Origin of the sequence: Solimonas fluminis (genome assembly GCF_002930645.1) — a bacterium.
Taxonomy (GTDB): Bacteria; Pseudomonadota; Gammaproteobacteria; order Nevskiales; family Nevskiaceae; genus Solimonas_A; species Solimonas_A fluminis.
This window is the reverse complement of sequence record NZ_PSNW01000015.1, coordinates 54,380-108,647: the sequence shown is the minus strand read 5'-3', so window position 1 is coordinate 108,647 and position 54,268 is coordinate 54,380. Positions and strand designations below refer to the sequence as shown.

50 protein-coding genes and 5 tRNA genes (1 of these 55 only partly in view) are annotated in these 54,268 nt (G+C 68.7%); 38 read left to right on the top strand and 17 right to left on the bottom strand.

Annotated elements, in window-relative coordinates:
- From C3942_RS20145 to C3942_RS20070, 16 genes are all read left to right on the top strand, one after another.
- Positions 1–352 (top strand): MMPL family transporter (locus tag C3942_RS20145; protein ID WP_165797554.1); only part of this gene is annotated, 352 nt, incomplete at its 5' end.
- 76 nt (positions 353–428) lie between these two features.
- The gene (locus C3942_RS20140) at positions 429–1,838 is read left to right on the top strand and encodes a DUF1329 domain-containing protein (protein WP_207766168.1); all 1,410 of its coding nucleotides are present in this window, start codon (positions 429–431) and stop codon (positions 1,836–1,838) included.
- 7 nt (positions 1,839–1,845) lie between these two features.
- Complete coding sequence (locus C3942_RS22445; RefSeq protein ID WP_104232159.1) at positions 1,846–2,811, top strand: WD40/YVTN/BNR-like repeat-containing protein; 966 nt, start codon at positions 1,846–1,848, stop codon at positions 2,809–2,811.
- An 80-nt stretch (positions 2,812–2,891) separates the two neighbouring features.
- Entirely contained in the window at positions 2,892–4,928 is a 2,037-nt protein-coding gene (locus C3942_RS20130) for a DUF1302 family protein (protein ID WP_104232158.1), read from the top strand.
- Positions 4,929–5,152: 224 nt separating this feature from the next.
- Positions 5,153–7,129, top strand: a complete 1,977-nt coding sequence (locus tag C3942_RS20125) for a hydantoinase/oxoprolinase family protein (protein ID WP_104232157.1) — start codon at positions 5,153–5,155, stop codon at positions 7,127–7,129.
- A gap of 10 nt (positions 7,130–7,139) precedes the next feature.
- Complete coding sequence (locus C3942_RS20120) at positions 7,140–7,973, top strand: hypothetical protein (protein WP_104232156.1); 834 nt, start codon at positions 7,140–7,142, stop codon at positions 7,971–7,973.
- A 37-nt stretch (positions 7,974–8,010) separates the two neighbouring features.
- The gene (locus tag C3942_RS20115; RefSeq protein WP_104232155.1) at positions 8,011–10,020 is read left to right on the top strand and encodes an acetoacetate--CoA ligase; all 2,010 of its coding nucleotides are present in this window, start codon (positions 8,011–8,013) and stop codon (positions 10,018–10,020) included.
- 23 nt (positions 10,021–10,043) lie between these two features.
- Positions 10,044–10,496 (top strand): MaoC family dehydratase N-terminal domain-containing protein, encoded by a 453-nt coding sequence (locus C3942_RS20110; protein ID WP_104232169.1) that lies wholly within the window; start codon positions 10,044–10,046, stop codon positions 10,494–10,496.
- A gap of 12 nt (positions 10,497–10,508) precedes the next feature.
- Positions 10,509–10,940, top strand: a complete 432-nt coding sequence (locus C3942_RS20105) for a MaoC family dehydratase (RefSeq protein WP_207766166.1) — start codon at positions 10,509–10,511, stop codon at positions 10,938–10,940.
- 14 nt (positions 10,941–10,954) lie between these two features.
- A complete protein-coding gene (locus C3942_RS20100) occupies positions 10,955–11,788 on the top strand; it encodes an SDR family NAD(P)-dependent oxidoreductase (RefSeq protein ID WP_104232167.1) in 834 nt (277 codons plus the stop codon).
- A gap of 488 nt (positions 11,789–12,276) precedes the next feature.
- Positions 12,277–13,932: a DUF1631 family protein gene (locus C3942_RS20095; RefSeq protein ID WP_104232154.1), complete on the top strand. Its 1,656-nt coding sequence runs from the start codon at positions 12,277–12,279 to the stop codon at positions 13,930–13,932.
- A 154-nt stretch (positions 13,933–14,086) separates the two neighbouring features.
- Positions 14,087–14,163 (top strand) — tRNA-Arg (locus C3942_RS20090).
- Positions 14,164–14,366: 203 nt separating this feature from the next.
- A tRNA-His gene (locus C3942_RS20085) sits at positions 14,367–14,443 on the top strand.
- 15 nt (positions 14,444–14,458) lie between these two features.
- Positions 14,459–14,533, top strand: a tRNA-Lys gene (locus C3942_RS20080).
- An 80-nt stretch (positions 14,534–14,613) separates the two neighbouring features.
- On the top strand, positions 14,614–16,533 hold the full coding sequence (locus C3942_RS20075; protein WP_104232153.1) for a SurA N-terminal domain-containing protein: 1,920 nt from the start codon (positions 14,614–14,616) through the stop codon (positions 16,531–16,533).
- Between the two features lie 67 nt (positions 16,534–16,600).
- A complete protein-coding gene (locus tag C3942_RS20070; protein ID WP_104232152.1) occupies positions 16,601–17,842 on the top strand; it encodes a dicarboxylate/amino acid:cation symporter in 1,242 nt (413 codons plus the stop codon).
- A 131-nt stretch (positions 17,843–17,973) separates the two neighbouring features.
- Here the strand turns inward: C3942_RS20070 and C3942_RS20065 are convergent, their stop codons facing one another.
- The 11 genes from C3942_RS20065 to C3942_RS20015 form a co-directional block, all read right to left on the bottom strand.
- Entirely contained in the window at positions 17,974–18,468 is a 495-nt protein-coding gene (locus C3942_RS20065) for a YcxB family protein (RefSeq protein WP_104232151.1), read from the bottom strand.
- The gene (locus C3942_RS20060) at positions 18,465–19,250 is read right to left on the bottom strand and encodes an enoyl-ACP reductase FabI (protein WP_104232150.1); all 786 of its coding nucleotides are present in this window, start codon (positions 19,248–19,250) and stop codon (positions 18,465–18,467) included. Before C3942_RS20060 ends, C3942_RS20065 begins: the two co-directional genes overlap by 4 nt.
- 118 nt (positions 19,251–19,368) lie before the next feature.
- Positions 19,369–20,364, bottom strand: coding sequence for an AgmX/PglI C-terminal domain-containing protein (locus C3942_RS22145; RefSeq protein ID WP_133164373.1), 996 nt, complete (start codon positions 20,362–20,364; stop codon positions 19,369–19,371).
- Entirely contained in the window at positions 20,361–20,873 is a 513-nt protein-coding gene (locus tag C3942_RS20050) for an ExbD/TolR family protein (protein WP_104232149.1), read from the bottom strand. The genes C3942_RS22145 and C3942_RS20050 overlap by 4 nt, the downstream gene beginning before the upstream one ends.
- Positions 20,870–21,406 carry an ExbD/TolR family protein gene (locus tag C3942_RS20045; RefSeq protein ID WP_104232148.1) on the bottom strand — a complete coding sequence of 179 codons (537 nt, stop codon included), beginning with the start codon at positions 21,404–21,406 and terminating at the stop codon, positions 20,870–20,872. The genes C3942_RS20050 and C3942_RS20045 overlap by 4 nt, the downstream gene beginning before the upstream one ends.
- Before the next feature lie 31 nt (positions 21,407–21,437).
- On the bottom strand, positions 21,438–22,073 hold the full coding sequence (locus C3942_RS20040) for a MotA/TolQ/ExbB proton channel family protein (RefSeq protein ID WP_104232147.1): 636 nt from the start codon (positions 22,071–22,073) through the stop codon (positions 21,438–21,440).
- 57 nt (positions 22,074–22,130) lie between these two features.
- On the bottom strand, positions 22,131–22,472 hold the full coding sequence (locus tag C3942_RS20035; protein ID WP_104232146.1) for a hypothetical protein: 342 nt from the start codon (positions 22,470–22,472) through the stop codon (positions 22,131–22,133).
- A 38-nt stretch (positions 22,473–22,510) separates the two neighbouring features.
- Positions 22,511–23,242, bottom strand: coding sequence for a tetratricopeptide repeat protein (locus C3942_RS20030; RefSeq protein ID WP_243393690.1), 732 nt, complete (start codon positions 23,240–23,242; stop codon positions 22,511–22,513).
- Entirely contained in the window at positions 23,226–26,051 is a 2,826-nt protein-coding gene (locus tag C3942_RS20025) for a tetratricopeptide repeat protein (protein ID WP_104232144.1), read from the bottom strand. The genes C3942_RS20030 and C3942_RS20025 overlap by 17 nt, the downstream gene beginning before the upstream one ends.
- The gene (locus C3942_RS20020) at positions 26,048–27,880 is read right to left on the bottom strand and encodes a tetratricopeptide repeat protein (RefSeq protein WP_104232143.1); all 1,833 of its coding nucleotides are present in this window, start codon (positions 27,878–27,880) and stop codon (positions 26,048–26,050) included. Before C3942_RS20020 ends, C3942_RS20025 begins: the two co-directional genes overlap by 4 nt.
- Positions 27,877–28,467 (bottom strand): hypothetical protein, encoded by a 591-nt coding sequence (locus tag C3942_RS20015; protein WP_104232142.1) that lies wholly within the window; start codon positions 28,465–28,467, stop codon positions 27,877–27,879. The genes C3942_RS20020 and C3942_RS20015 overlap by 4 nt, the downstream gene beginning before the upstream one ends.
- A 407-nt stretch (positions 28,468–28,874) precedes the next feature.
- On the opposite strand from C3942_RS20015, the gene C3942_RS20010 reads away from it, so the two are divergent.
- The 3 genes from C3942_RS20010 (at position 28,875) to C3942_RS20000 (ending at position 29,365) form a co-directional block, all read left to right on the top strand.
- A complete protein-coding gene (locus C3942_RS20010) occupies positions 28,875–29,147 on the top strand; it encodes an HU family DNA-binding protein (RefSeq protein ID WP_104232141.1) in 273 nt (90 codons plus the stop codon).
- A gap of 54 nt (positions 29,148–29,201) precedes the next feature.
- Positions 29,202–29,277: transfer RNA gene (locus C3942_RS20005), tRNA-Val, on the top strand.
- A gap of 11 nt (positions 29,278–29,288) precedes the next feature.
- Positions 29,289–29,365, top strand: a tRNA-Asp gene (locus C3942_RS20000).
- A gap of 131 nt (positions 29,366–29,496) precedes the next feature.
- On the opposite strand, the gene C3942_RS19995 is transcribed toward C3942_RS20000, so the two are convergent.
- Together C3942_RS19995 and C3942_RS19990 are read right to left on the bottom strand one after the other, a co-directional pair.
- A complete protein-coding gene (locus tag C3942_RS19995; RefSeq protein WP_104232140.1) occupies positions 29,497–30,705 on the bottom strand; it encodes an acyl-CoA dehydrogenase family protein in 1,209 nt (402 codons plus the stop codon).
- A 91-nt stretch (positions 30,706–30,796) separates the two neighbouring features.
- Entirely contained in the window at positions 30,797–31,726 is a 930-nt protein-coding gene (locus C3942_RS19990; protein ID WP_165797553.1) for a glutaminyl-peptide cyclotransferase, read from the bottom strand.
- A 43-nt stretch (positions 31,727–31,769) separates the two neighbouring features.
- Here C3942_RS19990 and C3942_RS22140 point away from each other — a divergent pair, with 43 nt between their 5' ends.
- The 7 genes from C3942_RS22140 to recG all read left to right on the top strand — a co-directional run bounded on the left by C3942_RS22140 (position 31,770) and on the right by recG (position 38,945).
- Positions 31,770–31,964, top strand: coding sequence for a hypothetical protein (locus C3942_RS22140; protein ID WP_243393689.1), 195 nt, complete (start codon positions 31,770–31,772; stop codon positions 31,962–31,964).
- Positions 31,965–32,122: 158 nt separating this feature from the next.
- A complete protein-coding gene (locus C3942_RS19985; RefSeq protein WP_104232138.1) occupies positions 32,123–32,989 on the top strand; it encodes a YicC/YloC family endoribonuclease in 867 nt (288 codons plus the stop codon).
- Positions 32,990–32,996: 7 nt separating this feature from the next.
- Complete coding sequence (gene gmk / locus C3942_RS19980) at positions 32,997–33,638, top strand: guanylate kinase (protein ID WP_104232137.1); 642 nt, start codon at positions 32,997–32,999, stop codon at positions 33,636–33,638.
- A 53-nt stretch (positions 33,639–33,691) separates the two neighbouring features.
- Positions 33,692–33,955, top strand: a complete 264-nt coding sequence (gene rpoZ, locus C3942_RS19975) for a DNA-directed RNA polymerase subunit omega (RefSeq protein WP_104232136.1) — start codon at positions 33,692–33,694, stop codon at positions 33,953–33,955.
- A gap of 200 nt (positions 33,956–34,155) precedes the next feature.
- A complete protein-coding gene (locus tag C3942_RS19970; protein ID WP_104232135.1) occupies positions 34,156–36,318 on the top strand; it encodes a RelA/SpoT family protein in 2,163 nt (720 codons plus the stop codon).
- A 74-nt stretch (positions 36,319–36,392) separates the two neighbouring features.
- Positions 36,393–36,776 carry a RidA family protein gene (locus C3942_RS19965; RefSeq protein ID WP_104232134.1) on the top strand — a complete coding sequence of 128 codons (384 nt, stop codon included), beginning with the start codon at positions 36,393–36,395 and terminating at the stop codon, positions 36,774–36,776.
- A 69-nt stretch (positions 36,777–36,845) separates the two neighbouring features.
- Positions 36,846–38,945, top strand: a complete 2,100-nt coding sequence (recG, locus tag C3942_RS19960) for an ATP-dependent DNA helicase RecG (protein WP_104232133.1) — start codon at positions 36,846–36,848, stop codon at positions 38,943–38,945.
- A 141-nt stretch (positions 38,946–39,086) separates the two neighbouring features.
- Here the strand turns inward: recG and C3942_RS19955 are convergent, their stop codons facing one another.
- Positions 39,087–39,926 carry a MerR family transcriptional regulator gene (locus tag C3942_RS19955; RefSeq protein WP_104232132.1) on the bottom strand — a complete coding sequence of 280 codons (840 nt, stop codon included), beginning with the start codon at positions 39,924–39,926 and terminating at the stop codon, positions 39,087–39,089.
- A 47-nt stretch (positions 39,927–39,973) separates the two neighbouring features.
- On the opposite strand from C3942_RS19955, the gene ubiA reads away from it, so the two are divergent.
- The 3 genes from ubiA to C3942_RS19940 all read left to right on the top strand — a co-directional run bounded on the left by ubiA (position 39,974) and on the right by C3942_RS19940 (position 42,881).
- Positions 39,974–40,840 (top strand): 4-hydroxybenzoate octaprenyltransferase, encoded by an 867-nt coding sequence (ubiA, locus tag C3942_RS19950; RefSeq protein ID WP_104232131.1) that lies wholly within the window; start codon positions 39,974–39,976, stop codon positions 40,838–40,840.
- A complete protein-coding gene (locus tag C3942_RS19945; RefSeq protein ID WP_165797552.1) occupies positions 40,837–41,682 on the top strand; it encodes an alpha/beta hydrolase in 846 nt (281 codons plus the stop codon). Before ubiA ends, C3942_RS19945 begins: the two co-directional genes overlap by 4 nt.
- A 245-nt stretch (positions 41,683–41,927) precedes the next feature.
- Entirely contained in the window at positions 41,928–42,881 is a 954-nt protein-coding gene (locus tag C3942_RS19940) for a hypothetical protein (protein ID WP_104232129.1), read from the top strand.
- A 126-nt stretch (positions 42,882–43,007) separates the two neighbouring features.
- Here the strand turns inward: C3942_RS19940 and C3942_RS19935 are convergent, their stop codons facing one another.
- From C3942_RS19935 to C3942_RS19925, 3 genes are all read right to left on the bottom strand, one after another.
- Positions 43,008–43,502, bottom strand: a complete 495-nt coding sequence (locus C3942_RS19935) for a VOC family protein (RefSeq protein WP_104232128.1) — start codon at positions 43,500–43,502, stop codon at positions 43,008–43,010.
- A 28-nt stretch (positions 43,503–43,530) separates the two neighbouring features.
- Positions 43,531–44,925, bottom strand: a complete 1,395-nt coding sequence (gene dbpA / locus C3942_RS19930; RefSeq protein WP_104232127.1) for an ATP-dependent RNA helicase DbpA — start codon at positions 44,923–44,925, stop codon at positions 43,531–43,533.
- 74 nt (positions 44,926–44,999) lie between these two features.
- Positions 45,000–45,662 carry a ComFC family protein gene (locus C3942_RS19925; RefSeq protein WP_104232126.1) on the bottom strand — a complete coding sequence of 221 codons (663 nt, stop codon included), beginning with the start codon at positions 45,660–45,662 and terminating at the stop codon, positions 45,000–45,002.
- A 74-nt stretch (positions 45,663–45,736) separates the two neighbouring features.
- On the opposite strand from C3942_RS19925, the gene bioB reads away from it, so the two are divergent.
- The 9 genes from bioB to coxB all read left to right on the top strand — a co-directional run.
- A complete protein-coding gene (gene bioB / locus C3942_RS19920; protein WP_104232125.1) occupies positions 45,737–46,840 on the top strand; it encodes a biotin synthase BioB in 1,104 nt (367 codons plus the stop codon).
- Between the two features lie 27 nt (positions 46,841–46,867).
- Positions 46,868–48,727: an adenylate/guanylate cyclase domain-containing protein gene (locus tag C3942_RS19915; RefSeq protein ID WP_207766163.1), complete on the top strand. Its 1,860-nt coding sequence runs from the start codon at positions 46,868–46,870 to the stop codon at positions 48,725–48,727.
- Positions 48,724–49,206 carry an SH3 domain-containing protein gene (locus tag C3942_RS19910; protein WP_104232124.1) on the top strand — a complete coding sequence of 161 codons (483 nt, stop codon included), beginning with the start codon at positions 48,724–48,726 and terminating at the stop codon, positions 49,204–49,206. The genes C3942_RS19915 and C3942_RS19910 overlap by 4 nt, the downstream gene beginning before the upstream one ends.
- 11 nt (positions 49,207–49,217) lie before the next feature.
- Complete coding sequence (locus tag C3942_RS19905) at positions 49,218–50,069, top strand: M48 family metalloprotease (protein ID WP_104232123.1); 852 nt, start codon at positions 49,218–49,220, stop codon at positions 50,067–50,069.
- The gene (gene bioF / locus C3942_RS19900) at positions 50,066–51,274 is read left to right on the top strand and encodes an 8-amino-7-oxononanoate synthase (RefSeq protein ID WP_243393688.1); all 1,209 of its coding nucleotides are present in this window, start codon (positions 50,066–50,068) and stop codon (positions 51,272–51,274) included. The genes C3942_RS19905 and bioF overlap by 4 nt, the downstream gene beginning before the upstream one ends.
- Positions 51,275–52,066, top strand: coding sequence for a methyltransferase domain-containing protein (locus tag C3942_RS19895; protein WP_104232122.1), 792 nt, complete (start codon positions 51,275–51,277; stop codon positions 52,064–52,066).
- Positions 52,067–52,076: 10 nt separating this feature from the next.
- The gene (gene bioD, locus C3942_RS19890) at positions 52,077–52,790 is read left to right on the top strand and encodes a dethiobiotin synthase (RefSeq protein ID WP_104232121.1); all 714 of its coding nucleotides are present in this window, start codon (positions 52,077–52,079) and stop codon (positions 52,788–52,790) included.
- A gap of 145 nt (positions 52,791–52,935) precedes the next feature.
- Entirely contained in the window at positions 52,936–53,475 is a 540-nt protein-coding gene (locus tag C3942_RS19885; protein ID WP_165797551.1) for a DUF2244 domain-containing protein, read from the top strand.
- A 10-nt stretch (positions 53,476–53,485) separates the two neighbouring features.
- Positions 53,486–54,268, top strand: the 5' portion of a protein-coding gene (gene coxB / locus C3942_RS19880; RefSeq protein ID WP_104232164.1) for a cytochrome c oxidase subunit II. Its footprint extends 522 nt past the window's final position; 783 of the gene's 1,305 nt are visible here — the first part of the coding sequence; it begins with the start codon at positions 53,486–53,488; its stop codon lies off the right edge, out of view.

The following is a 54,268-nucleotide window of genomic DNA, read 5'->3' as shown; positions in this document are numbered from 1 at the left end:
CATCTACCTGCTGTCGCGCATCTGCGAGGAATTCCACGCGCAGGACGGCGACTGGGGCCGCACCAACGTGGCGGCGCTGACCACCACCGGCAAGGCGATCATGTTCACCGCCTCGATCATGGTCATCGGCATCCTGCCCTGGTACTTCATGTCGGGCCTGAAGTTCATGGCCGACATGGGCCTGCTGCTGGTGCTGATCATGCTGATCAACATGGTCCTGGCCCTGGTCGTGCTGCCGCTGATCGTCTGGCTGCTCAAGCCCACCTTCGTCACCCGCGACGACCTGCTCGTCGGCGAGGGCGCCGACCTGTCGCTCTATACGGTGCAGGACCCACCGCCCGCCAATGCATGAAAAACCAACACCTTCCCATGCCGGCTGCACCGAGCACGGCAAGCGTACCGCCAACGACTGAGTGAGGAGATCCGAGATGACGTTCCGCATCAAGAAGTACGACTTCGACTATGGCCGCCGCATGCTGCTGCAGAAGTCCGCCGTGGGTGCCGCCGCGGGTGTGCTGGCGCCGCTGTGGCCGACCATCGCCGACTCCGCGGATGACACCAGCAAGGCCTACCCCGAGGAGCTTCTGCACATCGAGGCCTACACCAAGGGCAAGATCAAGCCGGGCGACGTGGTGACCAAGGACAACGTCGAGGCAGTGAAGGACCTGCTGGATCCGGTGGCCTACATGCATGTGAAGACCATGGGTCGCCGCATCCATATCGTGGAATCCACCAAGGATGTGACCAAGCTCAGTCCGCATCCCTTCCTGCAAGGCACCCTGCGCAACAAGGGCAAGGCCAAGATGGGCGCCGACGGCAACGTCTACGACCAGGCCGGCAATCCCTGGGGCGCGGGCCTGCCCTTCCCGGACCCGAAGAACGGTATCGAAGCCACCGCCAACATTACGCTGAGCTGGGGCCGCCACGACTACTCGCAGTACGCGGTGCGCGACTGGGACATCGCCCCGGACGGCAGCCTGGCCTACCAGTACGACTTCGTCTGGGCCGAGCTGAACACCACCGCCCGCAACGACGACAAGGTCTGGAACGGCAAGAAGGACCTGCTGCGCTACCAGTCGGTGTGGTTCACGGCGCCGAACGACACGGCCGGCAGCTCCTTCCTCAACATCTGGAGCTACGACCAGCGCAAGTTCCCGGAACTGTACGGCTACCTGCCGGCGTTCCGCCGCGTGCGCCAGTTCCCCACCAACCAGCGCTTCGAGCCGCTGGTGCCGGGCATCACGCTGTTCCTGTCCGACGCCTGGTCCGCGGGCGATCCCATGCTGACCTGGGGCAACTACAAGATCGTGGAGCGCAAGCCGATGCTCGGCGCGGTCGGCAGCCGCAACTTCATGGGCGGCCGCGGCGGCACGATGAACAACTACGAGCGTCCGGTGCACGGCGGCCCCAAGGGCCAGACCTTCCATGACGTGTGGATGGAGCTGATTCCGGAATGCCTCGTCGTCGATGCCGAGCCCACCGGCTACCCGCGTGCGCCGGTCGGCAAGAAGCGCACCTGGATCGACGTCCGCAACGGCCTGTTCATCGCCTACAACACCTACGACCGCCGCGGCGAGATCTGGAAGACCTTCGAGCCGCAGTTCGCGCAGTACTCGAACGAGAAGCTGACGATCAAGGACGACAGCGGCCAGCCGGCCTGGTCCTGGGTGGGCGTGCACAGCCATGACCTGCAGGCCAACCGCATGAGCCGCTTCGTGCAGGCGCGCGAGGTGACCGGCGGCTACAAGAGCGGCTACGACAACGCGATCATGAAGGGCGAGGACGTCTACAACAAGTACCTCACGGTGCAGGCGATCACGCGCCTGGGCACGGCTTGAGGCTGCCATGAAGCACACCCGCTTGCTCATGACGATCGGCGCAAGCCTCCTGGCCGGCGCCGTATCCGCCTCCGCCCCTCCGGCGGAGCCGAAGAGCCCGCTGCAGCCGGTGCTGACCGGCACGGTCCACCAGGCGCTGTTCGCCATCGACTTCGGCGGCGCGCTGGGCGTGGCGGTGGGCGCGGGCGGCGAGGTGCAGGAGTCCAGCGACAGCGGCGCCACCTGGAAGATGGTGCAGGCGCCGACGCAGCTTTCGCTGCTGGGCGTGGGCGTGGCCGACGGCAAGGCGGTGGCGGTGGGCCAGAGCGGCCTGGTGCTGACGCGCGGTGCCGACGGCAAGTGGACCGAGGGGCAGAGCGGCAGCAAGCAGCGCCTGCTGGCGGTGGAGATCAACGCGGCGGGGCGTGCGCTGGCGGTGGGTGCCTTCGGCACCGTGCTGCTGTCGGACGACGCCGGAAAGACCTGGCGCAGCGTGGCGCCGGGCTGGGCGGAGTTCGCCGCCGACGGCATGGAGCCGCACATGTACGCGGCGCACGTGGCGGCCGACGGCACGCTGACGATTGCCGGCGAGTTCGGGCTGATCCTGCGCAGCGGCGATGCGGGAGCCAGCTGGACGGCCCTGCACAAGGGCGAAGCCTCGCTGTTCGCGCTGCAGCTGCGCGAGGACGGCGTGGGCTACGCGGTGGGACAGAGCGGCGCGATCCTGCGCAGCGCCGACGGCGGCGCCACCTGGGAGGAGCGGCCTTCGGGAACCGGCGCGCTGCTGCTGGGCGTGCACGCGGCAGCAGATGGCCGGGTCCTGGTGACGGGCATGCGCGACATGCTGGTCAGCCGCGACGGCGGACAGAGCTTCAGCCAGGTGCAGGGCGGCGGGGTGAACAGCCTGTGGTTCGTGGGAGTGGCGCAGGCTTCGGCCAGCGCACCGGTGCTGGCCGTGGGCCAGGCCGGACAGATCGTGCGGCTGGTCCCCTGAGGCGCCGAAGGCAGCGAGCCCGAAGCCGGGCGCTATCGCGGTATTGCGGAAGAACGAAAGGTCTCTGAGGAGAGAACACGATGCGCAAGACAAGCGTGATGGGGGTGGTGGCGGCAGCCTGCGGTCTGGCTTCGCCGCTGGCACAGGCGGGCTGGTTCGACGAGGTCAGCATGAATATCGGCGGCTTCATCCGTCCGGAGTTCAGCTACTCGACGAGCAGCGACGATAACCCTGCCAACCAGCTGGGCAACTACTACAACGGCGTCTCGGTGCCGCGGCAGGCCTACTCGCCACCCGCCCTGGTGCCGGGGCTGCTCGAAAGCCTCGGCCTGCCGCCGCTGCTGGGTGGCCAGGTCGGCACCTGGACCACCTTGCCACTGCCGCCGCTGCCCTTGCTGGCCACTGACACGACATCGCCGGGCCTGCGCGGCGTCAACAGCGCCACCGGCGGCGGCACGCCGATGAAGCGCGTGGACAACGACATCAACTACGCCATCGTCCGCTCGGAAGTGGAACTGGGCGTGCGCTTCACCCAGAGCCTCAACCTGATCGCCCGCCTGCGCGGCATCTGGGACCCGAAGATGTACGACGAGTTCGACGCCCGCCGCTACCGCGACGTGCAGGGCGGCATCTCCGGTGGCGACCAGGTGCTGTACGGCGGCAAGCCGAACTATTTCGAGTACCGCGTGGAGGGCGACGACAGCCCGAACCCGCTGGAATGGGCCGGCGACGACTACCTGATCTACTTCCCGACCCTGGTGCTGGAGTACAACAACGGACCCGTCACCGCGCGCGTGGGCAACCAGCAGATCGCCTGGGGCCAGGCGCTGTTCTTCCGCGTGTTCGACGTGGTGGATGGCCTGGACCTGCGCCGCCACTCGGTGCTGGACTACGCGCAGGAAGAGTATTCCGACAAGCGCGTGCCGGCGCTGGGCGCGCGCCTGGGCTACCAGCTCAACGAGGAACTGCTGGTCGATGGCTACGTGCAGAAGTTCCAGCCGACGATCTACGGCAACCCGAATACGCAGTACAACGTGATCCCGGCGCAGTTCACCGTGCATGACCGCTACGTGGAAGGCGGCTGGGACGACAAGCTCAGCTACGGCATGCGCCTGAAGGGCAACTACGGCCAGTGGGGCTTCCAGGCCATGGCGGTGCAGCGCTACAACCCGGATGGCGTGTTCCGCTGGACGCAGTCGGGACACAACAAGGATCTGCCGACCCAGCCCGGCTCCACCGGCCAGTTGGTCAACACGGTGCTGGCGCTGCAGGGGCGGGATTCCGGTGAGCTTCTGGCCCAGACCGCCTTCGAGGCCTCGCCCGGCGGCGTGTATTCGGCGCAGGAGTGGTTCAGGTACGCCGGTTTCGCCCGCCTGAACGCGATGAGCGGCCTCAACTCGTCGATCACGGAGTTCCCGGCGGCGGCGGACCTGTTCGCCACCACGGTGAGCACGGAAGAGGAAGCCAACAACCTGTTGAACACCTTCTTCATCGCGGCCGGCGGCAGCCTGCGCGGCCATATCGCCCGCGAGTATGCGCAGGAAGAGGTGTTCGGCCTGGGTGCCAGCTACGTGACGGAAGGCGAGCCCGGCAGCCTGCTGGACCAGCTGATCATCAACTTCGAGGTCAGCTACACGCCGGACCGCACCTTCACCAACACCTCGCTGAGCCGCAACTACATCGAGGAGGATTCGGTGACCACGGCGCTGGTGCTGGAGAAGTACCACCGCTTCAGCCAGGCCTTCCCGGCAACCTACCTGGTGTTCCAGCACATGTACCGCAGCGTGGACGACCTGTTCGGCCGCCACCTGTCGGGCTACGGCGGCACGGAAAGCAAACCGGCCGACGGCGTGAACGGAGCGCACTACCTCGCCTTTGCCTTCCAGCAGCCGTTCCCGCAGGACATCTATCGCATCGGCTTCGCCACGCTGTACGACCCGCGCGGCAGCATCCTGGTGCAGCCGGGCATCAAGTGGAAGCCCCGCGGCGCGCTGACGGTGGAGGCCTTCTACAGCTACATCGACGGTTCGCTGGGCGGCGCCAATCCCAACGACACGCTGCTGTCCACGGTGGACTACGCCGACGAGGTCACGGTGCGCCTGACGTATCAGTTCTGAGGCTCCCTGCGGAATACGCTGCCTCATTCCCTCCTCCCAGGCAGCGAGGATGCCGACGGCGCAGGCCGTCGGCGATTTTTACGGAGGCTACCCAAGTGGGCGGGGTCTGCGATCCGCCCCTGGCTTACGGTTTCCATGCAGCAGGGCCGCCTTTCGGGTGACCAGCATTCGCAGCGAATCCATTCGGGCGTTCGGCAGCAACAGGCAAGACGGAATCCATTGACATGAAAAGCAAGCAATCAGCGGCCGCCATCAAGATTTCTCAAGTCCACGACGTCGAGCCGGCCGCCGCCAAGGCCGGCAAGCTGATCAATATCGACAACGGCGGAACGCTCACCGACATCTGCGTGATCGACGGCGGCCGTGTCTGGCGCACGAAGACCGTCACCACGCCGCACGACCTGTCCAAGTGCCTGCTCGATGGACTGGTGAAGGCTTCGCGCACGATCTACGGCAGGGACGACCTGCTGTCCTTGCTGCTGTCGACGGAGTACATCCGCTACTCCACCACGCAGGGCACCAATGCCCTGGTGGAGCGCAAGGGCCCGCGCCTGGGGCTGATCCTCGGCGGCACGCTCAAGGCGGCGGAACTGCAGGGTACGGCCCAACAGACCGATCTGCTGGCGAGCCTGGTCGGCGTGCGCATCGAAACGCTCGACCCGTCGCTGGCAGGCGACGCCCTGGAGACGGCGGCGGTACGCGCGGTCAACGGCCTGTCGTCCGCGGGCGCCAACCGCATCGTCGTGGCCTTTGGGGGGAGCGCCCGCAGCAGCGGCGAGGCGGACCTGAAGAAACTGCTGCTGCGCAAGTTCCCCCCGCATTTGCTGGGAGCCATCCCCATCCTCTACTCGCACGAGGTCGTCGACGATGCCGAAGATGCGCGCAGGGCCTGGACTGCGATGTTCAACGCCTTCCTGCACCCGGCGATGGAGCGCTTCCTCTACAACGCCGAGCACAAGCTGCGCCAGTACCGCACCCGCAATCCCTTGCTGATCTTCCGCAACGACGGACACTCGGCCCGGGTTTCCCGTACCATCGCGCTGAAAACCTACAGTTCCGGTCCGCGCGGCGGCGCGGAGGGCAGCAAGGCCCTGGCCAGCCATTACGGTTTCCGGCGCCTGCTGTCGATGGACGTCGGCGGCACCACCACCGACATCAGCCTGGTCGAGGACGGTGTGGTGCGTGCGCACCGCCGCGGGCAGGTGGAAGGCGTCGAAACCTCGTTCCCGTTGTGCGATGTCGTCAGTGCCGGCGTCGGCGGCAGCTCGATCATCCGTGCGGAAGGCCGGGCCATCAGGGTCGGCCCCGAGAGCGTCGGCGGCGCGCCCGGACCAGCCTGCTTCGGCCTGGGCGGCAAGGAGGCGACGATGACGGACGCCTTCCTGCTGGGCGGCTTGCTCGATCCTGCGTCCTATTTCGGCGGCGAGTTGAGGATCGACGTGGAGCGCGCGCGCGCGGCCATCGGCGAAAAGGTTGCCTTGCCCCTGGGCCTGACGCCTGAGAAGGCCGCGCAAGCCATGGAGGAGGCCTGGGTCGGCAAGATCGCCGCCAGCCTCAGGGACTATGCCCCGATCACGCCGGACACGGTGCTGGCCGCCTTCGGCGGTGCCGGTCCCTTCGTGGTCTGCAAGGTGGCAGAGGCCCTGGGCATCCGGCGCATCATCATTCCGGGGCTGGCGGCGGTGTTCTCCGCCTTCGGCATCGGGTTCTCCGACGTTGCGCATTCCTTCGAGATGCCGCTGGCCAGCAACGATGCGGCCGGGCTGCAGGCGGCGAGCGAGCTGCTGCTTCTGCAGGCGCGCCGGGCCATGTTCGGCGAGGGCGCCGAGCTGGAGCAGTGCCGCATCGAGCAATCGCTGCGGGTGATCGACCCCGCGGGCGAGCGCAGCATCGCTCTGGGCGAGGGCGAGCCTGTCATCCCTGCCCAGGCCCGCGTCAGCCTGGTCCTGCAGGCGGTGAAACCCATCAGCCATGCGAAGCTCGCCGGCGAATTCGGCAAGGCCACGTGCGGCGCGGTCAGCACGGCAAAGCGCCGCACCCTGTCCGGTGAGTTGCCGCTGTACCGCGTCGAGGAGCAGCCGGCCGGCTCCACCGCCGCAGGGCCGGCGGTGCTGGAAGAGGCTTTTTTTACCTGCCGCATCGAGCCCGGCTGGCGCTTCGAGATCAACCAGGCGGGGGACATCCTGCTCAGCCGGTCCTGAGGGCACCAGAGTGGCTGCACTGATCGAGCGCCTCGCGGACGGTGGCCGAGGCCTGTGGCTGGACTACGGTGCTTATGCCTCGCGTCTGCTGGCGGGTGGCCACGTGCCCTGGACGGACGCGGATGCGGCCATCGGCTGGCTGCGAAAGGCCCAGGGTCTGCTCGGGTCGGATGTCGTCACCTTGCCGGTTCGTGAGGTGGCTGCCGCCTGGCTGCAGATGCGCCCGGAACTGAGTGGGGCCATGGCGGCCAGGCCGCGCGCCGCACATGCGCTGAAGACCCTGCTGGCCGACGAAGTCTTGCGTGCGCAGCTCGCGTCGCTGGCGACAGCCCTGCGATCCAGCTTCGGTGCCCAGGCACTCGTGCTGGCGCTGCCCTCGCCGTGCCACTGGGTGGCCCTGGCCCATGGGCAGGCCCATCCTGGCGCCAGCGTGGAGGTGGATGCGGACGCGGTGGACGACGCGGCGGTCCACATCGCCGACTTCCTGCGCCGCTTCGCCGATTGCGGGCTGGACGGCGTGCTGCTCGAGGAGAGCCGCGAGTCCGCTTCGGCCCTGGCCGAATCCCTGCCGCTGTACCAGCCGCTGCTCAATGTTGCCGCCCACTACCGCTGGGATGCCGGCCTGCTGATGCCGGCGGATGCATCCGTCGCGGGCGTCGAGGGGCTGGACTTCCTGGTCGCCTCGGAGCCGGCGGCCGGCAGCGTGCCGGGTCTCAGGATTCCGGACAGCTTCTGGCAGGGCGGCCAGGCGCCGCCGCGCCCGGACGGAGGATTCCGCTACGCGGAAATCCCGGGCAAGGCTCATCCGGAAAGCGTTCTCGAACGCCTGGCCAGCCTGCGTTGAACGGTAGTCGAACGGTATGGGTGATCAGGAGAAATCCATGGTGAAGGAAGGCGAGTTGCTGTGGACCCCGCGGCCCGAGTTTGCGGCCCGCTCGAACCTGGCGCAGTACATGCGGTGGCTGTATGGCAATCGCGGGCTGGACTTCAAGGACTACGAATCGCTCTGGCAGTGGTCGGTCACGGACATCGAAGCGTTCTGGGCCAGCATCTGGGATTACTTCCAGGTATGTTCGGACCAGCCCTACACACGCGTGCTGAGCCAGCGCGTCATGCCGGGGGCGAACTGGTTCGAGGGCTCGCGGGTAAATTACGCCGAGCACCTGTTGCGCGCCGAGGCGGAGCGCGGAGAGGCGCCGGTGTTCCATCATCTCTCCGAGAATCGCCCGCTGGCGCGCATGAGCTGGAACGAACTCGGCCGTCAGGTGCGCATCCTGGCCACGCAGCTGCGCGCGCTGGGCATCGGTCCGGGCGACCGCGTGGTGTCCTACATGCCCAACGTGCCGGAGACCGCCATTGCCATGATGGCTGCCGTCGCCATCGGCGCGGTGTGGTCCTCGGCAGCCCCGGAGTTCGGCGTCAAGACGGTGATCGAGCGCTTCGCGCAGATCCAGCCCAAGCTGCTGTTCGCCGCCGACGGCTACCGCTTCGGCGGCAAGGACTTCGCACGCGAGGGCGAAGTGCGCCAGATCGTCGAGGCGCTGCCCTCGCTCGAGCGCGTGGTCTGGCTGCCGTACCTGGAGCCGCAGGGCGGTCTGCCGGCGCTGCCCGGCGTGCTGTCCTGGGGCAACCTGCTGGATCGCCAGGACGTCCCGGGGGAGAGCTTCCGCTTCGAGCGGGTCGAGCATGACCATCCGCTGTGGATCGTGTTCTCCTCCGGAACCACCGGCCTGCCCAAGGCCATCGTGCACAGCCATGTCGGCGCGCTGGCCGAGCACCTGAAGCTGACGCACTTCCATTTCGGCCTGTCGGCCGACTCGGTGATGTTCTTCTACAGCACCACCGGCTGGATGATGTGGAACCTGCTGCTGGCCGCCCTGCTGACCGGTGCGGGCGTGGTGCTGTACGACGGCAATCCGGCCTATCCCTCGCTGGACCTGCTGTGGCGGCTCGCGGCGGATACCGGCGTGACCTCCTTCGGCGCCAGCCCGACCTACGTGCAGATGATGGAGAAGGCCAGGCTGCAGCCCAAGGAGCGATTCGACCTGTCGCGGCTGGAATCGGTCATCGTCGCCGGCGCTCCTTCCACGCCGGAGACCTTCGACTGGTTCTACAAGGCGGTGAAGCAGGACCTGTGGGTCACCTCGCAGTCCGGCGGCACCGAGGCCTGCAGCGGCTTCGTCGGGGCCGCTCCGCTGCTGCCCGTCCATGCCGGCGAAATCCAGACACGCATGCTGGGCATGGATGTGCATGCCTGGAGCGAGGATGGCCAGGAACTGATCGACCAGGTCGGCGAGCTGGTGGTGACCAGCCCCTTCCCCTCCATGCCGATCCACTTCTGGAACGACACGGGCGGAAAGCGCTATCGCGAGTCCTATTTCGAGGTCTATCCCGGCATCTGGCGCCACGGCGACTTCATCAAGATCAACGCACGCGGCGGCTGCTACATCTACGGACGCTCCGACTCCACGCTCAACCGCTACGGCGTGCGTATCGGCACCGCCGAAATCTACCGCGCGGTGGAGCAGGTGGAGGAAGTGGCCGACAGCCTCGTGGTGTGCTGCGAATTGCCTGGCGGCCAGTTCTTCATGCCGCTGTTCCTCAAGCTCAAGCCCGGCGTGGAACTGGACGATGGCTTGCGCGAGCGCATCGCCGCGCGCCTGCGCCAGGATTGCAGCCCCCGCCATGTGCCGGATCGGATGTATGCCGTGGACGCCGTGCCCTACACGCTGACCGGCAAGAAAATGGAAGTGCCCGTCCGCAAGATCCTGATGGGATGGCCGCTGGAGAAGGCTGCCAGCCGCGATGCCATGATGAACCCGGAGACGATCGATTGGTTCCTGCGCTTTGCCCAGGAGTCCACCGACTACCGGTGGCGGACGGCAGAGTGAGGGCCCGGGGGGGCTGCATGATCGTGATCGACAGGCGCTGGATCGGCCATGAGCTGCCGCCGTACGAAGTGGCGCTGGAGCGTGGGCGGCTGCGCGCTTTCGCGGCAGCCATCGGCGAGACCGACCCCGTCTACACCGACGTCGGCGCGGCGCGTGCGGCAGGGTTCAGGGACCTGCCGGCTCCGCCGACCTTCCTGTTCGGCGCGGGACTCGAGGCCGGGAGCCTGATGCAGGTTCTGGGCGAGATGGGAGTCCCGCTCTCGAAGCTTCTGCATGCCGCGCAAGGCTTCACCTATCACCGCGCGGTCTGCGCCGGCGATGTCGTCGCCGTTCGATCGTGGATATCGGACATATACGACAGGAAGGCTGGAGCCCTGCAGTTCGTGGTCGAAAGCACGGAGGTGCGGGATTCCTCGGGCCAGCTCGCGGCTGAACTGCGTGCGACCCTGGTGTGCAGGAACCAGCCGCCGGCCTGAACAGGACTCCAAGTGAACAACTCCGCAGAGGGCCTCAAGCCTGGCGACGAACTTCCGCCGCTGGCGATCCTTCCCGTCGACCGCATGATGCTGGCGCGTTTCGGCTGTGCGTCCGGCGACTTCAATCCGATCCACCTGGACCTGGATTTCGCGCGCAGGGCCGGCATGCCGGATGTCTTCGCCCACGGCATGCTGGGCATGGCCTGGCTCGGCCGCATGCTCACGGCCTGGATTCCGCAGGGCCGACTGCGCCGCTTCGATGTCCGTTTCCAGGGCGTCACGCACCTGGGCAATGCCATCACCTGCCGCGGCAGGATTGTGGATGTCCCGATCGTCGAGGGCGAGCGCTGTGCGCGCATCGAGGTGAGCAATACCAACCAGTTCGGACAGATCAAGATCCTGGGCGAGGCGCTCGTCTCGTTGGATGGGGGCTGCCCGGCATGAGCAAGGACATCAACGTGTCAAGGAAACTCGAAGGCAAGGTGGCCCTGGTTACCGGCTCCGGTCGCGGCATCGGACGGTCGATCGCACTCAAGCTGGCCAGCGAAGGCGCGCGGGTAGTCGTCAACGACCTCGACCCTGAACCGGCGGCCGAGGTGCTGGACACCATCCGCGCTGCGGGAGGAGAAGCGGTGGCCTGCCTGGGCAGCGTCACCGCGCCGGACTTCGCCGAGCGCTTCGTCGGGGCCGCGACCGGTCAGTTCAAGGGCCTGGACATCATCGTCAACAACGCCGGCTACACCTGGGACACGGTGATCCAGAAGATGACCGACGAACAGTGGTACGCCATGATCGATGTGCACCTGACGGCACCATTCCGGATTCTCCGCGCCGCGCAGCCGGTGATCCGCTCCCTGGCCAGCAAGGAGGGCGAGGAGGGCCGCCGGGTCGTACGCAGGATCGTGAACATCTCCTCGGTGGCGGGGCTGTTCGGAAACCCGGGCCAGGTCAACTACTCCAGCGCCAAGGCAGGCATTACCGGCATGACGATGACGCTGGCCAAGGAATGGGGACGCCTGAACACGACGGTCAACTGCGTCGCGTTCGGCCTGATCCAGACCCGTCTGACGGCGGCCGCGGCCGGCGCCGGCACCACCGCCAGTATCGACGGCCGGCAGATCAAGGTTGGCGTGAGTTCCGACCTGATGGCGACGATGGAGCGAGGGATCCCGCTGGGCCGGAGCGGCACGCCCGAAGAGGCGGCGGGGGCGGTCTACATGTTCTGCATCCCCGAAAGCGACTATGTCAGCGGACAGACCCTGCTCTGCAGCGGCGGACTTACCGGAATCTGACCGGCCGGCTGGCGGCCTTCCGCAGGCGCCGCCGATCAGGCAGGGGATTCATGACTCCGCGCCGCGCGACCGCTCCTCCTTGCCGCTCTCCGGCTCGGGCGTTGGATCAGCCGGGGCCAGGGTCTCTGCACGACCTGCGGCCGGGGGGGCGACGGGAGGGCGTGGAATTCCTCCGCCGCGCGCAACGGCGCGATGAGTTCGTGCCGGAAGCCCTTGAATATCGGGCAAGAGGCCCATTGCCGGAGCCGTGTCGCCCGGGTCCTGCCCGCCCGGCCCCGAACCCGCTTGCGGCCACAGCCTGAACAACCGGATACTCAGGAACCGGCGGGAGACCGGTGAGCGGCCGCCATGCAGCGGCCGCCAATGCAGTGAGGGCGGGGTCCCAGTATGCGAATCGAACATTGCCGGACCGGGCGGGGCAGGGAGCGGGCCACGGGCCTGCCTGCCGGACTGCTGCCGGTCCGTTGCTCCGGGGCCACGACGACCCGATGAGCAAGAGCAGTCTCCCCGGCGACCCCAAGTCCGCCGTTCCGCCCTCCCTGCTGCAGGCCGACCACCTCAAGCGCCTGGGTCTGGCCGCGGCAGAAGAACTGCGCAAGACCGTCCGCAGCAACCTGACCGACCTGTTCGCGGCCTTCGTGCAGCGGCTGCCGGCCGACTTCACCGAAATGGCCTTTGCCGCCAGCGACCTGCAGGCCCAGCATGCCTTCGGCGAGCTGGCGATGCTGGTGGCGGAGAAGGGTGCGGGTTGGCTCGAATCCTATGTGCAGCGTGTCGATGCCGCCATCACCGGCGGCGAAGTGGCGCGCCGCGAGGTTCCCGGCCAGCCGCAGAACTCCGAGGCCTCGGCAGCGTCCGCCAATGCCGAACTGCGGGCCGAAAGCCTGCACCGCCGCACGGTGGGCGAGCTCGACGCGCGCGTCGACCGGCTGCGCCTGATGCTGTACATCCCCATCTATACCCGTGCCCTGGCCCCGGCCAGCCTGGTGCGCACCCTGCAGGAAACCGCCACCGAGATCGGCTGGCCGGCCGGGCAGCGCCAGGTCCTGTTCCAGCGCTTCGACGAGGCGGTGGTGCCGCAGCTGGGCTCGATGTACGACTCGCTGATCGCCTCGATCAAGGTGATCAGCACCGCGGCCACCCGGGCGACCCAGGAAGGGCCCGCGCCGGTGACGGCTCCGGCCGTCGCGCCGCCGCCCCCGCCGCCAGTGAGCGTTCCTTCGGTGACGCCGCCGGTGATGCGGCGCGAGCCGGCTCCGCCGCCCCAGGTCGATCAGAGCACGGTGTCGATGCTGCAGAACTTCGCCGGCAAGGCGGTCGACGGTACCTACAACGACGGCTCGCTGGCTGCCGACCTGCTGAGCCTCACCGGTCCGCACGTCCTGCCCGGCGTGGCCGACGACCAGCGCTGGGTGCCGCTGCAGCGCATGTCCCTGGCCGGCCGCTTCATCAACGAGGCCATTGCCGACGCCCTGGTCCCCGAGGAACTCCGCGCCCAGCACGAATCGGTGCGATTCCCGGTGGTGAAGTCCGCGCTGGCGGATTCCACCCTGTTCACGGCCGCCACGCACCCGATCAACAGCCTGGTCAATGACCTGATGCTCAAGTCCGCCAGCGCCCGCCTGACCGGCAACGCCGAGGCGCGCCGAGCGGTGGAGCGCCTGCAGCAAGTGCTGGTGCAGTTCGACCTGTCGCCGGAGTTCGTGCGCGAGGCCATGCTGACCCAGGCGCCGATCGACGAGGCGCAGATCCAGCGCTTCTTCGAGTGGAAGAAGGAAGAGGCCGAGGCGCGCCGCCAGGCCATCATCAACGAAGTGCGCCGCCTGGTGATGCGCCAGGTCGAGATGGCCACCTTCGGCCGCAACGTACCCGAGCCGGCCATGAAGTTCCTGACCTCGGCCTGGGGCCCCCTGCTGATGAAGCGCCTGGCCAACCACGGCGCCGACCACGAGCAGTGGAAGGAAGGCCTGAGGTTGATGGAGGAGCTGATCGACGAGGTCGACCAGCCCTTCCCGGACCAGGACACGGAGCCCTGGGATCGCCTGATGAAGACCCTGGCCGAGGGCCTGGCCTCCGTGGGCATGGCGGCCGAGCGGGTCGCCGCGTCGATCGCCGGCCTGCAGGCCGCGCGCCCGGCGCACTGAGTCGCTGCAGTCAAAAAGCGCCCGTAGCTCAGTTGGGTGAGGACGGATCAGCGAGAGTCCGGTGGACTCTCGCCCGGCCGAACGCCCGGCCATGGAAGGCCGGGCCGGACTGCAGCGCCATGGATGGCTCAGGTAGTAAAGGTGGAATCAAAAAGCGCCCGTAGCTCAGTTGGATAGAGCATCTGGCTTCGAACCAGAGGGCCGGGAGTTCGAGTCTCTCCGGGCGCACCAGAATCTGCGACAATCCGCCCCCGGCGGGGATTCGCCGGAGGGCGGATGCTCTGCCTGGCCGCCTTTGTCCCTGGATATGGGGGCACAGGCGGGCGGCAAAAGCACCTCCGGCCGGTTTTCCGCAAAAAAACGTTTGGACTCTGGAATAGTTCTGGTATGATTCGCGGCCCTGAGTTTCCCCGGGGTTGGGAAGCTCACCGATGGTGGGCGTAGCTCAGTTGGTTAGAGTCCCAGATTGTGATTCTGGTTGTCGGGGGTTCGAGTCCCCTCGTCCACCCCATTTTTAAAAGTGTATGGGTTGCTAGCTCAATGGTAGAGCAGCTGACTCTTAATCAGTAGGTTCGGGGTTCGAGTCCCTGGCAACCCACCATACGCATACGACAAAGCCCGGCTCTGACCGGGCTTTGGCGTTTTCAGGCCACCGCACCGCTTAAGAGAGTTGAGGAAACCATGCTTCAACAGATCCGTGACCGCACCAGCGGCATCGTCGCCGGCTTCATCGTCGCCCTGCTGATCGTGCCGTTCGCCTTCTTCGGCATCGAGACGTTCAGCGGCGGTGGCGGCGATCCCGTGGTGGCCAAGGTGGGCAAGCAGAAGATCCACCAGTCGCAGTTCCAGAACACCTACGACCAGCGCTATCGCCAGTACGTCTCCCTGATGGGCGACAACTTCAAGCCGGAAGACTTCAAGGCCGACGACTTCCGCAAGCTGGTGCTGGACGACATGACGCAGGAGGCCATGCTGCGCCAGTTCGCCGACAAGGCCGGCTACCGCGCCAACGACGCGGTGGTGTTCGACTACCTCAGCCGCATCCCGGCCTTCCAGAAGGAAGGCAAGTTCGACACCGAGACCTACCGGGCCGTGCTGGCGCGCCAGGGCCTGGAGCCCACGCGCTTCGAAGAGCAGGTGCGCAACTCCATCGCCATCGAGCAGATGCGCGGCGGCGTGCTGGAAACCGCCTTCATCACCGACGCCGACGTGCAGCAGGCCTGGCGCCTGGCGATGCAGGACCGCGTGGTGGAGTACGCCCTGTTCGACAGCAGCAAATACCTGGCCCAGGCCAGCGTCAGCGACGAGCAGGTCAAGGCCCGCTACGAGCAGAAGAAGGCCCAGCTGATGGCGCCGGAGCGCATCCGCCTGGCCTATGTCGAACTGTCGCAGGCCCAGCTGGCCCAGGCTTCGCTGCCCGGCCAGGACGTGCTCAAGACCATCTACGATGCCGAGAAGGCTGCGCGCTTCACCACGCAGGAACAGCGCAAGGCGAGCCACATCCTGGTCAACTTCGGCGCCGACAAGGCCGTCGCCAGGAAGAAGGCCGAGGCCCTGGCGGCGCAGCTCAAGGGCGGCTCCGACTTCGCCGCGCTGGCCCGCGCCAACTCGGACGACACCGGCTCCAAGGAGCAGGGCGGCGACCTGGGCTGGATCAAGCGCGGCCAGATGCCCGAGAGCTTCGAGAAGGAACTGTTCGACCTGAAGACCGGCGAAGTCGCCGGCCCCATCGAGACCGAGTTCGGCTGGCAGCTGATCCGTCTCGACGAGCTCAAGCCCTCGGTCACGCGCGCCCTGGCCGACGCCGACGTGCAGCAGGAGCTGATCTCGCTCTACCAGAACCGCGAGCTGGCCAAGCGCTTCCAGGAACAGTCCGAGAAGCTCGAGCAGCTGGCCTTCGAGAACAACGCCTCGCTGGAGCCGGTGGCCAAGGAACTGGGCCTGCAGGTGCAGACCACCGACTGGTTCACGCGCGAGGCCGGCAGCGGCATCGCCGCCAATCCTGCCGTGCTGCAGGCCGCCTTCTCGCCGGAAGTGCGCGACGACAACGAGAACAGCAAGCCGATCACCGTGGGCGAGAGCCTGGTGGTGATCCGCAAGGCCGAATACGAAGCCCCGCGCCAGCGGCCGCTCGCCGAGGTGGCCGACGCCCTGCGCGAGGAGCTGCGCGCCGAGTCGGCCAAGACCCAGGCCCAGGCCGAGGCCAAGAAGCTGCTGGCCGAACTGCGTGCCGGCAAGCCGCTCGCCGAGGCCGTGGCGGCCACCGGTGCCGAGCTGCGCCAGCCGGGGGCGCTCAAGCGCGTCCAGCAGGGCGAGGAGCCGCAGCTGCTGCGTGCGGTGTTCAAGCTGCCGCGCCCTGCCGCCGGCAAGCCGCAGCTCTCCGAGCTGAGCCTGGACAACGGCAACGTCGCCGTCCTGGCCCTCACCGAAGTGCGCGATCCGGTTCCGGCCAGCGCCGCGGAGATCGCCCAGCTGCGCCCGCGCCTGCGCGAGATGCAGGCCGGCGCCGAGTTCACGGCCTACCAGAAGGTCATCGGCGAGAAGGTCAAGGTCAAGCTGGTGAATCCGCCGGCCCAGGCCGCCTCGCCCGAAGAGGAATAGGCCGCGCATTGCGCGACCAGCCGTCCGTAGGCCACCCTACGGACGGTTTTCTCTTTTGGGGCACCCGATGAAGCTGCACTGGCAGATCGCGATCGCGCTGGCGCTGGCCCTGGCTGCCGGCATCACGCTGGGCGAAGCCCCCTGGTTCCTGCAGGCCTGCAGCTTCGTCGGCACCCTGTTCCTCAACGCGCTGAAGATGCTGATCGTGCCGCTGATCGTCTCGGCGATCATCTGCGGCCTGGCCGGCATCGCCGATGCCGGCACGCTGGGGCGGCTGGGCTGGCGCACGCTGGTGTTCTACATGGCCAGCGGCCTGCTCGCGATCCTGACCGGCCTGCTGATGGTCAACCTGCTGGCCCCCGGCATCGTCGACGGCCAGCCGGCGGCGCAGCGCCTGGGCCTGGCGGCGGATACCGAACAGGTCGTTTCCGGCGTGCGCGAGCGCGGCACCGGCGACCTGGTGGCCGTGCTGCAGCGCCTGGTGCCGGCCAATCCCATCGGCGCCGCGGCCGAGGCCGACATGCTCGGCGTGGTCACCTTTGCGCTGCTGTTCGCCTGGGCCCTGGCGCAGTTGCCGGAGGGCACGCGGCGCACGCAGCAGGAGTTCTGGCAGGGCGTCTATCAGGCGATGCTGCGCATCGCCGACCTGGTCATGCGCTTCGCGCCGCTGGGCGTGTTCGCCCTGGTGGGCGGCGTGGTGGCCAAGACCGGCCTGGAAGCCCTGCGGCCCCTGGCGGTGTTCTTCCTGGCCGTGGTGGCGGGCCTGCTGACCCATGCGCTGCTGACGCTGCCGCTGCTGCTGCGCCTGGTGGCCCGGGTCTCGCCGATGGCGCACTACCGCGCCGTGGGCCCGGCGCTGCTGACGGCTTTCTCGACCAGCTCCTCGGCCGCGACCTTGCCGCTGACGCTGTCCTGCCTGCGCGAGCGCGCCGGCGTGTCCGAGCGCGTCACCGGCTTCGTGCTGCCGATCGGCGCCAACGTCAACACCGACGGTACCGCCCTCTACGAGTGCGCCGCGGCGCTGTTCATTGCCCAGGCCTACGGCCTGGAACTGGGCTTCGCCACGCAGTTTACGATCGTACTGATGGCGCTGCTGACCTCGGTCGGCGTCGCCGGCATTCCCTCGGCCAGCCTGGTGGCGATCGCGCTGATCCTGGGCACCATCGGCCTGCCGCTGGAAGGGGTGGGCCTGATCCTGGCGGTGGACCGGGTGCTCGACATGTGCCGCACCGCCGTCAACGTGCTGGGCGATACCGTGGCCACCGTGACGGTGGCGCGGATGGAAGGGGAAGAGATCCTGCAGCGCTAGGGCGGGCAGGGGATCGACGCCCTTCTCGCAGGAGCGGCCATTGGCCGCGAGCGCCGACGGCGATGGAGACGAGCTTCGCGGCCAACGGCCGCTCCTACGGGATTCCCGTGCATGTGGTCAGGCCTGCCGGCCTAGTGCGGCGAACCCACGCGCTGCCGTAGCAGCTCCACGAACACCTCGAAGTCCTGCGGCCGTTCGAAGAACGATGCCGGCACCAGGTAGAAGCCGCTCTTCACCGGATACAGCAGCACCACGCGGCGGCTGCCGCGCCAGCGTCCCAGCTGCTCCCAGCGCAACTGCTGCTCGCGCCCGCCGCGGTCGAAGCGCAGGCCCTGCTCGTCGATCGACAGAGCCATCGGTGCCGCGATCGACGGGCTGGCTCGGTAGCGTCGGCGCGCGCGCCAGGGCATCACCAGCAAGCCGTAGGTGGCCAGCACGGCCAGCGTGCTCAACAGCACCGGCGAGCGTGTCAGGGCCAGCGCCAGCACCGCGGCGCCCAGGGCCAGGCCCAGCAGGCTCAGCACCATCGGCGGCGGGCGCAGGTGCAGGAACTGCGCGGCGACATAGTCGACCTCGCCGATCCGCCCCTGCGCCCGCAGCGGCAGCACCGTGGCCGATTCGCTCACTCGCCGATGCTCATGCCCATGACGTTGTAGCCGGCATCCACGTAGAGGATCTCGCCGGTGATGCCGGAGGCCAGGTCGGAGCTGAGGAAGGCGGCGGCGTTGCCCACTTCCTCGATGCTGACGTTGCGCTTCAGCGCCGAGGCCTTCTCGGCCGCCGACAGCATGCCGCGGAAGCCGGTGATGCCGGCCGCGGCCAGCGTCTTGATCGGGCCGGCGGAAATGCCGTTGACGCGGATGCCCTGCTCGCCCAGGTCCGCCGCCATGAAGCGCACGTTGGCTTCCAGCGAGGCCTTGGCCGGGCCCATGACGTTGTACATCGGCACCGCGCGCACGGCGCCCAGGTAGGTCAGCGTCAGCAGCGAGGCCTTGCGGCCCTGCATCAGCGGGCGCGCCGCCTTGCCCAGCGCCGCGAAGGAGTAGGCCGAGATGTCGTGCGAGATGCGGAAGCCCTCGCGCGTCACCGCGTCCAGGTAGCGGCCCTGCAGCTGCTCGCGCGGCGCGAAGCCGATCGAGTGGATCAGCACGTCCAGGCCGCCCCACTGCTTTTGCAGCTCGGACATGACCTCGTCGATCTGCGCGTCTTCCACCACGTCCAGCGGCAGCACGATCTTGCTGCCCAGGCTGGCGGCGAATTCCTCGACGCGGCCCTTCAGCCGCTCGCCCTGGTAGGTGAAGGCCAGCTCTGCGCCCTCGCGGTGGAAGGCCTCGGCGATGCCGGTGGCGATGGAACGGTCGCTGGCGACGCCGGTGATCAGCGCCTTCTTGCCGGAAAGAAAACCCATGGCTAATCCTGCTCTGGTGTCCTGGAGGGGAGCCCAATGATAAACGGGGGTGGCCTGGTCATGGCCACCCCCGTCGGGACTACAGGAACACAGTCGTTCGCCGGACCCCGGCGCCGGCTCAGGTCGGCGGATACAGAACGATCGGATAGTTCGGATACGTGAACGGCGGGACATCCTTGGCCCCGAAGTTCATCGACAGCACGCGCTGGATGATCTTGCGCTCGAAATCTGGGTCGTTGAAGGTGCTCGACACCAGCTTGCAGTCCGTGACCTGGCCGCTCGGCGCGATCGTCAGGCTGACGATGATCTTGCCGCCCTGCTCCAGGGCCGGCGATTCCATCATCGCGCGCTTGTAGATCGAGGTGAACGAGCCCTTGTTGCGGTCGAACACCAGCTGGATCTCGTCCAGCGAACGGCCGGAGAAGATCTTGTCGCCGCCCTGGCCGGGCTTGGTCTTGTCCGGACCGGTGCCGATCGGGCTCTCCACCACCGTGGTGCGGCGGGTGCCGATGCCGGCGCCGCTCTGGCGGCGCTGCTCGCCGCTGCCGCTGGCGCCGATGCCGGAGCTGCCGCTGGCGGCGGCGCGCTCGAAGGCCGCCGAGGAGCCGGCGCCGGTGGCGCCGGTGCCCGCCTGGGCCTCGATCCGGCTCAGCGGACGCGGCGCGTCGAAGCCCTGCAGCGACTGGCTGTTGAGCTCCGAGAGCTGCTGCTGCATCGCCAGGATGCCGCTGCGGGACGCGGTCTCGCGCGCCTTCTGCACGACCTGTTCCTGCGTCGGCTGCGGCGGCGTCACCTTCTCCTCGCGCTTGGGCTCGGGCGGCTTGTCCTGCTTCCTGGTCTCGGCCTTGGGCTGTTCCGGCTTGGGCTTGTCCTCCGGTGCCGGCGCCGGTTCCTCGACCTGCTTGGCGATCTCGGCGTCCGGGATCAGGCTGACGTAGCGCTGCTCGGTGGTGTCGCCGCCGCCTTCCTTGAGGCCCTGCAGCTTCAGGTAGGGAATGACGATGCCGACGATGACGAACAGCAGCAGCGAGATGCCGACGATGCGGTTGAAGCGCCGGTCGGTCTCATCCGGAAGCTGCCAGCTGTCCGGGGTGGCGTACCAGAGGCCGCTCATGGCGTGCCCCCGGCGCCGTGCTTCTCGATCACGGCCAGCGAGATCTTGGCGAAGCGCGTTTCGGTGCAGGTGGCCATCACCTTCTTCAGGATCTGATAGGGGATCGCCTTGTCGGCCATGATGTTGACCTCGCCGCGCGTGACCATGCCGGCGGCGGCGCCGGGGGTCTGCATCAGCGGGGCGGTCATCAGCTCGGCCTTCAGGCCCGGCAGGATGTTGCCTTCGGCGGCGGCGGCCTCGGCCACGCTCATGACGCGGCGGTTGTTGACCAGCACGTCGTCGAGCGTCACCTGCACCAGGGTGTTCTCGCGCGGCTCTTCCTGGATCACCGACTCCGGCAGCTTCAGCGCCTTGGGATTGGGCAGGATCTCCACCACCAGGGCGTTGACCAGCAGGTAGAACACCAGGATCGCGAAGATGTCGATCAGCGAGACGATGTTCATCTCGGTGTCGCGGCCCTGCTGGCGCGCCAGGCGTTGCAGGCGCTTGACGATGCGTTCCTTCCTCATGGGGCCACCGCCGGCGCCGCGGCGCCTTCCAGCGGCGCGTCGCCGATGGAAATCTGCGGGAACAGCTCGTGCGGCAGGCCGGAAGCACGGGCCTCGGCCGGCGTGATGCGGGACGCGTCCATGACCTTCACCAGGTCGTCATAGGGCGTGTCCGGTTCCAGCAGCACGTTGATGCTCTGCTCCGAGGGGTCGGACTTCTTCACTTCCACCAGCAGGTCGGACAGCGCCTGGATGTTGTAGCCCTGCGGCGTGTTGGCCAGGTTGCGGGTGACGCCGCCGGAGCTGACCACCAGCTCGGTCTTGCGCAGGGTCACGGTCAGCGGCTGCTTTTCCTGCTGCTGGGGCGTGACCGTGCGGTCCGGAGACGGCAGGTTGAGGCTGATGACGTTGAGGCGGGCGGCGGCCAGCGAGGAGCTGACCAGCAGGAAGAACACCAGCACCGCGAACACGTCGATCAGCGAGACGATGTTGAGATGCACGGCGCGCGCACGCTGCTTGTGGTGCCGCTGCAGACGCCGGATTCGCTGGGACATCGGAATCTCGCGTGAGGACTGCGAAGGGGGCTTAGCGGCGGCGGCTGCTGAGCGCGTTGACGAACTTGCCGGCCACGGCCTCGAGGCCGTCGATCAGTTCGGTCGTGCGGCTCTGCAGGTAGGAGTGCAGCAGCAGGGACGGGATCGCCACCATCAGGCCGAAGGCGGTGCAGTTCATGGCCTCCGAGATGCCCTTGGAGAGCAGGTCGGCCTTCTCGGCCGGGTCGGCGGCGCCCAGGGCGGCGAAGGACCCGATCAGGCCGATGACCGTGCCCAGCAGGCCCAGCAGGGTCGACATGTTGGAGAAGGTGCCCAGGTAGTGGGTGCGCTTCTCGATCGCCGGCAGCACTTCCATCAGGCCTTCCTCGGCGGCGACTTCGATCTCGCTGCGCTTGTTCTCGATGCGGGCCTGGGTGATGCCGTTGCTGATGATGCGGGCGATGGCGGTGTCGGAGCCCTCGGTCACGCGGGCGGCGGAGTCCAGGTCACCCTGGGCGATCAGCGGGGCCACTTCGGCCCAGAGCACGGCGTTCTCCTTCTGCACGCGGCGCAGGAAGAACCAGCGCTCGATCGTGATCGCGATGGCGCAGACCGCGACCAGCGCGATGGGGTACATGAAGAGGCCGCCCTGCTGGAAGAAATGCAGAATGGTGGCGAAGAAATCCATGATTGAATCCTCTAGTGTCGCAATGCGTCTGAAATCGGGAAAACGAAAACGGCCGGCCTAGTTGCGTTCCTGCGGCGTGACCAGGCCCTTGCTCTTCAGCGCGCCCGAGAGCGCGTCGTAGTACTCCAGCTGGCGCTCGAACACCACGCGGTCCACCGGCAGCACCTGCTCCTGCAGCAGCCGCGCCGGGCGGTCGATGTCGCGCTCGGCCGGCGACTCGCGCCAGGGCATGATGTAGAGCCCGATCGGCGATTCCTTTTCGCCGGCGAAGATGTTCGTGCCCACCGTCTGTTCCTTGACCGCCGGCCCCTTGGGCGCGGCCTGGGAGGGGGCGGGGGCCACCGGCTGGCCGGCGCCTATCGCAGGCAACTCGTCCTGGGCCTGGGCGGCGCAGGACATTGCCAGAATCAGGGCGGGAAATAAAGCTTTCACGGTCCTCATTTTGCTTGCTCCGCGGCGCGCGGTCGCGCCTGTGCGGCACCGCTCTTCGGCTGCGGCGGGCCGGCCGGCGCCACCCGGGGCGCCGAAGGGGCCACGGCCGGGGCCGCGGGCGGCGCGGCCTTGGCCAGGCTGGCCTCGATCTCGGCGACCCAGGCGATCACCTTGAGGTCCTGCTTGCCGGACAGCCGCTGGTAGTCCTTGTAGTGGGGCAGGGCGTCGGCCGGGCGCTTGAGGTACTCGTCCAGCAGGATCGCCAGGTTGTAGTGCACCAGGGCGTTGTCCGGCTCGAGCTTCAGTGCCTTTTCGTAGGCCATCTGGGCGCGGGGGTAGTCCCGGGACTCGCGCGCCAGCATGCCGAGGTAGTTGAAGGCCACCGCGTTGTCCTGGTTCAGCACCGCCGCCTTGTTGAAGGCCGCGGCCGCCGGGCCCTTGCGGTTGGAGTTGAAGTAGATGATGCCCAGGTTGGTCCAGGGACCGGAGTACTCCGGGAAGTCCTTGGTCAGCGCCACCAGCGCCTCCTCGGCCTCCTGGAACTGCTTGCCCTTGAGCTGCTCCAGCGCCGCGGAGAAGCGCGCCTTCGGGTCGCCCTTGTCGGGCGGCTTGGGCGCGGTGGCCTCGGGGCCGGGGCGGTCCGGCGGCGCCGGCCGCTCCGGCGAGGTCTTGCACGCGGATACGGCCGCGCCCAGCGCCAGCACCAGCGCCAGCTGCAGCTTACTTGAGGCTTTCATAACGATCCTCGCCCTTCTCACGCTTGCCGTACTTGGCCGGCGCGATCGCGGCCAGCGCCTTGGCGCTTTTCGCGACCCATTCGTCGTAGACCCCCTGCGGGATGCGCTTGAGGTTGGCTTCCCAGGCGGCGATGGCCTTCTCCTCGAACGGCAGGGCCTGTTCTTCCAGCAGCAGGTTGTACTGCTCCAGCTCCAGGTCCTTGAGGTTGCGCGGACGCTCCGACTCCATCAGCGCCTTGCCGAAGTCCTGCTGCAGCGTGCCCAGTTCGTAGGTCGCGGCGGTGGTGATCTCGGCAAAGCCGTAGCTGACCGCCTTGTTCAGGGCCAGCACCGCGGTTTCCATCGCCTGCTTCTTGGCCGGCAGCGTCTTCTCCACCGGCGCGGTCAGGCGCAGCGACCGGGCCTGCGCCGCGCTCATGCGGCCCAGCGCCAGGCTGGCCTGGGCGGCCAGCGAGCGGGTGCGGTCGGTGCGTTCGGCGCCGGCGGTGTCGTCGGCCTGCACGATCTCGCGCAGCCACAGCGTCTCGGCGGCGCTGTCGCCGCGCACGCGGGCCAGTTCCACCAGGCGCTGGCGGGCGTCCACCGCGCGGGCCAGCGGCCGCGGGAACTGGCGCACGTAGGTCTCGTAGCCCTGGGCCGTCTCGGCCGGCATCTTGGCCTCGTCGTACAGCGTGGCGGACAGCCAGGCGGCCTCCATGCGCGTATCCACCGCCTCGGTGGCGCGCATCGAGATGCGGCGGTAGGCGGCGGCGGCCTGCGCCGGCTTGTTGTCCTTGTGGTAGGCCACGGCCAGCTTCTTGTCCACGTCGGCTTCCAGGGCATGGCCCGGGAACATGCCGCGGAAGCCCTCCAGCACCTGGGCGGCCTTGGGCCAGTCCTCCAGCTGCATCAGCGCGGCGGCGGCGTCGTAGTCGGCGGTGGCGCGGATCTTGGCCCGCGGCGTGACCTGGCCGACGCGCAGGAACTGGTTGGCGGCGGTGCGCAGGTCCTTGGCCTCGCGCGCGGCCTCGCCCTGCTTGTAGATCGACGCGGCCAGCTGCTCGGTCACCTCGGCGTGGGCCGGGCTGTTCGGCGCGGTGAGCCTGAGCTCCTCGGAGAAGGCCTTCTCGGCGTCCGGGTAGCGCTTCTGGGCGAAATGCGAGTCGCCGGTCACGCTCCAGGCGGTGCGGCGCAGGTCCTGCGCCACGTTGCCCGGGGCCTTGATCACGCGATCGGCCACCTTGATGGCCTCGTCGTAGGCCTTGAGCTCGTACAGGTCCAGCGCGGACTGCGTCAGCACCGGCAGCGTCCTGGGATGGCCCGGGAAGGTATCGGCCATCTTCAGGCTGGCGTCGATCGCTTGGCGCAGCGCGCCGCCGGCGCGGTCGGCCGCCGGCACTTCCTTGGCGTACTTCTGGTAGGCCAGCACGCCGGCGTAGGCCGCCTCGCCGGACTTGGTGTGCGGCGGGTAGTCGTAGGCGGTCTTGCTGTATTCCTTCGCCGCTTCCAGCGTCTGGCCACCGTCGAGCAGCGCGTCGCCGAGCAGGAAGTTGATGTCGGTGATGCGCGGGTCCTTGGGGTAGACCTCGATGATGCGCTTGTACCACTTGGCCGCCACCAGGAACGACGGCTTCTGCGCGGCCGGGTCCTTCTGCGCCAGGGCGTGGTAGTGCTTGGCCAGGTCCTCCATGTGCGAGCGCAGCTCGGTCAGCACTTCCTGCGTCGCCGGCTGGCCGCCCCAGTAGGGCGCGGCCGGGTCGTAGGTGACCGCGTAGCGTTCCTTCTCGCGCACCACGATGTCACGGAAGCCGCCCTCGGAATAGGCCTTGATCACGCGGGTCTGGAAGGCCGGCGCGCGCGGCGAGCGCGGATAGCGCTCGATGAAGGCGCTGTAGGTCTCGGCGGCGTCGGTGTAGCGCTCCTTCTCCAGCAGCGTCTCGCCCAGGGCGGCGTAGACCAGCGGGTAGAAACGCGGATCGCCGTGCTGGGCCAGGTAGTCGTTCAGCGCCTTGCCGCCGCCCAGCTGCACGAAGGACAGTGTCACGACGCGCAGCGAGTCCTTGGCCATGTCGTACTTGCCCTTGTCGACGCCGGACAGCGCCTTGTCGGTCTCGTACTGTTCGCCGGCCGGCAGCTCGCGATCCAGGATCGCGAAGAAGGTGCCCACGGCTTCCTCGAACTTGGCCTGCTTGTACTGGCTCCAGCCGTACTTGTACTGCGCGTGCTGGAAGAACTGGGTCTGGTCGCCCAGGTCCATCACCGTCTTGTACTCCACCTCCGACTCGGCGTAGCGCTTGGTCAGGAATAGCAGCTCGGCCCGGCGGAAATGCGCGTCGCCGGCCAGCTCGGAATCCGGGTGGCGCTCGGTCAGGCGGCGCAGGGTGTCGATCGCCGCGTTGACGTCGCCCACGTTCTGGTAGGCGCGGGCCAGCTGGTAGAAGACGCGGTCGTTGTTCTTGTCCTCGGGGCGGTCGTTCAGCAGTTCGTTGTAGAACTTGATCGACTCCTTGAGGGCCTGGTTGCTCTCGCCGGTGTTGCCCTTGCCGTCCTCGATCTGCACGGTGAGGTCGGCCAGGCGGCGCTTGGCCTCGGCCTTGGTGTCGAGGTCGGGCTGCAGGTCCAGCAGCGCGCGGTAGTTGTCCGCGGCCTTCTGCGGGTCCGTGGCGATCGGCTCGGAGGTGATGATCGGCAGCTTTTCCTGGGTCGGCTCGTCGAGCTTGCCGATGGCCTTGCCGATGCGCGGCGAAGCCCCCTTGATCGGCTGCTGGGAGCAGGCCGCCAGCGCCAGCGCGATCGCGGTGAGCGCGAAGGGCAACATCCTGTTATTCATTTGTCGAGCTCACCTTTCTGCGCGCGGTCGTACAGGCGCGCGAGGGCAAAACGGGCTTCGATCAGGTACTTCTCGATCTGGCGCTGCTGGCCGGCCAGCTCGCGCACCGCGATGGCCTTGAGCAGGGCGTCCTGCTCGGTGCTGATCTGCTCGGCCAGGCCGCGCAGCGTGTCCATGCGCTTCTTCAGGCCCTGGGCGCGCTCGTAGGGGCCGTTGAAGCCGCCGGCCGGCGTGGCGGCCACCGCCAGCGGCGCCGCCGTCGCCGGGGCCGGCGCGGCCAGCTTGCCGCTGTAGGCGCCGGGGGCCGAGAGCTTGGTCTCGGCGCGCAGCTGGATCTTCAGGCCGGCGAAGGGATTGTCGCTGTCCTGCTTGGCGCGCGACAGCAGCTCCGGGATCACCGCCGGCTCGCGCTCGACGCTGGTCCAGCTCTTGTCGGCCAGGTCGATGCGACCGCGCCAGGCGTCGATGTTGCGCGACAGCATGCGCATGTCGCGGTAGTTCTTCAGCGCTTCCTGGAAGCGGTGCTCGGCCAACAGCGACTGCAGGAAATAGGTTTCCGGCGCGTCCGGCAGGTCCTTGAGCTTCCACTCCCAGCCGGCCTCGGAGTCGATGTCGCGGCGCACGATGGTTTCCACCATGCGGCCCTTGCGGATCGAGTCCATGGCCACGTCCATGCGCTTGCGGCCCTTCTCCAGCTCGCCGATGGCCTGCTCGTAGAACTTCAGCGCCTGCGTGTGCGCGCCCAGGCGGTCCAGCGTGAAGGGAATGGCCAGCCAGGCTTCCTGCACGGCCGGGTCCATGGGATCGCGCGAGATCAGCTCCACCCAGGGCACCAGCGCCTTGCGCAGGGCCTCCTCCTCGTCCTTGCGCGCCTTGGACAGGCGGAAGTTGCGCAGGTTGGCGCGGGTGAAGATGTCGTCCTCCAGGAAGCCGGGGCGCAGCAGCACGCCCAGCGTCGAGAAGTTGGAGAACGGGCTCTCCTCCTTGGTCTGGTCGCCCACCTCGACGCGGCGCGTCTTTTCGCCGGTGGGGGCCAGTTCCGCCCAGCCCAGGCCCAGCAGGGCGCGGTTGGAGAACGGGCCTTCCAGGCGGATGCGCGAGAACACCGGCTTGGCGGTGCCGCCCTGCTTGTTCTGCAGGAACCAGTAGCCCAGCGTCAGGTTGGCGCGGTCGCGCAGCGCCAGGTCCTCGGCCGTGACCGGGCGCATGCGGCCGACCTTGTCGAGGATCGTGACGCCCTGCGCGGCGCGGCCGTCGTTGATCAGCGCCACGCCCAGGTTGTAGCGGGTGTACTCCGACAGCTTGCCGGCGTTGTCCTCGGCGGTCAGGGCCTCGGCGGCCTCGCTGTAGCGGCCTTCGGCCATCAGCACGCGGGTGTAGAGGTCCTGCCAGTCCTCGACCAGGGTCTTGGGCAGCTTCTCCTTCATGCGCAGCAGCGTGGCGCGGGCCTCGGCGTTGTAGCCGCGCTGGTAGTCGAATTCGGCCAGCTTCAGGCGGGCCTTGGCCAGCACCAGCGGGTCGGGCGTGCCGGTGGCCAGGTTGCGGTAGATCGCCTCGGCCTCGTCGCGCATGCCGAAGGAGAGATAGCTCTCCGCCAGGCGCCACTGGAAATCGGCCGGCATGCGCGCCGGGTCCTTGCCGCGGCTGCCCGACAGCAACTCCACCAGCGCGGAGAAGTAGCGGCCGTCGGCGTCCAGGAACATCGCGCTGCGGACCAGCGGGTCGGTCCTGGTGCCGGCGACGTAGGGTTCGGCGGCGCCGGCGGCGCCGGCCGCCAGCACGGCCGCGGCAGCCAGGCCGCCGCAGAGGAGTTTGCGCGGGGATTTCACTTCTTGGGCCTCCACTGCGTCATGGAGATGCCGGCCTTGGACAGGCGCGTGCGGCGCGCGATGCTGAATTCGAGGTTGGTCTCACGCTGGTCCTTGTCGAACACGGCCTCGTAGCTGTCGCCCACCGGCGGCGCGTCGGGCTTGGCATCGGCCATCTGGCCGCTGTAGCTGATGCGGATGCGGTGCGCGCCCGCGCCCACGGCGGTGCGCAGCACGCGCTGCATGTGGCCCTCGGAGAGCATCGCCTTGGCATCGCGGTCGGTATAGGCGAAGGTCTGGGGCGCGTTGCCGTCCACCGTCACGCTGACCTCCTTGAGCAGCAGGCCCGGCACCTTGACCGACAGGTAGACGGACAGGCGGGCATGCGGCGGGAACAGCACCTCGTCCTCCACGCCCTGGGCCTCGGTGTTGAACTCCAGGGCTTCTTTCTTGAAGGCCTGCACCGCCTGGTCGAGCTTGAGCGTCTGCTCCTCGAGTTCGGCGGCGCTGGGGCTGGCGGCGTTCGCCGGCAGGGCCAGTGCGAGCAGCGCAACGGGCAATGCAACGAGCATCAGGCCTGCGGACTTGCGGCAGTCGGAGAGGGGCATCGGGGATTGGCTTGGAGTCTGAATCTGGTCGGAGTGTAGCAAAAGGTTCGAGCGGTCAACCCTGCCCGCAATCACGCTGTGACCACGGATGGGGCCCCATGTTCCAACGGCTGGCGAACGGGCGTGCGCTCGTTCGTCGGGCCCGCGCGCTCCCCGGTCGGACAGAGTGGATTTTCCTACACGCCTTTTGCCCTGAAAGCCGCATGGCGCAAGGCTTTGCGGGCGATCGGCGGTTTTGTTGACCGCCTCGCAGGGCGCTTGTTATAAAGCGCCGGACCTGGGCCCCTGCATCCCTGCGGGCTTCGTCGCCGTCACGGCAAAGTCACATCCGGCCCGGGAAAATCCGCATTCAGCACCAGTCGGCCGCCAGGCCGTATCAAATAATCCGTCTGCGAGGGAATGAGTCAATGAACAAGACCGATCTGATCAACGCGGTTGCCGACAAGGCCGACCTGTCGAAGGCCGATGCCGGCCGCGCGATCGATTCGCTGTTTGAAGTGGTGGCCAAGGCGCTCAAGAAGCGCGACAAGGTTTCGCTGGTCGGTTTCGGCACCTTCCAGGTGCGCGAGCGCAAGGCCCGTACCGGCCGCAACCCCAAGACCGGCGCCCCCCTGAAGATCAAGGCCAGCAAAACTCCGAGCTTCAAGGCTGGTAAAGCGCTCAAAGACGCTGTAAAGTAGCGGGCTCTCCTGGGGCGTTCGGTACCGGATTGCCAAGTTTCGAGAAGTTTTCGAGGGTGCTTAGCTCAGCTGGTAGAGCGTCGCCCTTACAAGGCGAATGTCGGCGGTTCGATCCCGTCAGCACCCACCAAGAGATAAAGTGGAGCGGTAGTTCAGTTGGTTAGAATACCGGCCTGTCACGCCGGGGGTCGCGGGTTCGAGCCCCGTCCGCTCCGCCACTTATTGAAGCAGAAGCCGGGCCCCGCAAGGGGCCCGGTTTTTTTGTGCCTGTCGTTCCGCGCCAGGAGAAAGAAAAAGGCGGCCTTGCGGCCGCCTCTCTCGTCTCCTCCAGGCTCTCGCCCTTGTTGTCCTATGCCGACGCTGCCGCTTCTGCGGCCTTCCTGGCCTCGAACTTCTTCTTGCCCGGCAGGATGTTCATCATCTTGCAGATGATGCCCAGCATCACCTCGTCGGCGCCGCCGCCGATCGAGATCAGGCGGGTATCGCGGTAGGCGCGGGAGATGTTGTTGTCCCACATGAAGCCCTGGCCGCCCCAGTACTGCAGGCAGGCGTCGGTCACCTCGCGCGAGACGCGGCCGATCTTGAGCTTGCACATGGAGGCCAGCATGGCCACCTCCTGCGGCGCCTTCTTGCCCAGCACGTATTCCTCGGTGGTCTGGTAGATCAGCGCCTTGAGCGACTCCACCTCGGTGCGCAGCTCGGCCAGGCGGAAGTGCACCGACTGGTTGTCCAGCAGCGACTGGCCGAAGGCCTGGCGCTGGCCGGTGTAGTCGATGGTCTCCTTGATCAGGTTGAACAGGCCGTCGATGCCCGACGCGGCGCCGAACAGGCGCTCCTCCTGGAACTGCATCATCTGGATCGTGAAGCCCATGCCCTCGCTGCCGATCAGGTTGCGGCGCGGCACGCGCACGTTGTCCAGGAAGATCATGGCCGTGTCGGAGGAGCGCATGCCCAGCTTGTCCAGCTTGGTCCGGCGGTCGATGCCCTTGGCGTCCATCGGCACCACGATCAGCGACTTGTTCATGTGCGGCTTGCCCTCGCCGGTGTTCACCAGCATGCAGGCCCAGTCGGACTGGGTGCCGTTGGTGATCCACATCTTGGAGCCGTTGATCACGTAGTCGTCGCCTTCGCGCCGGGCCGTGGTCTTGATGCTGGCCACGTCGGAGCCGGCGGAGGCCTCGGACACGGCGATGGACACCACCATCTCGCCGCGGATCGCCGGGTCCAGGTATTCCTTGCGCAGCGCCGGCGAGCCGAAGCGGGCGAGGGCCGGGGTGGCCATGTCGGTCTGCACGCCGATGCCCATCGGCACGCCGCCGCAGATGCAGTTGCCCAGGGCCTGGGCGAAGATCATCTGGTAGGAGTAGTCGAGCCCGAGGCCGCCGTTCTCCACCGGCTTGTTGATGCCCAGCAGGCCAAGATCGCCCATGCGCTTGAGCACCTCGTGCGCCGGCCAGATGCCGGCCTTCTCCCACTCCGGAACCTGCGGGTTCAGCTCTTCCTCGACGAAGCGCTTGGTGGTGCGGTACAGCTCCTGGTGCTCGTGGGTAAGTTGCATTACCAAAACTCCGATGAATAGCGATGAATCCACTATACATCTGCGCCCCCGCGAAAGGCTACGCCTTCAGCTGGCGTGTCGGTAATGATCGTTACTGATCGATGCTTCCGGCGGCCGCCGGAGCCGGAGCGGCAGGCCAGTCCACGCGCAACCCGAACATCCGCGGCCACCATTTTCCGGTGACATATAAAAGGTCATGCTCGGCATCGTAGGCCAGCCCGTTGAGCACGGCCTCCTGCGGCAGCTCCCGCCCTTGCGGCAGTCGTTGGCGCAGCGGCTTGAGATCGAGCCAGCCGCCGAGGCGGCCGTCGGCCGGGTTCACCAGCGCCACCTGGTCGCTGTACCAGAGATTGGCCAGCAGCCAGCCCCGCGCAAACTCCAGCTCGTTGAGCTGGGCGATCGGGCGGTCGCCGTGATGCACTTGCACGCGGCGCAGGTCGCGGTGCGTTTCCGGATCCATGAAGGTCAGCCAGGATGAGCCGTCGCTGCGTACCAGCTGCCGGCCGTCGCTTGCCAACCCCCAGCCTTCGCCTTCGAAACGGAATTCGCTCAGCAACTGCAGGTCCAGGCCGAACACGAAGCCGCGCTGTTCGCGCCAGCTCAGCAGATGCAGCCGCTCGCCATGCAAGGCCAGGCCTTCGGCGAAAACCTGGCGGGGCAAAGCCACCTGGTTCAGGGTCTGCTGGTCGCTCAAACGGGTTTCGAACAGCGCAGATTGCGCGTAGAGGCCGCTGCTCTCGAACATCCGTCCTTCGCGAAAAGCAAGGCCCTGAGTGAAGCGTTTCGAGTCGTGCGGCAGCTCGCGCAGCACTTCGTACGAAACCGCTGAAACGCTGTATCCATCAGCGTTTGCGGGCATTCCGCACGCAAGAAATTGAACGACCAAAACGCAAAGTGCAGCAAATTTTTTCATGCGATCCGGCGGGTGTGAAAAAGTCGCTCCAGATAAAGGCGTTGCTTTTTTATTTATTTTTAAGTAAATATTCACAACAGGGAAATGCGCGTTGCATCTCCTGCTCATGCGGAAAGCGTTCCGCAAACCGTCTAGATCGGAGGATTGTGACATGGCAACCACTGCGAAGAAGGCTGTAAAGAAGGCTGCGAAGAAGCCGGCTGCGAAGAAGGCTGTGAAGAAGGCTGCCGCCAAGAAGCCGGCCGCCAAGAAGGCCGTGAAGAAGGCTGCGGCCAAGAAGAAGCCGGCCGCCAAGAAGGCCGTGAAGAAGGCCGTCAAGAAGGCCAAGGCTGCTGCCAAGGCCTAAGCTGTCCCGCTTCAAGGCTCGGGCGGACATGCGCCGCCCGCGCAGCTTCACCATTCACGCATGACCGAAGTCGCCACGCCGGGTTTCCTAGCGTGGCGATTCTTTTTTCCGGGCGCCGGTACAATGTCCGCCTTCATTCCTGACGACGGACACCTCACATGATCCGCAGCATGACGGGCTACGCCCGCGCGGAAGTGCAGAAGCCCTGGGGCCGGCTCAGCTGGGAGCTGCGCTCGGTCAATCACCGCTATCTCGACCTGCAGCTGAAGATGCCCGAGGAATTCCGGGCCATCGAGAACGAGCTGCGCGTGCTGGCCGGCGCCCGACTGGGCCGCGGCAAGGTCGAATGCGGCCTGCGCTACAACCGCGAGGCCCAGGCCGACGAGAAGCTGCAGCTGGACCTGGGCCGGCTGCGGCAGCTGCGCGAGGCCATGGACGTGGTGGGCCATGAATGCGGCCCGCTGACCGCCACCGACCCGGTGCGCCTGCTGTCCTTCCCCGGCGTGCTGCGCCAGGAGCAGGCCGACTTCGCCCCCATGCTGGCCGAGGCCCGAGCCCTGTTCGAACGGGCCCTGGAAGACTTCACCGCCACCCGCGGCCGCGAGGGCGAGCGCCTGGGGCAGTTCCTGGCCGAGCGGACCGTGGCCCTGGCCGAGCTGGTGGCCAAGGTGCGCGAGCGTCATCCGCTGGTGCGCGACCAGTGGCTGCAGAAGCTGAAGGCCCGCTGTGCCGAGCTGGGCGTGGAGATCGAACCGCAGCGCCTCGCCCAGGAAATGGCCCTGGCCGCCACCCGCCTGGACGTGGAAGAGGAAATGTCGCGCCTGCTCAGCCACCTGGAAGAGGTGAAGCAGGCCTGCGCCCGCGGCGAATCGGTCGGCCGCCGCCTGGATTTCCTGATGCAGGAACTCAATCGCGAGGCCAATACCCTGTCGTCCAAGTCGCAGGACGCCGAGATCACCCGCTGCGCCGTCGAGATGAAGGTCATCATCGAGCAGATGCGCGAGCAGGTCCAGAACATCGAGTAGGCGGCGCATGACGGCATCCGGCACGGCGGCGGGCACGCTGTTCATCGTTTCCGCCCCCTCGGGCGGCGGCAAGACCAGCCTGACCCGGGCCCTGGTCCCGCACCTGTCCGCCCAGGGCATCCCGGCGGACATCTCGGTGTCCTATACCACCCGGGCCCCGCGGCCGGGGGAGGTGGACGGCACGCACTACCACTTCGTCAGCCGCGAGACTTTCGCCGGAATGGCCGAGCGCGGCGAATTCTTCGAGCATGCCGAGGTCTTCGGCAATCTCTACGGCACCGGCCGGGCCAGGACCGAGGCGCTGCTTACGGCCGGGCACGACGTGATCCTGGACATCGACTGGCAGGGCGCCCGGCAGGTGCGGGCCCAGACCGACGAGGCCGTGGGCATCTTCATCCTGCCGCCGTCGCTGGCCGAGCTGGAGCGGCGCCTGCGCGGCCGCAGCCAGGACAGCGACGAGGTCATCGCCCGCCGCATGGCCCAGGCCCACGACGAGATGTCCCATCATGACGAGTACGACTACCTGATCGTCAACGAGGACTTCGACCGGGCCCTGCGGGAGCTGTCGGCGGTTTTCGTGGCCCACCGGCTCCTCATAGAAGGGCAGGCCCGGCGCCACCGGGACCGGATCCGGGGCTTGCTGGCTTAAAGGCGCCCGATCCGGTACCATGCCGCCCTTGTTTTTGCCAGAGTCCTGCTGCCATGGCCCGTGTAACCGTTGAAGACTGCCTCGCCCGCATCCCCAACCAGTTCGACCTGACCCTGGTCGCCGCCAAGCGCGCGCGCCAGCTCGCCCGCGGTGCCGACGCCCGCCTGCCCTGGGGCAACCACAAGTCCACGGTCCTGTCCCTGCGCGAGATCGCCGAGGGCTACATCGACCGCAGCGTGCTCGAAGAGATCGACCTGCCGGCCGTGCAGCAGCCGAAGGTGGAGCTGGAAGCGCTGGATCCGTCTTTCGACGCCTAAGCAGGACACGCGGCGCCAGGCCGCGGACTTCCAGAGAAAATTCAAGGCCCGCGCAAGCGGGCCTTTTTTGTTGGGGGCGCCCTCCATGGCCACCCGTGATCCGCCGCAGGCGATGACATCGAATCATCGCCCCGCGCAGGCGGGTCCTTTTCGTTGGGGTCTTGTTAGGTGCCCCGGCGGGCACAACATATACTCCAGCCATGGAACTGCCCGTCATCCAGCGCATCAGCACCGTCATCCGTACCCAGCGCGCCGAGCGCGAGTACGGCATCGACGCGCTGGCCAAGGTGCTGGAGGGCTATCTCACCGACGAGCAGATCGCCGAGGTGCGCCGCGCGGCGGAGTTCGCCGGCAATGCCCACAAGGACCAGCGCCGCACCTCCGGCGAGCCCTACGTCTACCATCCCCTGGCGGTGGCGCGCATCCTGGCCGAGATGCGGCTGGACCACACCACGCTGATCGCGGCGATCCTGCACGACGTCATCGAGGACACCGGCATCTCCAAGGACTCCCTGGCCCTGGAGTACGGCAAGGACGTGGCGGAGCTGGTCGACGGCGTCAGCAAGATCGGCAAGATCGAAGGCATGAGCCGCCAGGAGCGGCAGGCCGAGAGCTTCCGCAAGCTGCTCCTGGCCATGACCCAGGACCTGCGCGTGATCCTGGTGAAGCTGGCCGACCGCCTGCACAACATGCGCACCATGACCCACGTGGCGCCCGACAAGCGCCGCCGCGTGGCCCAGGAAACCCTGGACATCTACGCCCCCATCGCCCAGCGCCTGGGCATCCACACGATCCGCACCGAGCTGGAGGACCTCGCTTTCGAGGCGATCTACCCGCGGCGCTACTTCGTGCTGGCGGCCGCCATCCGCGAGCAGATGGGCGACACCCGCAACGTCATCAAGGAAGTCGAGCAGAAGCTCTCGGCGGCACTGAAGAACGAGGGCATCGGCGCCACCGTGGTCGGGCGCGAGAAGAACATCTACAGCGTCTACCAGAAGATGCAGCGCAAGAAGCTCAAGTTCCTGAAGGTCATGGACCTGCTGGGCTTCCGCGTGATCGTCTCCAAGGTCGACGATGCCTACCGGACGCTGGGCGTGGTGCACCACGTGTTCAAGCCGGTGCCGGGCGAGTTCGACGACTACATCGCCAACGCCAAGTCCAACGGCTACCAGTCGCTGCACACTGCCTGCGTCGGCCCCGGCGGCCACAAGGTCGAGGTGCAGATCCGCACCCGCGACATGCACCACGTCGCGGAAAGCGGCATCGCCGCCCACTGGCAGTACAAGCTCGGCGCCCGCGACGGCACCGCCGCGCCCCAGGCCCGTGCCCGCGAATGGCTGCGCGGCTTGTTCGACACGCTCAACAACGCCAACTCCATGGATTTCCTGGAGAGCGTCAAGGTCGACCTGTTCCCGGACGAGGTCTACGTCTTCACGCCGCGCGGCGACATCCGCCGCCTGCCGCGCGGGGCCACGCCGGTGGATTTCGCCTTCGCCGTGCATTCGGAGCTGGGCGAGCACTGCGTGGCGGCCCGCGTCGACGGCCAGCTGGAGCCGCTGAACTCGCCGCTGAAGAACGGCCAGACCGTGCAGATCATCACGGCCCGCCATGCGCGGCCCAACGCCGCCTGGCTCAACTTCGTCAAGACCGCCAAGGCCCGCACCTCGATCCGCAGCTACCTCAAGAACCAGCGCGAGGACGAGGCCATCCGCCTGGGCCGGCGCCTGCTGGAGATCGCCATGCGCGAGCTGCAGGTGCCCGTGGCGGCGCTCAAGGACGAGAAGCGCTATGCCCCGGTACTGAAGGCCTATGCGCTCAACGACATCGAGGACCTGTTCGTGTCCATCGGCACCGGCAGCCGGCTGGCGCCGCTGGTGGCGCGCCAGCTCCTGCCCGAGCACGAGATCGACAAGCCCGCGCCCGGTGCCGCGCAGTCGCTGGCCATCGAGGGTACCGAGGGCCTGGTGCTGGACTATGCGCGCTGCTGCTATCCGGTGCCGGGCGACGAGATCCGCGGCAACGTCAGCGTCGGCCGCGGCATCGTGGTGCACCGCACCGACTGCAAGCACGTCAAGGCGCGCCCGGAAGACTGGGTGCCGCTGACCTGGGCCGACCAGGTGCAGGGCGACTACCTGGCGGAAATTCGCGTGAAGGCACAGAACCAGCGCGGCCTGCTGGCGCGCGTCACCACCGAGATCGCCGAGGCCGGCTCCTCGATCGAGAACGTGCAGATTCCCGATCGCGGCGGCGGCGAGGGCCTGGAAATGCGCTTTCTGATCACGGTGCGCGACCGCGTCCACCTGGCGCGCGTGATCCGCCGCATCCGCCGGCTCGACTCCGTGGAGCGCGTCATCCGGGCCTGAGGCCCGCAGGCTGTGCCTTGCTCGCGGGGGCGTTTGGATTATCCTTCGCCATCTTTGAAGGACGTTCCCCGGACATGACTCGCGAAATCATCCAGACGGACGCGGCCCCGGCCGCCATCGGCACCTATTCGCAGGCGGTGAAATGCGGCAACACGGTCTACCTCTCGGGCCAGATTCCCCTGGATCCCCAGACCATGACCCTGCTCAACGCCACGATCGAGGACGAGATCCACCAGGTGTTCAGGAACCTGGCCGCGGTGGCCCAGGCCAGCGGCGGCTCGCTGGCGGACATCGCCAAGCTCAACGTCTTCCTGACCGACCTGGCGCACTTCGCCAAGGTCAACGAGATCATGGGCCAGTACATCAAGCCGCCGTACCCGGCGCGCGCCGCCATCGGCGTCGCCAGCCTGCCGCGCGGCGCGCGCGTCGAGGCCGATGCGATCCTGGTGCTTGGATAAGGCCATTCCCCCCGAACCGTTCACCCTTGCCATGAACGGGCGCGGGGGAATCCAGGCGAGGGCATTGCCGTGAGCAAGGGCTCCGATGCTCCCCGCAAGCCGGCCTCCGCCCCCACCCTCGCCACCGAGGTCAAATACCTCAAGGGTGCCGGGCCGGCGGTGGCGCAACGCCTGCGCGCCCTCGGCATCGAGCAGGTCCGCGAGCTGCTGTTCCACCTGCCGCTGCGCTACGAGGACCGCCGCCGCATCACGCCGGTGACGAAGCTGCGCGACGGCGAGGAGGCCCAGGTCTGGGCCCGCGTGCTGCATGCCGAGGTGCGCTATGCCGGGCGCCGCAGCCTGCGCGTGCTGGTCGACGACGGCGAAGCCAGCCTGCTGCTGCGCTTCTTCCACTTCAACGAGGCCCAGCGCCAGGCCTTCCAGCCGGATCGCTGGATCCAGGCCTACGGCCCGGTGCGCCACGGCGCGCAGGGCTGGGAGATGGTGCACCCCGAATACCGCCTGGCCGACCGGCCCGAGGACCTGCGCACCGAGGACCGGCTGACGCCGATCTACCCGCTGACCACCGGCATCACGCAGGCGCGACTGCGCGCGCTGGCGCAGCAGGCGCTGAAGATCGCCGAGGGCGACGGCGGCCTCGCCACGCCGCTGCCGGAACTGGGCGAGCCGGGCACGCTGGCGGCGCTGCGCACTCTGCACCAGCCGCCGGGCGATGCCGATACCGACGCCCTGCTGGCCTGCGCCCATCCGGCGCAGCGGCGCCTGGTGCGCGAGGAACTGCTGGCGCACCAGCTGTCGATGCGCCTGCTGCGCAACCGCGTCAAGGCCGGCGCCGCGCCGAAGATCGGCGGGCTGGCGGCGGCGAGGAAGGAGCTGCAGGCCGGGCTGCCGTTCTCGCTGACCGGCGCGCAGCAGCGCGTGATCGGCGAGATCGCCAGGGACCTGGACAGCGCGCGGCCGATGCTGCGCCTGGTGCAGGGCGACGTCGGCTCCGGCAAGACCCTGGTGGCTGCCGCCGCGATGCTCACGGCCGTGCGCGCCGGCTGGCAGGCGGCGCTGATGGCCCCCACCGAACTGCTGGCCGAGCAGCACGCGCGCAACTTCCGCCAGTGGCTGGAGCCGCTGGGCGTGGAGGTGCAATTGCTGGCCTCCAAGCTGAAGAAATCCGCCAAGGACGCCGTGCTGGCGCGCATCGCCGGCGGCGGTGCCGGCATCGTCATCGGCACCCACGCGGTGTTCCAGTCGGCGGTGAGCTTCCACCGCCTGGGCCTGGTGGTGGTGGACGAGCAGCACCGCTTCGGCGTGCAGCAGCGCCTGGCGCTGCGCGACAAGGGGCGGGGACGGCTGTCGCCGCACCAGCTGATCATGTCGGCCACGCCGATCCCGCGCACGCTGGCGCAGACCGTCTACGCCGACCTCGACGTCAGCATCATCGACGAGCTGCCGCCGGGCCGCTCGCCGGTGGTCACCGGGGCCATGTCCAACGAGAAGCGCGGCGAGGTGCTGGCGCGCATCGGCGAGGTCTGCGCGCAGGGGCGCCAGGCCTATTGGGTCTGCACGCTGGTGGAGGAGTCCGAGCAGGTGGAGGCCCAGGCCGCCGAGGACACGGCGCTGCAGCTGCGCGCCGAGCTGCCGGGCCTGCGCGTGGGCCTGGTCCACGGCCGCCTCAAGCCGGAGGAGAAGGACCTGCAGATGCGCGCCTTCAAGGAAGGCCTGACGCAGCTGCTGGTGGCCACCACGGTGATCGAGGTGGGCGTGGACGTGCCCAACGCCAGCATCATGATCATCGAGAACGCCGAGCGGCTGGGCCTGTCGCAGCTGCACCAGCTGCGCGGCCGCGTCGGCCGCGGCGCGGTGGAGAGCCAGTGCCTGCTGCTGTACAAGCCGCCGCTGTCGGAGATGGCGCGGCAGCGCCTGGCGGTGATGCGCGAGACCAACGACGGCTTCCGCGTGGCGCAGAAGGACCTGGAGCTGCGCGGGCCGGGTGAATTGTTCGGCCGCCGCCAGACCGGCGTGATCGGCATGAAGCTGGCCGACCCGCTGCGCGACGCCGACCTGGTGGCGCCGCTGCAGGCGCTGGCGGACCGATGGCTGCAGCAGCAGCCGGGCCGGGCGGAGCTGCTGATCGGGCGCTGGATCGGGGATGTGGGCAAGTACGCCCAGGTTTGAGGATGCGAACAGACCTGCTGCGCGGTCCGATCTCGCGCGCGCGGTGCTCGCTGTACTTCGGTACAGCTCCGCGCCTAACGCGCAACCTGGGGCCGCTCGCTACGGTTTCTTCACATCCCCGGAGAGCTTGGGGAACAAGCCCTAAGACTTCTGCTGCGGCAACTGCTCCAGCACATGCGCCAGCACGTCGCCCAGGTTCTGCTTGATCGCCTTCTCCATCGCGCGCGCCACCTCGGCGTCCACGGCGATGTCGGCCACCGGACGCAGCTTCCAGATGGTTTCGGCCAGGCGCGGCACTTCGCTGGCCGGCGGCAGCCTGCCCTGCATGTAGGGCGCGAAGACGTGGTCCACGATCAGCTGCACGATGCCGTTGGCGGCGCGCTCGACGTTGCCGCGCAGCATGCGCACGATGTCGAGCAGCTCCGACAGCGGGATGCCCATGGCGACCAGCTCGCCGGCGGCATGGATCAGTTGCGGGCGCGGCGCGCGGAAGCGCAGGCCTTCGGACTGCAGGATGTCCAGTTCCACGGCCTTGCGCAGCACCGGCGCGATCTCGGAGGCCTTGATGCCCTTGCCGAGCAGCTTCACCAGTTCCGGCATCGTGAAGTAGGCCGGCAGTTCCTCGGACCAGGGCGTGGTCAGCGCGGACTCCAGGCCCAGCAGCTGGCGCAGGTCCTGGCCCTGTTCCCAGGCGCCGATCAGCTCGGCGATGTTGGCCAGCGTGTAGCCGCGGTCCAGCAGCTGGCCGATCAGGCGCAGGCGTGCCAGGTGGGCGGCGGTGTAGATGCCGGTACGCCCGCGCTTCTCCGGCGCCGGCAGCAGGCCGCGGTCCTGGTAGGCGCGCACGTTGCGCACCGTGGTATCCGCAGCGCGCGCGAGCTCGTCCACCGTGTACTCGGAGGCGTCCCGCAGGCTGGTTTTTGGCGCTCCGCGCCGCGTGCGCGGGGCGGGCGGCGACTCCGCACCTGATTTCCTTTTCATGCCAAGATGATAGCGCAGCCGCGCGACTTTTTTACCCATCCCCTGGCATGTACCCGAAACTGACAGACTATGCCCGCCTGATGCGCCTGGACCGGCCCATCGGCATCTACCTGCTGCTCTGGCCCACGCTCTGGGCCCTGTGGTTCGCCGCCGGCGGCCCGCCGCCCCTGCCGGTCTTCGTCGTTTTCGTCCTCGGCACGGTGCTGATGCGCTCGGCCGGCTGTGCCATCAATGACTTCGCGGACAGGGACTTCGACCCGCACGTGGCCCGCACCCGGGAGCGGCCCCTGGCGGCCGGCCGGGTCCGTCCGCGCGAGGCCCTGGCCCTGTTCGCCGGTGTCTGCCTGCTGGCCCTGGCCCTGCTGCTGTCGCTGCGCAACCTCCCGGTGGTGCTGTGGTCGGTGCCGGCGGTGATGCTGGCGGCGGCCTATCCGTTCATGAAGCGCTGGATCTCGATCCCCCAGGCGGTGCTGGGCCTGGCCTTCTCCTGGGGCATCCCGATGGCCTTCGCCGCGGTGCGGCCCGAGGTGGACTGGGCCCTGGCCCTGCCGCTGATGGCCGCCAACGTCGCCTGGGTCATTGCCTACGACACCTGGTACGCGATGGTGGACCGGCAGGACGACCTGCGCATCGGCGTGAAGTCCAGCGCCATCCTGTTCGGCCGGCACGACCGGCTGGTCATCGCGCTGCTGCAGGGCGGGGCGCTGCTGCTGCTGATCCAACTCGGGTTCAATACCGGCCGCGGCCTGTTCTACGAGGCCGGCATCGCCGTGGCGGCGATGCTGATGGTGTACCAGCAACGGATCACGCGCGGGCGCGAGCCGGCGCGATGCTTCCAGGCCTTCCTCAACAATCACTGGTTCGGCGCGGCCATCTTCATCGGATTGGCGCTGGATTACGTAGTGGGGGCATGAAGACGAAACTCCTGACCCTGGCGCTGGCCCTGCTGCTGGCCGGTTGCGCCACCCATACCGGGCTCGCCGGCTCCCCGAAAACCACACCGGAGATGGATGTGGGCTACGCCGTCCAGAAGGATATGCGCTACACCCCGGACGGCTGGCCGGCGGAACTGCGCGCCGACCTCTGGCGGCCCGCCATCGGCGGGGCCAAGCCGGCGGTGCTGCTGATCCACGGCGGCGGCTGGGTCGGCGGCAAGCGCCAGCACATGGACGGCATCGCCCGGCGCCTGGCGCGCCGCGGCTACGTCGTGATGAACATCAGCTACCGCTTCGCGCCGCAGTCCCGCCATCCGGCGCAGTTCGAGGATGCACGCCAGGCCCTGCGCTGGCTGCGGGCCAACCACGCGGCCCTGCAGGTGGATCCGCAGCGTGTCGCGGCCTGGGGCTACTCCGCCGGGGCGCACCTGGCATCGCTGCTCGGCGCCGCCGACACGTCTCCGGCGGATCGCGTGCAGGCCGTGGTGGCCGGCGGCATCCCCGCGGACTTCCGCAACTATCCCGACAGCCCGCTGATCGGCAAGCTCATGGGCACGACGCTGGCGGACGACCGGGCCGGCTGGAGCGCTGCCTCGCCGGTGCTCCGCGTCGGCCGCGGCAGCCCGCCGTTCTTCCTCTACCACGGCGGCTGGGACCGCCTGGTGGCCGTGGAGAACGCCGAGGCGATGAAGGCCGCGCTGGATGCGGCCGATGTTCCGGCCGAACTCTATGTCCAGCGCGGGCTGGGACATATCTCCGCCTTCCTGTTCGACGGCGGCGCCGTGCGCGCAGGCACCGCCTTCCTCGACGCGAAAATGTGACGCAGGGCCTTCGCGCGGCATTGCGATCTGCGGTGAGCTGAGGCCTGCGCCGCAGTTTTCATCGCTGATTTCCGCAACTGAGCGCCGCTTCACAGAATCGCTCGGGCGCGCCGCCAGAATCGGTTCCGCAGGCAAGAGGCCTGCTCCGGATCCCGATGACCGGCGTCGGTCGCCCACGACCTCCCAACGACGCCTGTCCGCGACGGCTCCGGCTTTTCCTCAATGGAGTTGAACTGGAGGTTGTCATGAGCATTGAAGCGACTCAATTCACCTCGGCGTCCCTTCCCGAAGCCGAGCGCCGCGAAGCGGGCAGGATCGCCCAGGGCATCACCGCGGCGGTGGTCAAGGGGCTGCTGCACCGCGCCGATCCCAAGGCCTTCGCGATTTCCGCCGATGTCGACACGCTGGAGAACCAGGCCGCCGCGGCCGTGCGCAGCATCGACGCGCAGACCTTCGAGCACATGCGCCCGAAGCTGCAGCAGCTCGCGGCGGACACGGCCAAGGTGCAGAAGCTCACCGGCGTGGCGGTGCCGGAGCTGAAGAAATCCAACGCCATCATCTTCAAGCCCGCCGCGCTGCCCCAGGGCGCCGTGCCGCGCTCCGGTTCGGCGCCGCAGAAGTACCGGCGCCTGGATCTCAACCTGCGCAAGCTGCACTGCGTGGACGAGACCAACGGCGGCGTGTTCTCGCCGGAGGACGGTACCGACGACATGGTGCTGGGCGCCATCCGCATCGGGGCCAGCGGCAACGTCGACTACACCAAGGCCATCGTGGCCGGCGAGTTCGCCCACGACAACACCTACCGCAACTTCGGCGAGCTGCCCTTCGGCTCGGTGAGCCTGCGCACCACGCCGGGCTATCCCAAGACCTTCTACTGGATCTTCCAGCTCGTGGAGTCCGACAGCGACGACGCCGAAGTGGCCGCCGGCATCACCAGCGCGCTGCGCACGGTGGTGACGATGGTGGCGGGCATGGTCGGCGGCGCGGGCATCGGCGCCATCGCCGGCGCGGTGGTGGATGCCATCGGCATGATCATCGGCCTGTTCATCGACGACGACGTGTTCTCGCCTTACGGCGTGGCGATCCGGCTCAACAGCGAGAACGACCTCGGCTCCGACGGCGTGCGCGACGAGCACACCGGCAACATCAGCGCCCACGGCGGCACCTATCGCATCGGCTACCGCCTGCGCCTGGTCTGAACCTTTGCGCTCAATGGGTCACGGGTCGCCGCCGCTGTCGCGGTGCGTTGGGACGTCCTCGGGGCGCCGGCGATCCGTGCCCGCCTTTTCCGGCGCTACCGCAAGGACGCGGTAGCGCCGGTTGCTTCAGCCGTCATAGGCCTCCTGCAGCGCCGCGATGTCGAGCTTCTTCATCTTCAGCATCGTGCTTATCACGCGCGTGCACTGCAGATCCGTGCCTTTCATCCACTCGCCCATCTGCGCCGGCACGATCTGCCAGGAGAGGCCATGGCGGTCCTTGAGCCAGCCGCACTGCTGGGCCTCCGGATCGCCGCCCTCGGAGAGGCTGAGCCAGTAATGGTCGATATCCTCCTGCGTGCGGCAATTCACCTGCAGCGACACCGCCTCGGTGAACTTGAACATCGGGCCGCCATTGAGCGCGGTGAACCTCTGCCCGTCCAGCTCGAACTCCACCGTCATCACGCTGCCGGGTTCCTTCTGGTGGAACTCATGCCCGGCTTCGGTGAAGTGCGCCACCTGCAGGATGCGCGAGTTGGGGAAGATGGAGATGTAGAACTTCGCGGCCTCCTCGCCCTGGTCGTCGAACCACAGGCAGGGGGTGATGGTCTGGATGCGTTCCATGCGTATTGCCTCCTTGCGTCGGTGAAGCTCAGACAATCTCCCGCACGCGGAATTTCCGGCCCTTGATCTTGTTGCTGCGCAGGCCGTCCAGGGCCTTCTTCGCCAGCTTGATGTCGATGGCGAAGTAGGTGCGGGTGTCGTAGGTATTGATCTTGCCGATGGCGCCGTTGGGGATGCCGGCATCGCCGGTCAGGGCGCCGAGCAGGTCGCCGGGGCGCAGCTTGTCGCTGCGGCCGCCGTCGACGCAGAGCGTCACCACCGTGGGCTTCAGGGGCTTGTCGGGAGAGAAGCTGCCGGCGGCCAGGCGCTGCACTTCCACTTTGGTTCCGAGGCGCTGCTCGATGGCCGTCACGCGGGCGTGTTCGCGCCCGCTGAACAGATGCAGGGCCAGGCCGCTGGCGCCGGCACGTCCGGTGCGGCCCACGCGGTGCACGTGAGCGTCGGGGTCGGCCGGCAGCTCGTAGCTGATCACGCAGGCGAGGTTCCTGATGTCCAGGCCGCGCGCCGCGATGTCGGTGGCCACCAGCACGCGCGCGCTGCCGTTGGCGAAGCGCACCAGCATCTCGTCGCGCTCGCGCTGGTCGATGTCGCCGTGCAGGGAGAGTACCGCGAAGCCGCGCTTGCGCAGCTGCGTCTCCACCTCCTGCGCGTCGTTCTTCGTATAGCAGAACACCAGGGCGGACTCGGGCTGCCGCGTGCTCAGCAGGTGGGCCAGCGCGTCGAGGCGGCGCGAGGCATCCACTTCGTAGAACACCTGCTCGACCTGCGCCGGCGCGGCGGCGAGGTCGGTGCGTGCCTCCGCCGGGTCCTTCTGCAGGCGCCGGCTGACGGCGCGCACCGCGTCGGGGAAGGTGGCGGAGAAGAACAGCGTCTGCCGCGTCTTCGGCGACTGCTCGATGATCGCGCGGCTGGCCTGCTCGAAATCGGCGTCGAGCATGCGGTCGGCCTCGTCCAGCACCAGCACGCGCAGCTGGTCGAGCTTCATCGCGCCCTCGGTCAGCAGTTCCTGCACGCGCCCGGCCATGCCCACCACGATATGCGGCGCGTGTTCCAGCGAGGCCAGCTGCGGCCGCTTGGAGATGCCGCCGCCCAGCACCGTCAGCTTGATGTTGGGCAGGCAGCGCGCCAGCCGGCGGATTTCCTTGGCGATCTGGTCCGCCAGTTCGCGGGTCGGGCACAGCACCAGGGCCTGCAGCTGCTTCAGGTCGGGATCGATGCGCGACAGCAGCCCCAGGCCGTAGGCCGCCGTCTTGCCGCTGCCGGTGCGGGCCTGGCCGATCACGTCGCGGCCTTCCAGGATCAGCGGCAGGCTCAGCGCCTGGATCGGCGTCATCTGCCGGTATTCCAGCGAGTCCAGCGCCTGCAGCAGGGCGGGGTGCAGGGGCAGGCGGTTGAAGGGCTGCGAGGGCGGCTGATTGTCCACGGATCACCTTGGGGCGGCCCGCTCCGGACGGCGCGGGGCGCGGATTGTGAGGCCTGGCGGCGCTTTCTGCCTGCTCATGCGGTGCGGGCCACCGCCCAGGCCTCGATCCGGGCGGCCCCGGCCTGCCGGCAGGCCCGGGCCAGTTCGGACAGGGTGGCGCCGGTGGTCATGACGTCGTCCAGCAGGGCCAGGTGCAGGCCGTCGAGCGCACTCCTTATATGGAAGGCGCCGCGCAGGTTGCGGCGGCGCTCCACGGCGGTCAGGCCGATCTGGTCGGGGGTGGCGCGGCGCCGGACGGCCAGGCGCGGGTCCACCGCGATGCCGGTCAGCCGGCCCAGGTGATGGGCCAGTTCCCCGGCCTGGTTGTAGCCCCGCCGGGCCAGGCGCCAGCGGTGCAGGGGCACCGGCAGGATCAGGTCCGGGCGCGAGGGCAGGCGCGGCGCCAGCAGCCGGCCCAGGCGCGCGGCCTCGATCAGCCGCCCCTGGTATTTCAGGCGATGAATTCCTTGCTGGACAGGCACTTCCAGGCGGAAAGCGGTCCAGGCGGCGTCGAAGGGCGGGGGCTTGGCGGCGCAGTGCCCGCAGCGTTCGCCGTGGACCTGGGGGCGGGCGCAGCCGGGGCAGGCCGGGTCGTTCCAGGGCAGGCCGGCCTGGCAGTCCGGGCAGGCGTCGCTGCCGGGGGTGCCGCACCAGGTGCAGACGGCCGGAAACAGGGCCCCCAGCCATCCGTCAATCATGCGGCAGGCCTTTTGGTTGACAACCCCGGGGTCCGCCCCGACACTGCCGCCCACGATTCATAGGGAAGCCTTTCATGAGTACCGATCTGCGCCACGACTGGACCCGCGAAGAGGTCCAGGCCCTGTTCGAGTTGCCGTTCAACGACCTGCTGTTCCGTGCCCAGAGTCTGCACCGCCAGCACTTCGACGCCAACAAGGTGCAGCTGTCGACCCTGCTCTCGATCAAGACCGGCGCCTGTCCGGAGGACTGCGGCTACTGCCCGCAGTCGGTGCGCTTCAACACCGGCCTCAAGAAGGAGCCGCTGATGGACGTGGACGCGGTGCTGGAGGCGGCCCGCGAGGCCAAGGCCAACGGCGCCTCGCGCTTCTGCATGGGCGCCGCCTGGCGCTCCCCGAAGGACCGCGACCTGGCCAAGGTCGAGGACATGGTCAAGGGCGTGAAGGCCATGGGCCTGGAGACCTGCCTGACGCTGGGCATGCTCAAGGAGCACCAGGCGCAGAAGCTGGCCGACGCCGGCCTGGACTACTACAACCACAATCTCGATACCTCGCCGGAGTTCTACGGCAAGATCATCACCACCCGCACCTACCAGGACCGCCTGGATACGCTGCAGCACGTGCGCAGCGCCGGCGTGAAGGTCTGCTGCGGCGGCATCGTCGGCATGGGCGAGGAGAAGCAGGACCGCGCCGAGCTGCTGCGCCAGCTCGCCATCATGACCCCGCACCCGGAGTCGGTGCCCATCAACAACCTGGTGCAGGTCGAGGGTACGCCGCTCAAGGGCGCCGAGGCCCTGCACCCGCTGGAGTTCGTGCGCACCATCGCGGTGGCCCGCGTGCTGATGCCCAAGTCCTACGTGCGCCTCTCCGCCGGCCGCACGGCGATGACCGAGGAGCTGCAGTCGCTGTGCTTCCTGGCCGGCGCCAACTCGATCTTCTACGGCGAGAAGCTGCTGACCACGCAGAATCCGCAGAACGCCAAGGACCGCGCGCTGTTCGCGCGCCTGGGCATCGAGCCGGAAGGCGGCAGCTTCGAGCCCGTTCCCGCTGCCGCAGGGGATGCACACCCGCATGAAGAGGGGCATGGCTGCTGCGGTCACGAGCACCACCATGAGCACGAGGCGCCGCCGGCGATGATGGCCGGGGGCTGCGGCTCGTCGCAGGCGGCCCGCGCCGAGTAAGGCTCCCGCGCTGACCGGGCCGCGACCATGGCGAATCGCTCGCTGAACGCCGCGGCCCTGCTGCTCGCGGCGCTGGCGCTGCTGGAACTGGGCCTGCTGCACCTGGGCGCCGGCCTGGAGCACCGCCTGTCCGACGCCTTCGTGCGCGCGCATGCCGCGCGCCTTGCCCCCGATCCCGGCATCGTCATCGTCGACATCGACGAGGCCAGCCTGGCGCGCCTGCAGGACGACTACGGCCGCTGGCCCTGGCCGCGCGCGATCTACGCCGAGATGCTGCCGGGCCTGCTGGCGCAGCAGCCGGCGGCGGTGGTGTTCGACCTGTCCTTCTCCGAGCGCGACATCGACCGGCCCGACAGCGACCAGGCCCTGGCCGACCTGCTGCGCGACCAGCCGCGCGTCTACGTGCCGAGCCTGCGGCTGTCGGCGCAGGACGACGCGCGGGGCGTGCCGCTGTCGCAGTTCGGCCCGCCGATGGGGGCGCATCCGACGGCCGCGGCGCGGGACGATGCCCGCGCCATGCTGCTGCCGCCGCTGGTGCTGCCGCCGGAGGCCTGGCGCACCGGCCTGATCAACTTCGAGGAAGAGTCCGACGGTGTCGGCCGCGCCTACCTGCTGCGCATGAACGTGCAGGGCTGGGAATTTCCCTCGCTGCCGGTGCGGATCGCCGCCGACCTCGGCTGGGCCGTGCCGCCCGGCGAATCGCTGCTGCTGCACTGGCGCGGGGGTGGCGGCATCGGCTACCGGCATGTCTCGTTTGCCGACCTTCATGCCGACCTGCTGCGGCGCCAGCGGCAGCGGCCTGCCGACGAGTTCCGCGACCGCATCGTCATCATCGGCTCCGCCGCCTCGATGCTGCACGACCTGCGCGTGACGCCGCTGGCCAACCGCTACCCGGGCGTGGAGATCCTGGCCACCGCGCTGGACAACCTCAAGCATGGCCGCTGGATGCAGCGGCCGCCGGCCTGGGCGGCGCCGCTGCTGGCGCTGCTGCTGATCGCGCTGCTGTGGCTGGCCTTCCACCGGCGCGGCCATGCGCTGGCGATCGGCGTCGCGTTCGCCGTGGTCAGCACGGCGCTGCTGGCCGGCGCCTGGGCCGCGGTGCCGCGGCTGTGGCTGCTGCCGGTGCTGCTGCCGCTGGGCTTCGCCTGGGCCTTCTACTTCAGCGCCGCCCTGCTGGAATACCTGCGCGAGCGCCGCGCGCGGCGCCAGGCGGTGCAGCTGTTCGGGCGCTTCCTCAATCCGGTGGTGGTCAACCAGCTGATGGAGCGGGGCGAGACCGTGGAGTCGCTGTCGGGCCGCCAGCACGAGGTCAGCGTGCTGTTCTCGGACATCCGCGGCTTCACCTCGCTGTCGGAGACGCGGCCGCCGCAGGAGATCGTGGAACTGCTGAACCGCTACTTCTCGCGCCAGGTGGCGGTGGTGTTCCGCCATGGCGGAACGCTCGACAAGTTCATCGGCGACTGCATCATGGCCTTCTGGGGGGCGCCGATCCCCGACGCGCAGCATGCGCAGCGGGCCGTGGCCTGCGCCCTGGACATGCAGCGCGAGCTGCTGGCCTTCCGCGAGGAGCTGGGCGCGGCGGCGGGCGATTTCGACGTGGGTATCGGCATCCATTCCGGCACGGCGGTGGTGGGCTTCATCGGCGCCGAGCAGAAGCTGGACTACACGGCCATCGGCGACACCGTGAACCTGGCCAGCCGGGTGGAGGGACTGACCAAGGGAGTGGCCCGCATCCTGGTCTCCAGCGACACCATGGAGGCTTGCGCGACGCAGTTCCGGTTTGCGCCACGGGGTTCGTTTAAGGTGAAGGGCAGGGCGCAGGACGTGCAGCTCTACGAGCCTGCGTACGAGTCTGGAACGGAACCCGGGAAGGGAGAGACCTCATGAAGCGATGGATTGCGGTGCTGCTGGCGGTTTTCGCCGGTGGCGCGTGGGCTGCCGAGAGCGGCGTGCTGGCCAAGGCCGGTCCGCTCAAGCAGGAGCCCTTTGCCGATGCCGCCACGGTGGCGGAACTGCCGGCGGCCGCGCCGCTGGAAGTCCTCGCCCGCCAGGGCGCCTGGATGAAGGTGACGGCCTCCGGGCAGACCGGCTGGGTGCGGCTGCTGTCGGTGCGCCTGGCGGTCGGCGCTCCGGCGCGCGCGGCCGAATCGGGCCTGGCCAAGGCCGCCAACGTGGCGCTGAGCGGGTCCAGCGGCACCGCCGTGGCCACCGGCGTGCGCGGGCTCGACCGCGAGCAGATCGCCAATGCCGCGCCGAACCCGGTGGAGGCCGCCAGGCTCGAAGCCTATGCCGCCAGCGGCGACCGCGCGCGCAGCTTCGCGCAGGCCGGCCCCCTGGCCGAGCAGACCGTCCCCTATCTGCAGTGAGGAGGCCCGCCATGAAGAACATCGCATGCGTGATCGCCGGCTTGCTGCTGTCGGCGCCGGCCTGGGCGGCCGACTGGGGCGGCTTGTTCAACAAGGCACAGGAGGCGGTGAGCACCTACGGCTCCGACGCCGCCGGCATGGTCACCGAGAAGAGCGTCGACGAGGAGCGCGACATCGGCCGGCAATGGGCCGAGACCCTGCTCGGCGCCGCGCCCCTGTGGGGCAACGACAAGGCCCAGCGCTATGTCAACGAGGTCGGCCTGTGGCTGGCGCTGCACAGCGAGCGTCCGCAGCTGGCCTGGCGCTTCGGCGTGCTGGACTCGCCCAACGTCAACGCCTTCGCCACGCCCGGCGGCTACGTCTTCGTCACCCGCGGACTGCTGGGGCGCATGCGCAGCGAGTCCGAGCTCGCCGGCGTGCTGGCGCACGAGATCGCGCACGTGGTGCAGAAGCATCACCTCGACGCGGTGCGCAAGGCGCAGGGCATGAGCCTGGGCGGCAAGCTGCTCAAGCAGTTCGCCATCAAGGACAAGGGCAACGAGCAGGTCAACGAGCGCCTGCTCGGCGGCGTCAAGGAAGTGCTGAACCGCGGCCTCGACAAGGGCGACGAGTACGAGGCCGACCGCATGGGCGTGGTGATCGCCGCGCGCGCCGGCTACGACCCCTATGGCCTGCCGGCCGTGCTGCAGACCCTGCAGGCGATGAGCGCGCAGGACTCCACGCTGTCCCTGATGTTCGCCACGCACCCGGCACCGGATGCGAGGCTCGAGGCCCTGGACAAGTCCATGGGCAGCGCGCTCGATGCGTATGCCGCGCAGCCGCAATTGCAGGCGCGGTTCCAGAAATCGGTAGGAAGGCCTTGAAAGCGAAGTCCCTGAAGCATGTGAAGCCGGATGCAAAGACGGAAAACCCGCTCGACGCGCGCCTGCGCGGCGAGCTGGACCAGCTGCGCGCCCGCGCGCTGTACCGCACGCGCCGCGTGATCGAGGGTGCGCACGGCGTGCGCATCCTGGTCAACGGCCGCGAGTGCCTGAATTTCTGCAGCAACGACTACCTGGGCCTGGCGGCCGACCCGCGCCTGGCGGCGGCGGCCAAGGCGGCGCTCGACGCCGGCGGCACCGGCAGCGGCGCGGCGGCGCTGATCTCCGGCTACAACCGCGAGCACCAGGCACTGGAGGAGGAACTGGCGGACTTCCTCGGGCGCCCGCGGGCGCTGCTGTTCTCCTCCGGCTGGGCGGCGAACCTCGGCGTGATCCGCGCGCTGGCCGGGCGCCGCGATTCGGTGATCGCCGACGAACTCAACCACGCCTCGCTGATCGATGGCGGCCGCCTCAGCGGCGCGCAGTACCTGCGCGCCAACCACGCCGATCTCAACGCCTGGGCCGTGGCCCTGGCGGCGGCCGACGGCGAGCAGCGCCTGGCGGTGACGGACTCGGTGTTCAGCATGGACGGCGACATCGCGCCGCTGCCGCAGCTGGCCGAGCTCTGCGCCACCCGCGATGCCACGCTGATGGTGGACGACGCGCACGGCCTGGGCGTGCTGGGGCCGCACGGCGAGGGCGCCGTGCATGCCGCCGGCCTGGGGGTTCCCGAAGTGCCGGTCTATGTCGCCACGCTGGGCAAGTCGCTGGGCTGCGGCGGCGCCTTCGTCGCCGGCTCGGAAGCCCTGATCGAATACCTGATCCAGCGTGCACGCACCTGGGTCTTCTCCACCGCGCCGCCGCCGGCCATCGCCGCCGCCGCGCGCCGCGCGCTGCGCATCGTGCGCGAGGAGCCCCAGCACCGCGAGCGCCTGCTGGCCAACGTGCGCCGCTTCCGTGCCGGCGCGCGCCAGCTCGGCATCCCGCTGTCGGATTCGGAGACGCCGATCCAGCCGCTGGTGCTGGGCCAGGAGCAGCGCGCCCTGGACCTGTCGCAGGCGCTGTTCGACCGCGGCTACTGGGTGGCGGCCATCCGCCCGCCGACGGTGCCGCACGGCACCTCGCGCCTGCGCATCACCTTCTCCGCCGCGCACACCGCGGAGCAGATCGACGGCCTGCTCGAGGGGCTGGCCACGGGCCTGAAGTAGATGGCCCTGTCCCGCATCGACGCCGGGCGCGCGGCGCGCAACTTCAGTGCCGCCGCCGCCGGCTATGACCGCGCCGCGACGCTGCAGCTGCGCACGCGCGAAGCGCTGCTGGCGGAGCTGGCCGCGCGCGCCGGCGCCCCGCGCCGGCTGCTCGACCTGGGTTGCGGCACCGGTATCGGCGCCCGGCGGCTGCGGGCGCTGTATCCGGGCGCCGAGGTACTGGCGCTGGACCGCGCGCCGGGCATGGTGCGCATTGCGCGCGACGCTGGGCTCGACGCGCTCGTCGGCGACGCGCAGCGCCTGCCGCTGCCGGCGGCCTGCTGCGACGCCATCCTGTCGAACCTGGTGCTGCAATGGTGCCCGCAGCCGGAACTCGCGATGACGGAGGCCTGCAGGGTCCTGCGGCCGGGCGGCTGGCTGTGCCTGAGCCTGCCGGGGCCGGCCACGCTGCGCGAACTGCGGACGGCCTGGCGGCAGGTGGACCAGGCCGAGCACGTGCACCGCTTCGACCCGGCCTCCGCCTGGCTGGCGCGCGCCGAGGCCGCCGGCCTGGAGCTGCACAGCCTGCGTCCGGAGCTGCTGCGCGAGCCGCACGCCGACGTCTTCGCGCTGATGCGTTCCCTGCGCGAGACCGGCGTGGTCAATGCCAGCGCGCAGCGCCGCCGCGGCCTGCTGGGACGATCGGCCCTGGCGGCGCTGGAACGCGCCTATGCGCCCTGGCGTACCGCCGAAGGCATCGTCGCCAGCTGGGAAATCCTCTACCTCGTCCTGCGTCGTCCGACAGAATGCTGACAGAACCCAGATGACTTCCACCCTCTTCGTCACCGCCACCGACACCGGCGCCGGCAAGACCCTGGCGGCCTGCGGACTGCTGCGGGCCCTGCGGGCGCAGGGCTACCGCGCCTGCGGCTTCAAGCCGGTGGCGGCCGGCGGCATGCAGACCCCGCAGGGACTGCGCAACGAGGACGCCCTGGCGCTGCAGGACGCCGGCGGCACGGACGAGCCCTACGAACTGATCAACCCCTGCCTGCTGCGCGAACCGGCGGCGCCGCACCTGGCGGCGGAGCTGGAAGGGCGGCGCATCCGCAGGGCCGATCTGGACGTGGCGCAGCGCGAGCTGGCCTCGCGCCACGAGGTCATCGTGGCCGAGGGAGCCGGCGGCTGGCAGGTGCCGCTGGACGAGGTCTGGACCCTGGGCAGCTGGGTGGCCGAGCGCGAGTGGCCGGTGATCCTGGTGGTGGGCATGCGCCTGGGCTGCCTCAACCATGCCCTGCTCAGCGCCGAGTCCATCACCCGGCGCGCGAAGCTGGCCGGCTGGATCGCCAACGTGCTGCCGCCGCAGATGCCTCTGCTGGAAGGCAACATCGAGACCCTGCGCCGCCGCTTCGCCGCGCCGCTGCTGGGCGTGATTCCCGCCGGCGCCGACGCGGCCGGAGCCGGCCGCGCGCTGGACCTGGCGCCGCTGGAGCGCTTCCTGCGGCCGCCGCCGGCCCCGGAGCCGGACGGGGACGCCTAGCGCCGGCTCCGCCGCGGCAGCCGAAGGGGGCTTCAGGCGGCGCCGGATCGCGCGAAAACGACTGTTCCGGATGCTGAAATCGCCGCTGCGGCCTTTGCGCGGCCCGATTGCGTTGCACTACAATTCCGCGGCTGGACGCCGTCGGATGACTGCCCCCGTCAACACCAGACTGGTTATCGGACCCAATGCTTCCCTGACCCCGCGTCAGGCGGCCGGGTTCATGGCCCTGGTCTCTGTGCCGGGCCTGGGCATCGCGGGGGTGTTCGCCGCCCAGGGGTTCTGGCCCATTTTTCCGTTTGCGGGCCTGGAGTTATCGGCGCTTGGGGCGGCCCTGTGGGTTTCCCTGAGGCGTAACCGTTACCGCGAGGTGCTCAGCTTCGAAGGCGGGCAGCTGGCGGTGGAGTTCGGCTCCCTGGGGAGCGGGGTGGGGCGGCGCCTGGTCTGGCCGCGGACGTGGACGCGGGCGGTGCTGGAACCGGGCCGTCGCCGGAACGATCCGCAGCGGTTGTTGCTGATGTACGCGGGGCGGAGGGTCGAGATCGGCCGCTGCCTCACCGATGACGAGCGTGCGGCGTTGCGCGAGCGCATCAAGGAATTGCTGAGGCCGGTGGCGCCCGAGGGCGCGGCGGCTGCAGTCGGTAGGGGGCCGGAGCCCTCCACCCAAGACTTATGTTCGGGAGAGTAAGGCGATGAAGATGGGACGGCTTGCGCGTATCGCAGCAGGTACCTCACTGGCTCTGGCGGCGTTTGTCGCGCAGGCCTACACGGAAACGAGCGGCGGCTACAACCTGCCGACCGGCGTCACTGACCTGAGCAAGGAGGTGCACAGCCTCCACATGCTGATCTTCTGGATCTGCGTGGCGATCGGCACCGTCGTCTTCGGCCTGATGATCTACTCGATCATCAACCACCGCCGCTCCAAGGGCCACAAGCCGGCCGACTTCCATGAGTCCACCACGGTGGAAATCCTCTGGACCGCCGCGCCCTTCCTGATCCTGATCGGCATGGCCATCCCGGCGGCCGGCACCCTGATCAAGATGGAAGACACCCGCAACGCGGACATGACGGTGAAGATCACCGGCTACCAGTGGAAGTGGGAATACGAGTACATCGGCGAAGACGTGAAGTTCTTCTCCACCCTCGCCGCCGAGTCCAACGCCGCCCGCCAGCACGACGGCAACGGCCTGCTCAGCGGCGCCGCCTGGGCCAAGACCTTCAGCAAGGACGAGCTCGAGAAGCTCAAGAAGGTCGACGGCGGCAACTACCTGGTCAACGTCGATAACGAGCTGGTGCTGCCGGTCGGCAAGAAGGTCCGCTTCCTGGTCACCTCCAACGACGTGATCCACGCCTGGTGGGTGCCCGAGATCGCCGTGAAGAAGGATGCGATCCCCGGCTACGTCAACGAGACCTGGGCCAAGATCAACACGCCGGGCGTCTACCGCGGCGTCTGCGCCGAACTCTGCGGCCGCGACCACGGC

What these genes read in the sequence shown, in the direction of transcription:
- C3942_RS20095 (WP_104232154.1), top strand. Translation starts at nt 12,277, where the DNA reads ATGAGCAAGAGCAGTCTCCCCGGCGACCCCAAGTCCGCCGTTCCGCCC.
- C3942_RS22145 (WP_133164373.1), bottom strand. Translation starts at nt 20,364, where the DNA reads ATGAGCGGCCTCTGGTACGCCACCCCGGACAGCTGGCAGCTTCCGGAT.
- C3942_RS20030 (WP_243393690.1), bottom strand. Translation starts at nt 23,242, where the DNA reads ATGAAAGCCTCAAGTAAGCTGCAGCTGGCGCTGGTGCTGGCGCTGGGC.
- ubiA (WP_104232131.1), top strand. Translation starts at nt 39,974, where the DNA reads ATGTACCCGAAACTGACAGACTATGCCCGCCTGATGCGCCTGGACCGG.
- C3942_RS20070 (WP_104232152.1), top strand. Translation starts at nt 16,601, where the DNA reads ATGAAGCTGCACTGGCAGATCGCGATCGCGCTGGCGCTGGCCCTGGCT.
- C3942_RS19970 (WP_104232135.1), top strand. Translation starts at nt 34,156, where the DNA reads ATGGAACTGCCCGTCATCCAGCGCATCAGCACCGTCATCCGTACCCAG.
- C3942_RS20040 (WP_104232147.1), bottom strand. Translation starts at nt 22,073, where the DNA reads ATGGATTTCTTCGCCACCATTCTGCATTTCTTCCAGCAGGGCGGCCTC.
- C3942_RS19995 (WP_104232140.1), bottom strand. Translation starts at nt 30,705, where the DNA reads ATGCAACTTACCCACGAGCACCAGGAGCTGTACCGCACCACCAAGCGC.
- C3942_RS20050 (WP_104232149.1), bottom strand. Translation starts at nt 20,873, where the DNA reads ATGAGGAAGGAACGCATCGTCAAGCGCCTGCAACGCCTGGCGCGCCAG.
- C3942_RS19905 (WP_104232123.1), top strand. Translation starts at nt 49,218, where the DNA reads ATGAAGAACATCGCATGCGTGATCGCCGGCTTGCTGCTGTCGGCGCCG.
- C3942_RS20140 (WP_207766168.1), top strand. Translation starts at nt 429, where the DNA reads ATGACGTTCCGCATCAAGAAGTACGACTTCGACTATGGCCGCCGCATG.
- C3942_RS19955 (WP_104232132.1), bottom strand. Translation starts at nt 39,926, where the DNA reads ATGAAAAGGAAATCAGGTGCGGAGTCGCCGCCCGCCCCGCGCACGCGG.
- C3942_RS19985 (WP_104232138.1), top strand. Translation starts at nt 32,123, where the DNA reads ATGATCCGCAGCATGACGGGCTACGCCCGCGCGGAAGTGCAGAAGCCC.
- C3942_RS20125 (WP_104232157.1), top strand. Translation starts at nt 5,153, where the DNA reads ATGAAAAGCAAGCAATCAGCGGCCGCCATCAAGATTTCTCAAGTCCAC.
- C3942_RS19915 (WP_207766163.1), top strand. Translation starts at nt 46,868, where the DNA reads ATGGCGAATCGCTCGCTGAACGCCGCGGCCCTGCTGCTCGCGGCGCTG.
- C3942_RS19990 (WP_165797553.1), bottom strand. Translation starts at nt 31,726, where the DNA reads ATGAGCAGGAGATGCAACGCGCATTTCCCTGTTGTGAATATTTACTTA.
- C3942_RS22445 (WP_104232159.1), top strand. Translation starts at nt 1,846, where the DNA reads ATGAAGCACACCCGCTTGCTCATGACGATCGGCGCAAGCCTCCTGGCC.
- C3942_RS20010 (WP_104232141.1), top strand. Translation starts at nt 28,875, where the DNA reads ATGAACAAGACCGATCTGATCAACGCGGTTGCCGACAAGGCCGACCTG.
- rpoZ (WP_104232136.1), top strand. Translation starts at nt 33,692, where the DNA reads ATGGCCCGTGTAACCGTTGAAGACTGCCTCGCCCGCATCCCCAACCAG.
- C3942_RS19940 (WP_104232129.1), top strand. Translation starts at nt 41,928, where the DNA reads ATGAGCATTGAAGCGACTCAATTCACCTCGGCGTCCCTTCCCGAAGCC.
- C3942_RS19885 (WP_165797551.1), top strand. Translation starts at nt 52,936, where the DNA reads ATGACTGCCCCCGTCAACACCAGACTGGTTATCGGACCCAATGCTTCC.
- C3942_RS22140 (WP_243393689.1), top strand. Translation starts at nt 31,770, where the DNA reads ATGGCAACCACTGCGAAGAAGGCTGTAAAGAAGGCTGCGAAGAAGCCG.
- C3942_RS20025 (WP_104232144.1), bottom strand. Translation starts at nt 26,051, where the DNA reads ATGAATAACAGGATGTTGCCCTTCGCGCTCACCGCGATCGCGCTGGCG.
- C3942_RS19910 (WP_104232124.1), top strand. Translation starts at nt 48,724, where the DNA reads ATGAAGCGATGGATTGCGGTGCTGCTGGCGGTTTTCGCCGGTGGCGCG.
- bioD (WP_104232121.1), top strand. Translation starts at nt 52,077, where the DNA reads ATGACTTCCACCCTCTTCGTCACCGCCACCGACACCGGCGCCGGCAAG.
- C3942_RS20115 (WP_104232155.1), top strand. Translation starts at nt 8,011, where the DNA reads ATGGTGAAGGAAGGCGAGTTGCTGTGGACCCCGCGGCCCGAGTTTGCG.
- C3942_RS19925 (WP_104232126.1), bottom strand. Translation starts at nt 45,662, where the DNA reads ATGATTGACGGATGGCTGGGGGCCCTGTTTCCGGCCGTCTGCACCTGG.
- C3942_RS20015 (WP_104232142.1), bottom strand. Translation starts at nt 28,467, where the DNA reads ATGCCCCTCTCCGACTGCCGCAAGTCCGCAGGCCTGATGCTCGTTGCA.
- C3942_RS20045 (WP_104232148.1), bottom strand. Translation starts at nt 21,406, where the DNA reads ATGTCCCAGCGAATCCGGCGTCTGCAGCGGCACCACAAGCAGCGTGCG.
- C3942_RS20060 (WP_104232150.1), bottom strand. Translation starts at nt 19,250, where the DNA reads ATGGGTTTTCTTTCCGGCAAGAAGGCGCTGATCACCGGCGTCGCCAGC.
- C3942_RS19895 (WP_104232122.1), top strand. Translation starts at nt 51,275, where the DNA reads ATGGCCCTGTCCCGCATCGACGCCGGGCGCGCGGCGCGCAACTTCAGT.
- C3942_RS19965 (WP_104232134.1), top strand. Translation starts at nt 36,393, where the DNA reads ATGACTCGCGAAATCATCCAGACGGACGCGGCCCCGGCCGCCATCGGC.
- C3942_RS20075 (WP_104232153.1), top strand. Translation starts at nt 14,614, where the DNA reads ATGCTTCAACAGATCCGTGACCGCACCAGCGGCATCGTCGCCGGCTTC.
- C3942_RS20035 (WP_104232146.1), bottom strand. Translation starts at nt 22,472, where the DNA reads ATGTCCTGCGCCGCCCAGGCCCAGGACGAGTTGCCTGCGATAGGCGCC.
- C3942_RS19935 (WP_104232128.1), bottom strand. Translation starts at nt 43,502, where the DNA reads ATGGAACGCATCCAGACCATCACCCCCTGCCTGTGGTTCGACGACCAG.
- C3942_RS20130 (WP_104232158.1), top strand. Translation starts at nt 2,892, where the DNA reads ATGCGCAAGACAAGCGTGATGGGGGTGGTGGCGGCAGCCTGCGGTCTG.
- gmk (WP_104232137.1), top strand. Translation starts at nt 32,997, where the DNA reads ATGACGGCATCCGGCACGGCGGCGGGCACGCTGTTCATCGTTTCCGCC.
- C3942_RS19945 (WP_165797552.1), top strand. Translation starts at nt 40,837, where the DNA reads ATGAAGACGAAACTCCTGACCCTGGCGCTGGCCCTGCTGCTGGCCGGT.
- bioB (WP_104232125.1), top strand. Translation starts at nt 45,737, where the DNA reads ATGAGTACCGATCTGCGCCACGACTGGACCCGCGAAGAGGTCCAGGCC.